49 protein-coding genes, 1 tRNA gene and 1 pseudogene (1 of these 51 running past the window's edge) are annotated in these 56,834 nt (G+C 60.0%); 19 read left to right on the top strand and 32 right to left on the bottom strand.

The features are described from left to right. From AMM41_RS18570 to AMM41_RS18545, 6 genes are all read left to right on the top strand, one after another. A protein-coding gene (locus AMM41_RS18570; protein WP_228769356.1) for a Fic family protein crosses the window boundary here: on the top strand, positions 1 to 914 show its 3' portion. Its footprint begins 100 nt before the window's first position; the window shows 914 of its 1,014 coding nt (coding positions 101–1,014); the start codon falls outside the window, past its left edge; its stop codon occupies positions 912 to 914. Positions 915 to 1,086: 172 nt separating this feature from the next. Next, entirely contained in the window at positions 1,087 to 1,344 is a 258-nt protein-coding gene (locus AMM41_RS18565; protein WP_228769355.1) for a type II toxin-antitoxin system CcdA family antitoxin, read from the top strand. Next, positions 1,344 to 1,670: a CcdB family protein gene (locus tag AMM41_RS18560; protein ID WP_089962894.1), complete on the top strand. Its 327-nt coding sequence runs from the start codon at positions 1,344 to 1,346 to the stop codon at positions 1,668 to 1,670. Before AMM41_RS18565 ends, AMM41_RS18560 begins: the two co-directional genes overlap by 1 nt. 178 nt (positions 1,671 to 1,848) lie before the next feature. Then, complete coding sequence (locus AMM41_RS18555) at positions 1,849 to 2,445, top strand: GbsR/MarR family transcriptional regulator (RefSeq protein ID WP_089962891.1); 597 nt, start codon at positions 1,849 to 1,851, stop codon at positions 2,443 to 2,445. Positions 2,446 to 2,469: 24 nt separating this feature from the next. Continuing rightward, positions 2,470 to 3,828: a cytochrome ubiquinol oxidase subunit I gene (locus AMM41_RS18550; RefSeq protein ID WP_228769358.1), complete on the top strand. Its 1,359-nt coding sequence runs from the start codon at positions 2,470 to 2,472 to the stop codon at positions 3,826 to 3,828. Between the two features lie 45 nt (positions 3,829 to 3,873). Continuing rightward, the gene (locus AMM41_RS18545) at positions 3,874 to 4,872 is read left to right on the top strand and encodes a cytochrome d ubiquinol oxidase subunit II (protein WP_089962887.1); all 999 of its coding nucleotides are present in this window, start codon (positions 3,874 to 3,876) and stop codon (positions 4,870 to 4,872) included. 84 nt (positions 4,873 to 4,956) lie between these two features. Here AMM41_RS18545 and AMM41_RS18540 read toward each other — a convergent pair whose 3' ends face one another. After that, positions 4,957 to 5,607 carry an exopolysaccharide biosynthesis protein gene (locus tag AMM41_RS18540; RefSeq protein ID WP_228769354.1) on the bottom strand — a complete coding sequence of 217 codons (651 nt, stop codon included), beginning with the start codon at positions 5,605 to 5,607 and terminating at the stop codon, positions 4,957 to 4,959. A 113-nt stretch (positions 5,608 to 5,720) separates the two neighbouring features. On the opposite strand from AMM41_RS18540, the gene AMM41_RS18535 reads away from it, so the two are divergent. The 3 genes from AMM41_RS18535 to AMM41_RS18525 are packed head-to-tail and all read left to right on the top strand — an operon-like array spanning position 5,721 to position 7,788. Further along, on the top strand, positions 5,721 to 5,918 hold the full coding sequence (locus AMM41_RS18535) for a hypothetical protein (protein WP_089962884.1): 198 nt from the start codon (positions 5,721 to 5,723) through the stop codon (positions 5,916 to 5,918). After that, positions 5,915 to 6,946, top strand: a complete 1,032-nt coding sequence (locus AMM41_RS18530; protein ID WP_089962882.1) for a diacylglycerol/lipid kinase family protein — start codon at positions 5,915 to 5,917, stop codon at positions 6,944 to 6,946. Before AMM41_RS18535 ends, AMM41_RS18530 begins: the two co-directional genes overlap by 4 nt. Next, positions 6,943 to 7,788 (top strand): metallophosphoesterase family protein, encoded by an 846-nt coding sequence (locus AMM41_RS18525; protein ID WP_089962879.1) that lies wholly within the window; start codon positions 6,943 to 6,945, stop codon positions 7,786 to 7,788. The genes AMM41_RS18530 and AMM41_RS18525 overlap by 4 nt, the downstream gene beginning before the upstream one ends. Here AMM41_RS18525 and AMM41_RS18520 read toward each other — a convergent pair. Together AMM41_RS18520 and AMM41_RS18515 are read right to left on the bottom strand one after the other, a co-directional pair. Then, positions 7,748 to 8,662, bottom strand: a complete 915-nt coding sequence (locus tag AMM41_RS18520; RefSeq protein WP_228769353.1) for a mechanosensitive ion channel family protein — start codon at positions 8,660 to 8,662, stop codon at positions 7,748 to 7,750. The genes AMM41_RS18525 and AMM41_RS18520 overlap by 41 nt on opposite strands. 5 nt (positions 8,663 to 8,667) lie before the next feature. Beyond that, positions 8,668 to 9,150: a DUF456 domain-containing protein gene (locus AMM41_RS18515; RefSeq protein WP_089962937.1), complete on the bottom strand. Its 483-nt coding sequence runs from the start codon at positions 9,148 to 9,150 to the stop codon at positions 8,668 to 8,670. Positions 9,151 to 9,482: 332 nt separating this feature from the next. On the opposite strand from AMM41_RS18515, the gene AMM41_RS18510 reads away from it, so the two are divergent. Continuing rightward, complete coding sequence (locus tag AMM41_RS18510) at positions 9,483 to 10,385, top strand: DMT family transporter (protein WP_089962874.1); 903 nt, start codon at positions 9,483 to 9,485, stop codon at positions 10,383 to 10,385. A 34-nt stretch (positions 10,386 to 10,419) separates the two neighbouring features. Here the strand turns inward: AMM41_RS18510 and AMM41_RS18505 are convergent, their stop codons facing one another. From AMM41_RS18505 to AMM41_RS18440, 14 genes are all read right to left on the bottom strand, one after another. Next, positions 10,420 to 11,202, bottom strand: coding sequence for a class II aldolase/adducin family protein (locus AMM41_RS18505; protein ID WP_089962872.1), 783 nt, complete (start codon positions 11,200 to 11,202; stop codon positions 10,420 to 10,422). Positions 11,203 to 11,642: 440 nt separating this feature from the next. Continuing rightward, a complete protein-coding gene (locus tag AMM41_RS18500; protein WP_089962869.1) occupies positions 11,643 to 12,869 on the bottom strand; it encodes a DUF3322 domain-containing protein in 1,227 nt (408 codons plus the stop codon). Beyond that, a complete protein-coding gene (locus tag AMM41_RS18495; RefSeq protein ID WP_089962866.1) occupies positions 12,866 to 16,303 on the bottom strand; it encodes an ATP-binding protein in 3,438 nt (1,145 codons plus the stop codon). The genes AMM41_RS18500 and AMM41_RS18495 overlap by 4 nt, the downstream gene beginning before the upstream one ends. Continuing rightward, on the bottom strand, positions 16,296 to 16,943 hold the full coding sequence (locus AMM41_RS18490) for a DUF4194 domain-containing protein (protein WP_089962935.1): 648 nt from the start codon (positions 16,941 to 16,943) through the stop codon (positions 16,296 to 16,298). The genes AMM41_RS18495 and AMM41_RS18490 overlap by 8 nt, the downstream gene beginning before the upstream one ends. A 76-nt stretch (positions 16,944 to 17,019) precedes the next feature. Beyond that, complete coding sequence (locus AMM41_RS18485; RefSeq protein ID WP_089962863.1) at positions 17,020 to 18,474, bottom strand: DUF3375 domain-containing protein; 1,455 nt, start codon at positions 18,472 to 18,474, stop codon at positions 17,020 to 17,022. 154 nt (positions 18,475 to 18,628) lie between these two features. After that, on the bottom strand, positions 18,629 to 18,874 hold the full coding sequence (locus AMM41_RS18480; protein ID WP_089962860.1) for a hypothetical protein: 246 nt from the start codon (positions 18,872 to 18,874) through the stop codon (positions 18,629 to 18,631). Further along, positions 18,871 to 19,326: a putative toxin-antitoxin system toxin component, PIN family gene (locus AMM41_RS18475; RefSeq protein ID WP_089962858.1), complete on the bottom strand. Its 456-nt coding sequence runs from the start codon at positions 19,324 to 19,326 to the stop codon at positions 18,871 to 18,873. The genes AMM41_RS18480 and AMM41_RS18475 overlap by 4 nt, the downstream gene beginning before the upstream one ends. A 39-nt stretch (positions 19,327 to 19,365) precedes the next feature. Then, entirely contained in the window at positions 19,366 to 19,539 is a 174-nt protein-coding gene (locus AMM41_RS18470; protein ID WP_194944867.1) for a hypothetical protein, read from the bottom strand. Positions 19,540 to 19,647: 108 nt separating this feature from the next. Further along, positions 19,648 to 20,019: a hypothetical protein gene (locus AMM41_RS18465; RefSeq protein ID WP_089962853.1), complete on the bottom strand. Its 372-nt coding sequence runs from the start codon at positions 20,017 to 20,019 to the stop codon at positions 19,648 to 19,650. A gap of 9 nt (positions 20,020 to 20,028) precedes the next feature. After that, entirely contained in the window at positions 20,029 to 20,466 is a 438-nt protein-coding gene (locus AMM41_RS18460) for a tellurite resistance TerB family protein (protein WP_089962850.1), read from the bottom strand. A 149-nt stretch (positions 20,467 to 20,615) separates the two neighbouring features. Further along, positions 20,616 to 24,134, bottom strand: coding sequence for an AAA family ATPase (locus tag AMM41_RS18455; RefSeq protein ID WP_089962847.1), 3,519 nt, complete (start codon positions 24,132 to 24,134; stop codon positions 20,616 to 20,618). After that, positions 24,131 to 25,360, bottom strand: coding sequence for an exonuclease subunit SbcD (sbcD, locus tag AMM41_RS18450; RefSeq protein WP_089962845.1), 1,230 nt, complete (start codon positions 25,358 to 25,360; stop codon positions 24,131 to 24,133). Before sbcD ends, AMM41_RS18455 begins: the two co-directional genes overlap by 4 nt. 37 nt (positions 25,361 to 25,397) lie before the next feature. After that, positions 25,398 to 25,667 (bottom strand): hypothetical protein, encoded by a 270-nt coding sequence (locus AMM41_RS18445; protein WP_089962843.1) that lies wholly within the window; start codon positions 25,665 to 25,667, stop codon positions 25,398 to 25,400. Positions 25,668 to 25,766: 99 nt separating this feature from the next. Beyond that, a complete protein-coding gene (locus AMM41_RS18440; RefSeq protein WP_089962839.1) occupies positions 25,767 to 26,672 on the bottom strand; it encodes a hypothetical protein in 906 nt (301 codons plus the stop codon). A 240-nt stretch (positions 26,673 to 26,912) separates the two neighbouring features. Here AMM41_RS18440 and AMM41_RS18435 point away from each other — a divergent pair, with 240 nt between their 5' ends. After that, positions 26,913 to 27,617 carry a hypothetical protein gene (locus AMM41_RS18435; RefSeq protein ID WP_228769352.1) on the top strand — a complete coding sequence of 235 codons (705 nt, stop codon included), beginning with the start codon at positions 26,913 to 26,915 and terminating at the stop codon, positions 27,615 to 27,617. Between the two features lie 25 nt (positions 27,618 to 27,642). Here AMM41_RS18435 and AMM41_RS18430 read toward each other — a convergent pair whose 3' ends face one another. The 4 genes from AMM41_RS18430 to AMM41_RS18415 form a co-directional block, all read right to left on the bottom strand. Then, complete coding sequence (locus AMM41_RS18430) at positions 27,643 to 28,902, bottom strand: MgtC/SapB family protein (RefSeq protein ID WP_194944866.1); 1,260 nt, start codon at positions 28,900 to 28,902, stop codon at positions 27,643 to 27,645. 588 nt (positions 28,903 to 29,490) lie between these two features. Continuing rightward, positions 29,491 to 30,408 carry an NAD(P)-dependent oxidoreductase gene (locus AMM41_RS18425; protein ID WP_089962833.1) on the bottom strand — a complete coding sequence of 306 codons (918 nt, stop codon included), beginning with the start codon at positions 30,406 to 30,408 and terminating at the stop codon, positions 29,491 to 29,493. Positions 30,409 to 30,411: 3 nt separating this feature from the next. Beyond that, positions 30,412 to 31,398 carry a Bug family tripartite tricarboxylate transporter substrate binding protein gene (locus AMM41_RS18420; protein ID WP_089962830.1) on the bottom strand — a complete coding sequence of 329 codons (987 nt, stop codon included), beginning with the start codon at positions 31,396 to 31,398 and terminating at the stop codon, positions 30,412 to 30,414. A 26-nt stretch (positions 31,399 to 31,424) separates the two neighbouring features. Further along, positions 31,425 to 32,348: a 3,5-dioxohexanoate:acetyl-CoA acetone transferase gene (locus tag AMM41_RS18415; RefSeq protein WP_089962930.1), complete on the bottom strand. Its 924-nt coding sequence runs from the start codon at positions 32,346 to 32,348 to the stop codon at positions 31,425 to 31,427. Between the two features lie 246 nt (positions 32,349 to 32,594). Between AMM41_RS18415 and AMM41_RS22005 the strand changes: the two genes are divergently transcribed. Both AMM41_RS22005 and AMM41_RS18410 read left to right on the top strand, forming a co-directional pair. Further along, the gene (locus AMM41_RS22005) at positions 32,595 to 33,335 is read left to right on the top strand and encodes a hypothetical protein (protein WP_194944865.1); all 741 of its coding nucleotides are present in this window, start codon (positions 32,595 to 32,597) and stop codon (positions 33,333 to 33,335) included. Beyond that, positions 33,332 to 34,294 (top strand): Bug family tripartite tricarboxylate transporter substrate binding protein, encoded by a 963-nt coding sequence (locus AMM41_RS18410; RefSeq protein ID WP_194944864.1) that lies wholly within the window; start codon positions 33,332 to 33,334, stop codon positions 34,292 to 34,294. The genes AMM41_RS22005 and AMM41_RS18410 overlap by 4 nt, the downstream gene beginning before the upstream one ends. Positions 34,295 to 34,309: 15 nt before the next feature. Here the strand turns inward: AMM41_RS18410 and AMM41_RS18405 are convergent, their stop codons facing one another. Both AMM41_RS18405 and ylqF read right to left on the bottom strand, forming a co-directional pair. Further along, entirely contained in the window at positions 34,310 to 34,903 is a 594-nt protein-coding gene (locus AMM41_RS18405; protein ID WP_089962824.1) for a 3'-5' exonuclease, read from the bottom strand. Positions 34,904 to 34,909: 6 nt separating this feature from the next. Further along, positions 34,910 to 35,836 carry a ribosome biogenesis GTPase YlqF gene (ylqF, locus tag AMM41_RS18400; protein WP_089962821.1) on the bottom strand — a complete coding sequence of 309 codons (927 nt, stop codon included), beginning with the start codon at positions 35,834 to 35,836 and terminating at the stop codon, positions 34,910 to 34,912. An 827-nt stretch (positions 35,837 to 36,663) separates the two neighbouring features. On the opposite strand from ylqF, the gene AMM41_RS18390 reads away from it, so the two are divergent. Continuing rightward, a complete protein-coding gene (locus AMM41_RS18390; RefSeq protein ID WP_089962815.1) occupies positions 36,664 to 38,751 on the top strand; it encodes a RecQ family ATP-dependent DNA helicase in 2,088 nt (695 codons plus the stop codon). Between the two features lie 282 nt (positions 38,752 to 39,033). Here the strand turns inward: AMM41_RS18390 and mfd are convergent, their stop codons facing one another. After that, positions 39,034 to 42,522: a transcription-repair coupling factor gene (gene mfd / locus AMM41_RS18385; protein WP_089962813.1), complete on the bottom strand. Its 3,489-nt coding sequence runs from the start codon at positions 42,520 to 42,522 to the stop codon at positions 39,034 to 39,036. Between the two features lie 595 nt (positions 42,523 to 43,117). Here mfd and ispD point away from each other — a divergent pair. Together ispD and ispF are read left to right on the top strand one after the other, a co-directional pair. Next, complete coding sequence (ispD, locus tag AMM41_RS18380; RefSeq protein ID WP_089962810.1) at positions 43,118 to 43,831, top strand: 2-C-methyl-D-erythritol 4-phosphate cytidylyltransferase; 714 nt, start codon at positions 43,118 to 43,120, stop codon at positions 43,829 to 43,831. Positions 43,832 to 43,839: 8 nt separating this feature from the next. Beyond that, a complete protein-coding gene (ispF, locus tag AMM41_RS18375) occupies positions 43,840 to 44,322 on the top strand; it encodes a 2-C-methyl-D-erythritol 2,4-cyclodiphosphate synthase (protein ID WP_089962928.1) in 483 nt (160 codons plus the stop codon). A 43-nt stretch (positions 44,323 to 44,365) separates the two neighbouring features. Here ispF and AMM41_RS18370 read toward each other — a convergent pair whose 3' ends face one another. The 3 genes from AMM41_RS18370 to AMM41_RS18360 are packed head-to-tail and all read right to left on the bottom strand — an operon-like array spanning position 44,366 to position 47,248. After that, on the bottom strand, positions 44,366 to 45,748 hold the full coding sequence (locus AMM41_RS18370; RefSeq protein ID WP_089962808.1) for an ATP-binding protein: 1,383 nt from the start codon (positions 45,746 to 45,748) through the stop codon (positions 44,366 to 44,368). Beyond that, positions 45,745 to 46,473, bottom strand: a complete 729-nt coding sequence (gene ompR, locus AMM41_RS18365; RefSeq protein WP_089962804.1) for an osmolarity response regulator transcription factor OmpR — start codon at positions 46,471 to 46,473, stop codon at positions 45,745 to 45,747. The genes AMM41_RS18370 and ompR overlap by 4 nt, the downstream gene beginning before the upstream one ends. Positions 46,474 to 46,477: 4 nt before the next feature. Continuing rightward, positions 46,478 to 47,248 (bottom strand): 3-hydroxybutyrate dehydrogenase, encoded by a 771-nt coding sequence (locus AMM41_RS18360; protein WP_089962801.1) that lies wholly within the window; start codon positions 47,246 to 47,248, stop codon positions 46,478 to 46,480. A 110-nt stretch (positions 47,249 to 47,358) separates the two neighbouring features. On the opposite strand from AMM41_RS18360, the gene AMM41_RS18355 reads away from it, so the two are divergent. From AMM41_RS18355 to AMM41_RS18345, 3 genes are all read left to right on the top strand, one after another. After that, positions 47,359 to 48,297: an alpha/beta fold hydrolase gene (locus AMM41_RS18355; RefSeq protein WP_089962799.1), complete on the top strand. Its 939-nt coding sequence runs from the start codon at positions 47,359 to 47,361 to the stop codon at positions 48,295 to 48,297. A 58-nt stretch (positions 48,298 to 48,355) separates the two neighbouring features. After that, positions 48,356 to 50,605, top strand: coding sequence for a RelA/SpoT family protein (locus AMM41_RS18350; protein WP_089962925.1), 2,250 nt, complete (start codon positions 48,356 to 48,358; stop codon positions 50,603 to 50,605). A gap of 76 nt (positions 50,606 to 50,681) precedes the next feature. After that, a tRNA-Val gene (locus tag AMM41_RS18345) sits at positions 50,682 to 50,758 on the top strand. 126 nt (positions 50,759 to 50,884) lie between these two features. Here the strand turns inward: AMM41_RS18345 and AMM41_RS18340 are convergent. From AMM41_RS18340 to AMM41_RS22490, 5 genes and pseudogenes are all read right to left on the bottom strand, one after another. Then, entirely contained in the window at positions 50,885 to 51,583 is a 699-nt protein-coding gene (locus AMM41_RS18340) for a response regulator transcription factor (RefSeq protein WP_158273256.1), read from the bottom strand. A 5-nt stretch (positions 51,584 to 51,588) separates the two neighbouring features. Beyond that, positions 51,589 to 53,544, bottom strand: coding sequence for a sensor histidine kinase (locus tag AMM41_RS18335; protein WP_089962792.1), 1,956 nt, complete (start codon positions 53,542 to 53,544; stop codon positions 51,589 to 51,591). Between the two features lie 231 nt (positions 53,545 to 53,775). Next, the gene (locus AMM41_RS18325) at positions 53,776 to 54,471 is read right to left on the bottom strand and encodes a response regulator transcription factor (protein WP_194944862.1); all 696 of its coding nucleotides are present in this window, start codon (positions 54,469 to 54,471) and stop codon (positions 53,776 to 53,778) included. Continuing rightward, complete coding sequence (locus AMM41_RS22310; protein ID WP_228769351.1) at positions 54,468 to 55,682, bottom strand: sensor histidine kinase; 1,215 nt, start codon at positions 55,680 to 55,682, stop codon at positions 54,468 to 54,470. Before AMM41_RS22310 ends, AMM41_RS18325 begins: the two co-directional genes overlap by 4 nt. A 228-nt stretch (positions 55,683 to 55,910) precedes the next feature. Next, positions 55,911 to 56,375: pseudogene (locus tag AMM41_RS22490) on the bottom strand (7TM-DISM domain-containing protein); the annotation flags it as partial. Between the last annotated feature and the right edge of the window lie 459 nt (positions 56,376 to 56,834).

The following is a 56,834-nucleotide window of genomic DNA, read 5'->3' as shown; positions in this document are numbered from 1 at the left end:
TTGAAGGTTTGGTGCAGGTGATGCAAGACGCCTTGGCCAACCACCGTGCCGCGCTGGATGTGGACAGGCTGTGCCGCTGGCAGTCGGCCTTGTTTCCCGGTGGCACGTCGGGCATTGTCCGTATTGCGGTGGGCCGCTTGCGTGACCATGCCGATGCCATGCAAATTGTCAGCGGGCCTTTGGGACGTGAAGTGGTGCATTACGAGGCACCACCCTCTTCAAGCGTTGGTGCAGAGATGGATCTTTTTTTGGCTTGGTTCGCCAACCCAGCAGTCACGCTGAACGGTATTGCACGCGCAGCCTTGGTGCATTTGTGGTTTGAGTCCATCCACCCTTTTGAAGATGGCAATGGCCGCATAGGGCGTGCTTTGGCAGACATGGCTTTGGCGCAAGACATGTGTGCGCAAGACCCAGAGGCCAATCCCACGCTGGTACGGGTGTTCGGCTTGGCGCATCAAATGCACAAAACGCGTTCGGCTTATTACGATGCGCTCAACCACGCGCAGCGCTTGCGAGGTGTATCGCTGGATGCCCAAGGGATTGATGTCACAGCATGGGTGCAGTGGTTTGTGCAGGCTTTCACCCGTGCCTGTGTGGCCAGTCAGGCTGTGGTGCGCGATGCGACAGATAAAGCGCATTTTCGGTTGCGCGCAGCGCAATGCCACATCAACCCGCGCCAAAGCAAGGTGCTCGAGCGTTTGCTCGACGCCGGGCATGTGGGCTCGGGCGGCGGATTTTTGGGCGGCATGAGCACCGACAAGTACGCCAACATCACTGGCACCTCCAAAGCGACAGCCGCACGCGATTTGGCCGATTTGGCTCAGCACGGCTTGTTGCGCATCGAGGGTTTGGGCAAGGCCACGCGCTATGTCGTGAATGTGCCAGGTTGGGAGCAGCCAGCGATCAGGCCTTAACGGCTTGCTTCAATGCGCACCGAGCTAACACCCCTCAGCCCTATCCCCATCCGCCTCATCACCTTCCTGGCTGCAGAGCGCCTCAATCAAGGCTTGGTCCAGCACTTGGCCGGATAGCAGCTGCTCTGAAATGAATGCGCATAATATGCGCATATTCTCATTGGAGGCCCCTATGCCACGCACCAGCAGCGCCATGCCCTTATCCCGAAAACGCCCAGTCAACCTCACCTTGAGTGAAGGCTTGATCGCCGAGCTCAAAGGCTACACCTCTAATTTGTCTGCCACGGCTGAAGCCTTGCTCACGGCTTATGTGGTGGAGCAAAAGCAGGCACGTTCAAGTCGGCAAAAGCAGGCAGACCAAACCGTGGCGGGTTGGAACGCTTTGCATGCACAAGTCGGCTCATTTGCCGATGAGCACTCCACACTCTGATGGCTCAGTTTGACCTTCATCGAAACAAAGGCCCTTTGAAGGACACCATTCCTTACGTCGTGGTGGTTCAGTCTTCTTTGTTGGATGGCTATCGCCGTCGGGTGGTTGTGCCTTTGGTCAGGCGCATTGCGCTGCCTGCGGGTATTGCTGGCACGCGCATGAACCCGAGCTTCAAAGTGCGTGGTGCGGTGTTGGTGCTGCACCCGTTGGACATGGTTTCAGTGGCGCTCGATCAGCTCGGTGAGTGCGTGGGTTCCCTGGCTGAGCATGGGCAGGAGATTGCGGATGCGTTGGATGAGTTGCTGACGCGTTCTTGGCACGGATAAAAAGTAACTGGCCGCGACGCGACGCTGACAGGCTCTGACCGCTTCTAAGCCCCGGACGGGAAACGGTCCGGGGCTTTTTATCGGGCAGGCAATACTTCACGATTCGGGATAACCCTGTATTCATTCCTGATATTTCAGTCATTACTGAAAATTCAAAAGAGCTGGCTAAAATCGCTCCATGACTATTTCAGACCAAATTCCTGCGCTCAACCGCGAGTTCATCGCCCATTTCGGTGAAATGGGCAGCAAGTGGGGCATCAACCGCACGGTTGGCCAAATTTACGCGCTGCTCTATGTGTCGCCGCAGGCCTTGAACGCCGATGAGATTGCCGAGGCGCTGGCGTTCTCGCGCTCCAACGTGAGCATGGGCCTCAAAGAGTTGCAGGCCTGGCGGCTGGTGCGTTTGCGCCATCAAGCGGGTGACCGGCGCGAGTACTTTGAGGCGCCCGCTGACGTCTGGGAGATCTTTCGGGTGCTGGCCGAGGAGCGCCGCCGCCGTGAAATCGAGCCCACTTTGAGCATGCTGCGAACCGCCTTGTTGGAGACACCCCATACCGACGCAGAGCGCCATGCCCAGCAGCGCATGCGCGAAATGCACGACCTGATCGACCGCCTCATGACTTGGTTTGACGACGTGCAAAAGCTCGCGCCCGAGACCGCCATGCAGCTCATGGGCATGGGTGCCACGGTGACCAAAGTGCTCGAATTCAAAGACCGCCTGACCGGTCGCGGCAACAAAGCACCGGTCATCAGCCAGACACGCGACAGCGCTTGACCCCCTAAGAAAGCCACCATGGACATCGACGCACTCATCCTCTCGCGCATTCAGTTTGCTGCGAACATCAGTTTTCACATCCTGTTCCCCACCATCACCATCACGCTGTGCTGGTTCTTGCTGTTCTTCCGATGGCGTTTCGCCCGCACCCAAGACCAGGCGTGGGAAGAGGCCTACTATTTTTGGACCAAGGTGTTCGCGCTCACCTTTGCGCTGGGGGTGGTCTCGGGCATTGTGATGAGTTTCCAGTTCGGCACCAACTGGCCGGGATTCATGGAGCGCACGGGCAATATTTCAGGGCCGTTGCTGGGCTACGAGGTGCTGACGGCGTTTTTCCTGGAGGCCAGCTTCTTGGGCATCATGCTGTTTGGCCGAGGCCGGGTGAGCGAGCGGGTGCACCTGATCGCCACATTTTTGGTCGCGTTTGGCACCACCATGTCGGCCTTCTGGATCTTGAGCCTGAACTCCTGGATGCACACCCCGGCGGGTTTCGAAATCATCAACGGCCAGTTCATCCCCACCGATTGGCTGGCGGTGGTCTTTAACCCTTCGTTTCCCTACCGCTTCTCGCACAAGTTGCTCGCCTCGGCGCTGACCGCGTCGTTCCTGATCGCTGGGCTGTGCGCTTGGCAGCTGCTCAAAGGCAGCGCCACACGCGGCACCCACAAAGCCATGCGTGCGGCCGTTTTCACCGCCGCTTGCGTGATGCCGCTGCAGTTCCTGGTGGGTGACATGCACGGCCTGAACACCCTGGAGCACCAACCGGCCAAAGTTGCTGCCATGGAGGGCATTTGGGAAACTGAGCGTGGCGCACCGCTGACGCTCTTTGGCATTCCAGACCAAGAAGCACGCACCACCCACTACGCGGTGAAGATCCCCAAAGTGGCCAGTTTGATCCTGACCCACGAGCTGGACGGTGAAGTCAAGGGCATCAACGAATTTGAAGGGGCGCACCCACCCGTGGCACCGGTGTTCTATGCCTTTCGCGTGATGGTGGGTGTGGGCTCGTTGATGTTGCTGGTGGCCAGTTTCACCGCCTGGCGCTTGTGGCGTCAGCGCAGGCAGCCAGAAGTGACACTGCCCAAGCCCCTGCTGTGGGTGCTCTCGGGCATGGCTTTCTCCGGCTGGGTCGCCACGCTGGCGGGCTGGTACGTGACCGAGATCGGTCGCCAACCCTTCCTGGTGCATGGCTTGATGCGCACCAGCGAAGCCGCCACCACCTTGCCGCCGCCCTACATTGCGCTCACCTTGACGGCCTACTTGGTGGTTTATGGCCTGCTGTTGGTGACTTATGTCGGCGTGTTGAAGTACATGGCAGAGAACCCCAAAGAACACAAACAGGAAGCGCCCACGGGTGCCTTGTTGGGCAAAGCGGGGGTGTGATGAACCTCGTCTTTGCATATCTGAACCTGAAACTGAAAGGCGACCATGACTTGGGCTGAATTTCTGCCATTGTTTTTTCTGGCTGTGATGGGGCTGTCCCTGCTGGCTTATGTGGTTTTGGATGGTTACGACCTGGGCGTTGGTTTGTTGCTCTTGCAAGCGAGCGACGCCGAGAAGGACACCATGATCGCCAGCATCGGACCGTTTTGGGACGCCAACGAGACCTGGCTGGTGCTGGGTGTGGGCGTGTTGTTGATCGCTTTTCCGATGGCACATGGTTTGGTGCTGCAGGCCTTGTACCTGCCGGTGGCGATGATGCTGATTGGCTTGATCTTGCGAGGCGTGGCGTTTGACTTCCGAGCGAAAGCACCGCTGAAGTACAAGTCGTTCTGGAACCGCGCGTTTTTTGCTGGCTCGCTCATGGCCAGTGCATCGCAGGGCTGGATGCTGGGCAGCTACATCACCGGTTTTGCCAGCGGCCCCCTGGGCTGGGCATTTAGCCTGGGCATTGCCGTCACCTTGCCCGCCGCTTATGTGCTGCTGGGTTCGGGCTGGTTGATCATGAAAACCGAAGGCGATCTGCAGCAAAAAGCCGTGCGCTGGGCGCGGCTTGTGCTGTGGCCCATGGCGGGCGCCTTGCTGGCCATCTCGGCGGCCACCCCCTTGGTGAAGGCGGGCGTTCTGGAGAAATGGTTCGGTGTACCGCAGGTGTTTGCCTTGCTGCCCGTGCCCCTCATGTGCGCCTTGGCTTTTTTTGCCATGCGTTGGGTGCTCACAAGGCCAAATCTGGTCAATGCGGGCTACGGCTGGTTGGTGTTCGCCAATACCGTGCTGATTTTTGTGCTGGCCTTCTTCGGCTTGGCCTACAGCATCTTCCCCGACATCGTGATCGGCCGCATGACGGTGTGGGAAGCTGCCATCAGCACCGCGTCGCTGAATGTGATTTTTTTCGGTGTGGCGATCACCTTGCCGGTGATCATCGGCTACACGGTGTTCATGTACCGCGTGTTTTGGGGCAAGGCGACTGCACTGAAGTACGGTTGAACCTGCTGTGGTGTGCCCGATTCAACGCAAAAAAATGCTCTCGATGTTGGCCGCTGAGAAGTTCTTGCTGAGGACTTCAAAGACTCAAATCAGCGAGAGCACATGTTGGAACACTTGTGCACCTCCCCACAACAGCAACATCACCGAAGCCACCGCCACAACCGTGGCCAGATAACCCGCCAGCAACATCAGACCATCCCGAAGTCGCAGACCCCACGCGATCAAGACGATGGCCAGTGCGGGCAGAACATTGTCAAAGCTGATCACGGGAACTGGAACCATCATCGACAAGCCTGCAACAAAAAGCATTGACCCGTTGAACAGGCGTGCCGGCTTGTTGCTCAAGGGCAGCAAGCGAGGTCGCCAGACCCGAGCGAGCACATGAATGATGCGGTTGACCGTGGCGACCAGTAACGACTGGATGTGCCCATTCATCTCGCGCTTGGCAAGCCAAGCTGGCAATTGCAGAGATTGACCTTTGCAAAGCCCAATGGCTGTCAGCAGGCAAAAAGCCCCAACGGCCGACCCCATGCCGGGCAACGCGACCGGGAACAAAAGCGGCAAGGCCATGAGCCCCAACCACAGCAGCCGCTGCCGGTTGTTCTCGCCAATGGTGTCTGCCAGCGTGCCGCCCATGCGTGCCAGCTGAGCCGAGACCATCCTTTGGACGGTGCTGCGCCGTTTGCTCAGCGTGTTTTCGGGTGAGTTGGCGGATGGTGGAAGTGAGTGGGACATGGTGAATCAAAACACGGCGGCTGGAACCCAATCTCGTCGAAACAAGGGCATTCGACGGCACACGCATGGGCAAAGTTGATAATCTTCAGACCCATTTATTTGATCACACCCCCATGCCCGACACCCGACACTCCAGCGCCATTGGCCTTGATTTGTCAGCCCATTCACGGTTTCAAACCCATTTATCCAGCGTTGCCTTCAAGGGCGACAGCTTGTGGGCCGCAGGCGGGTGCTCTGTGTCGCGCCGGGGGGCTGACCGCCGCGAGAGCGAACTCATGGTATTTGGTGACTTGGAGCTACGTGGCTCATGACGGCTTGTTGGGTTGAGTCAGGCGTCAATGCCTTATCCCCCAAGGTCACGGGCCCGCGGTTTGACCCGGCCGCAGCCCTGCTGTTTGTCATCAACTCATCCTCCGGTGCCCATGACATCCGAGCCAAATGCGCCGTGATTGAATCTGCCCTGTCAGCCCATGGGCGCCGGGGTGAGCTGAGGGTGTGCAGCCCATCAGAACTGCAGCAAGTCGCCACCGAGGCCGCAGCGGTGGCCGTCTCGCGCGGCTCGGCGGTGGTCGCCGTGGGCGGTGATGGCAGCCTGAGCACCGTGGCCCAAGTCGCTCATGCAGCCGGTTGCCCAATAGGTGTCATTCCCTACGGGACCTTCAACTACTTTTCCCGAACGCACGGCATACCCACCGATCCTCAGGCTGCGGCACAGATGCTGCTGAACGCCCAGCCCATCCCCGTTCAGGTGGCTGCCATCAACCACCGCATGTTTCTCGTCAACGCCAGTTTGGGGCTTTACCCTGAACTGTTGCAAGACCGTGAGGCCTACAAAGCTCGGTTTGGCCGCAGCCGCTGGGTGGCGTTTGTGGCCGCTTTTGTGACGCTGCTGCGCGCCCAGCGACGACTGCGTCTGCACATCGAAATCGGTGGCTCGCAGCGCGATGTCCAAACCTTGACTCTTTTTCTCGGCAACAACCGGCTTCAGCTGGCGCAACTGGGTGCAGAGCCAGCAGACACCTTGGCCGGCACCCCCGGCCACGGCAGCATGGCCGCGCTGATGTTGAGGCCCATCGGCACGCTGGCCATGATAAGGCTGATGCTGCACGGTGCCATGGGGCAGCTGGGCGAAGCCGCCGGCGTGGAAAGTTTCGAGTTCCATCGCATGGTGGTCAAACCCAGACTGTCCAGCCCCCGCAAGGAGGTGGTGGTCGCGCTTGACGGCGAGGTGGCGCGGATGCGCTGGCCCATCGACATTCGTGTCCTCGACAAGCCCCTGTTCTTGCTTCAAGCGCGCGGCGCTGCAAACAGGGACAGCGGGTCAGGGATGGGCGCATGAGCGTCGTGCTGCACCTGTCCGACACGCATTTCGGCACCGAGCAGCCGCTGGTGCTTGAGGCATTGGCAACGTTGGCAGCGCAGCAACAACCCGATGTGGTGGTGCTTTCGGGTGACATCACACAGCGAGCCAGGCCCACCCAGTTCAAGGCGGCCAAAGCCTTCATTGACCGAATGGTTGCGCCGGCAGTGGTCATTCCAGACAACCACGACATTGCGTTGTTCGACCTGTGGACAAGGATGACCCAGCCTTATGGGCGTTTTTCCGCCGCGTTTGGGCCCGATCTGGAGCCCGTTTACCAATCGCCAGACTGTCTGGTGGTGGGCGTCAACACCACTCGCGCAGGGCGACACAAGCACGGCGAGGTCTCGGCATCTCAAATGGCGCGGGTGGTCAGCTTGCTGGCAGCCGCCAAGCCGCAGCAGTTGTGTGTGGTGGTGGTCCACCAACCGGCAGCGGTGCCCGTGGCTGGCGAACGAGCCAACCTGCTGCGTGGCCATGAGGCTGCCACACAGGTTTGGGCAGAGGCCGGCGCAGATCTGGTGCTGGGCGGCCACATTCACCTGCCTTTCACCCTGCGCGTAGACGGACTCGCGCGGCGACTGTGGGTGGTTCAGGCGGGCACGGCTGTCTCAACGCGCACGCGACCAGGCGTGCCCAATTCGGTGAATCTTCTGCGCTGGGGTGATGCTGCCACTGCGCTGGCAACCGCCACACCCGCAGCCCCCGTCACGGGCCCCACCTGCCTGATCGAACGGTGGGACTTTTGCGCACACCAGCAGGCGTTTGCGCTGACAGTGGTCACGGCGGTGCAGCCCGAGCGGGGCAACTCCCCTGACTGAAACAGGTGCACTGGCGGCCGACTAAACGGTTTGCCGACAAAGTGGGTGGCTCAGGTGAAAGCGCACGCCAGGTGTCGCGAAACACCGCTTGTTCCACTTTGGCACGCTGTTCGATCGGGCAGGCCACCCGAATCACCAGCACCAGGTGTTCGGGGTCAGAAAAGTCCCACGACACCTTGGTTTTACCAGAGGGCAGGGCAATGAAATTTTCTTCTGATGCCTTGCGAAAGTGGGTCATGGCCTCTTCTTGCCAAGCCGCTGTGGCGTGATCGGCAGCGGCCAAGGCGGCCGCTTCGATGCCGTCCAGATCATGAGAAAAGCGTTCGGGCATCGGAATCCGGATGGCGTGCAGCGCAAAGGCTCCGTTGGGAGACGCGTTGACCAGCGGGTGGGTCAGCAGCAACCCATTGGGAAACTCGGCCACTTTGCCAGTGCGTTGGCCTGCCTTGTCCAGCTCCACCAGCGTGGTTGCAAACATGTCGATATCCACAACCCGTCCGCGCAGTTGGTTGAATTCGATCACGTCGCCAATCTTGTAAGGCTGCACCAGGGTGGCATAAAAGTAGCCGTGGATGCACATCACAAGCTCCTTGCTGACAATCAGAATGGCCCCCGCCACCGCAGCCAACGACAGCGCAAAGCCTGCAATGGTGGACGCCCAGACCGACACGATGATGAGCATGGCCACAAACCAGATCACGTTGCGCACCCACACCAGCTGCATGCGGCGCTTTTCTGCCGAGATCTCCATGCGAGCGAGGTAGCGTGCCCAAAGGTTCGACACCAAGAAGGCCAGGCCAATCAGCACAGCGGTGATGATGACCTTTTCCCACTGCCCGGGAATCCAGGCGGCCAAGCGTTCAAAAATGGACATGGGCATCAGATCAGTAAAGCGGCGATAAAAATTCCCACCATGATGAAAGAAATCACCACTTTGGCGACCAAACCCACCACGATGCCCACCCAAGTGGCCACGCCGACTTTGGCCGCGCGGCCGTGGTCTTTGCGAGCCAGGTACTCCCCCAGTGCAGCACCCACGAGGGGCATGAACAGAACGCCCACGAAGCCCATGAACAGTCCCAGCACGGTGCCCACCGCTGCGCCAATCAGGGCCTGTTGGCTGGCCCCCGCTCTTTGCGCGCCCATCCATCCCGCTGCGTAATCCAAGGCCCAGGCCAACACCGCCAGCACGGTGATCACCGCCAGTGTGGTCATGCTGATCCGGGCAAAGTCGTCAATCCATGCGCCCAGCACGATTCCAGCCCAAACCAGCAAGGTGCCCGGCAGCACAGGCAGCACCGTGCCGGCCAAGCCCAACACCATCAAAACGACACACAACACCCACAGCAACGTTATTTCCACAGACAACTTTCACGATCATGGTTGACCAGCATCCGCCAACAGATGCCGTGAATTTCAACGGCATCAAAGCCACTATGGCACAGGATGGTCGGATCAAAAGCCTGACCGTGAATGCCCGCTGAACCGTGGGCCATTGCGGCAGATTCGTGGGCTTGTTGTTCGTTGGCCTCTGCGATGTGCCAACCTTTCCCGAAACCTTTACGCTTGTGTGTATCCGGTCTATGCAGGTGACTGCCTGAGCGTAGCGGATGCTGTAAATTGAGCCCAATGCCATGCCCATGTCCATCAAAGGGCGCGGTTTTGCCTACTTTGCCTCCCCAGCCACTTAACCCATGAATCCTCCATCTGCTGCACCGATGCGGGCCGACCACCCGCTCAAAGGCATTGCCTGGATGGTGGCGGGGGTGCTCTTGTTGTCGGTCATGGATGCTTTGTCCAAGCATGCGGTGTCCCAGTTGTCGATTCCTGTGTTGATTGCGGCGCGTTCAGCGATGGTGCTGGTTTTGCTGGTGCCCTGGGTGCTGCGCAGTGGGGGCTGGTCGGCTTTGCGCACCCACCGACCTGGGGCGCAGCTCTTGCGCGGCTTGTTGGCAGTGTGTTCGATGCTGGCTTTTTTTGAGAGCCTGCGTTTGTTGCCGCTGGCCACGGTGATCGCCATCAGTTTTGCCGCACCGCTGTTCATGACCCTGTTGTCAGTGCCTTTGCTCAAAGAGCGTGTAGGCGTGCACCGCTGGGGCGCGTTGTTGGCCGGCTTTGTGGGCGTGGGCCTGATCGTTGGGCCGCAGGCGATGGACGGCGAGCTGGGTTGGGGGGCCGGGCTGGCCTTGGTGGCGGCATTTTTTTATGCCGCTTCGATGACCTGTGTGCGCTGGCTTTCCCCCACCGAAAGCGATTTGTCGATGTTGGTTTGGCAGAACATGACGATGGGTCTGGCCGGTGCGGTGGGCTTGTTCTTTGTGCCCCTCGAGGTCGCGCCGGGCATGTGGCCAATCATGGCTTTGATGGCCGTTTTGGTGTTGCTGGGCCAGCGTTGCACCTTCCGGGCCTTTCGGCTGGCACCGGTCGGTGTGGTCGCGCCTTTCCATTACAGCGAGCTGCTGTGGGCGGCCTTGTTCGGGTGGGTGTTTTGGCAGGAGTGGCCGGGGCCCCATGTCTGGTGGGGCGCGTTGTTTGTGGTCGGCGCGGGTTTGTACACTTTGTGGCGTGAGCGCATGCGCACCTTGACTGGCGGTTGACGGGCTTGTTGGATCTCACAAGCCCCAGCCAGACTCAATCGGCATAACCCGGGTTCACTCGGTCAATCACCCGCATCATGGCTTCAAAAAACAGGCGCTCGCGTTCGCTGCGGGGGTGGCGGTCTTGGGGGCTGGGGTTTTTGATGCGCTGAATGACGGATTCGGTCAGCACATTCAGGGGCTGGCCTGTGCCCATGGCCAGCACTTGGGTGCGGCAGGCTTTTTCGAGTTTGTAGAGCCTGCGGTAAGCTTGTGCCACGGTGTCGCCAATCGTCATCACGCCATGGTTTTTCATGAAGAGCACGGTCTTGCCGCCGCTCATGAGCTGCGACAAGCGTTCGCCCTCAGACAGGTCTGCCGCCAGCCCGGTGTAATGGTCGTCGTAGGCGATGGCACCATCAAAGAAGGCAGCTGTTTGGGTGGCCGGCAACAAGCGGTTGGCTTTGAGCATGTTCAAAGCCGTGGCCCAAGGCTGGTGGGTGTGAAGCACCACATTGGCACCCGTGAGGCGGTGCACTGGTGCGTGGATGGATTGCGCTGACAACTCCACCACGCCCGTGCCTTCAAGCGTTTCACCCGCTTCGTTGAAAACCATCATGGTGCTGGCGCGGGCCTCGGACCAGTGCACGCCAAAGGGCGAAATCAGGTATTGGTCTTCACGCCCCGGCACTGCCACGGTGAAGTGGTTGTCGATGCCCTCGTCAAAGTCGTGCATCACGGCCAAACGCAAGGCGGCGGCCAAGTGCACCTTGGCTTGCCAAATGGGGTCATCTTGGGCGCTGGCAGGGGCTTGTGTGGTGCTTGAGGCGGACGACATGGAGACTCTTTCGATGGTTTGAACTGAGCTGCACTCTATGCATGTGCTGGCTGCACAGCTGTCACTTTCGAGGCAAGTGGGCATTCTTCGGAAATATGAAAAAGATCAAACCCTTGGCGCTGCAAACAAATAAGACGCCGATCCGAAGGGCCTGGGTGCATGTTTTGACGCAAGTTCAGGATGTATTGTGAGTTTGCATGGTCATGATTAATCCGGACCTATGAAGTTTGCATGAACGCTTTGTTGTGGGAGCGGCGCCCTCGCCGCGATAGAGCTACGCAGACCACCACCCATCGCCCCGAGGGCGGGGTTACCACACGGATCGCTGTGCTCAAGAAAAGCCTTTCACATCAAACTTCACAGGGCCGGATCAACAGTAAGGGATCGAAGTGCAAGACTCATCTGTCAAACAAACTGCTTGTCCTCACAGCAGGCCCTCATCACAGAGGGTTTGAGTGGGGTTTGATCATGCCATCCAGGTGCTCAAGCTCCTCCAATCGATGCTTTAACCAGTGGAACCCGATGTGCTCTTGCTCCAAGCGCAGCCCCGCGCGAATGCGGTTGTCGCGCAGGTCGTCGTACAGGGCGCGTTCCTCGGGCGTGAGCCGGTGCAAGTCAACGCACAGGGGCTTGTCCTCACTGCCCCAAAAGACGGCGTGGGCATCGAGCGTGGCCCTGTCCATCAAGAATGAGACGACGTGGTCAAAGTGGCTGCGCAGCTGGTCCAGAATGCCAAAGCCGTGGGTGTCGATGTCGCCCCAGTAGTGGATGGGGCAGTGCATGAGCCAATGGCTGCGCGCCAGTGCATCCCAGCCATAGCCCGCGCCAAAAATCACGAGGGCATGGCGCACTGGCGGAAAGGCCAAAAAGTTGGTTTCGTTTTCGGTGATGAAGATACGCTGCACACCGATCGCCAGGCGGCTGAAGCTGTCGGCATCCAGCGTCACGTCGGGGCATTGCACGCCAGGCACCAGCACCATCGCGGGGTCCAGCACACGCAGGCGTATGCGCGTTGGCTTTTGCAAAAATCCATAACGGGCAGGAAACTGGCTGACGCCGGTTTTGTGGGGATTGACCGCGTCCAGTGGCAGCGCCAGATCGAGCAACTCGGTCAGCACGCCGCGATGGGCTTCGATGAATTTGCTGTGAACGCCGGGCACGTCCATCTGGCGCAGGTAAATGCCCGGGCGTGGATGCGCGACCAGCCAGGCCACAACAGCCAGCAAGCGGGGCCATTCGGCGTGCAGGGCCAGCGCTTGCAGCGGATGCTTTGTAACCCAAGGCAACAAGGCGGGGTGGCTTTGCCGCGTGTCGGCCACTTGCGCTGAAAAGCGCTCGCAGTCTTTGCGTTTGCCCAACCAAACCAAGGCTGCTTCCAGCGTTTGCACCCAGACGCAGATCGGCAAGCTTTGCGCGCCTTGGACGCGGTGGTTGAGCGTTTGCCACTCCACACGCACTGCGCCGGGCGGTGCCCATTCGCCAGACAGTTCGGCCACCCATGTGCGCACGTCGTTGAAGCGGTCTGTGATGTCTGCGGAGCTGGGAGATTTGATGGCCAGGCGCAAAGGAAAGCGCACATGGCCGGTGACCGCGTCACGCAGCAGTTCGCCGCGCTCCCATAGCCGCGCCAATTGCGCTTTTAATTCTTTCGGACCGGTCCAGCTCACTGCGCAGGCTCCTGTGCTTCAGGGGTGGAAGGTGTGGAAGGGACTGGTGTGGCTAAGGGCGCTGTGGGGCTGGGTGCCAAGGCCTTTTGCGCCCGGTATTCTTCGATGGACAAATTGCGCAGCTTCGAGGCCCGCCCACCCTCGTTGTGGACAAAGCCAACGCTGGCGACATAGGGTTCGATGATGTGGATTTTTTGAAGCGGCGTGACGATCAGCAACTGCAGGTTGAGTTGCTTAAACAGCTTGAGGCCGTATTGGGCCGACTCGTCCGAACCGCGCCCGAAGGCCTCATCAATGACCACGAAACGGAAAGAACGCGAGCGCACCGCGCCCCATTCCAGGCCAAATTGGTAGGCCAGACTGGCCGCCAAAATGGTGTAGGCCAGCTTCTCTTTTTGCCCCCCTGACTTGCCACCGGAGTCGGAGTAATGTTCGTGCTCGGTCATGTCCTCGCGCCAGCGTTCGCTGGCGGCAAAAAGGAACCAGTTGCGCACGTCGGTGACTTTGGCCGTCCAGCGGCGATCTTGTTCGGACAGGCCTTCGCGGCCCCTGAAGCGGTCAATGATGGCTTTGACTTGCAAGAACTTGGCCTCGGAATACTGTGCATCTTCCGACCCGGTGACCGCGCCTTCGGTGCAGGCGCGCAGTTCTTGCTGGAAGTCGCGGATCTCGGCGTCGGGGCTGGCCTGCGACTCCAACAGAATGAAGCGCCCGGGGTTGTAGTCGATCTCGCCCAGCGATTGGTTGATGTGGGCAATGCGCTCTTTGATGGTTTCGCGCTCACGGGCCAGTTGGGCGTTGAAGTTGGCGATTTCGTTGATGGTGTTGACGTTGAGCAGCTCTTTGAAGCGCGACACAAAGCGCGGCAGGTCGTCGCGGTTGAGCTGCGTGAGCAGGTTTTCGTATTCAAAGGCCCCTGCCAGGCTGGCGTCCATCTCGGCAGTTTCCAGCTTGAAGGTCTCCTTGAAAGAGGCCATGGCTTTGATGATTTTCTCGGCCAGCCGCCGCAGCTTGCTGTCTTCGGCGTCAATGCGTGCTTGCAGCCAAGCGCGCAAGTCTTGCTCGCGGTTGTCGCAGGACTCCACGCTGAGTAGCTGTTCGCCCAAGGCTTCGGTGCGCATGGTTTCGAGCTTGGCGCTCAAGGCCGCGTCGATGGCCACTTCGTGTAGCAGCGCAGCAGTTTGCTGGTGCAGCGCCTGCGCGTCAGCGCGCCGTTGCTCCACCTTGGCGCGCTTGTCGCGCGTGCCCTGCAGTTCTTCCCCGGTTGTCTTGAGTTGCGCCTGCACGCTGCGCAGCTTGTCGTTGAGTTGTTGGAGCACGTCCGAGGCCGATTCCAGTCGATTGCGTTCGTCCACCAGTTGGGCAATCTCGGTGGCCAGGCTGGCCCAATCGAGCTCGTCGAAGGCGGTGAATTCTTCAAGCCGGGTGAGCGCATCTAGGCGGCTGGTGAGTGCAGCGCGTTCGGTTTGGATGGCCGCAATTTGGCCGCCCACTTCAGCGAGCCGCGTTTCGAGTTGCTGGCGCTTGGCTTCCAAGGCCGCAATTTTGGCGCTGTTGCTCCAACCCAGCACGTAGCGGCTTCGGTCCTCAATGCGGTGACGGTCGTCTTTTTCATGCCGGCCACTGGGGTCTTTGATTTGGCCGGCAGGGGTGACGGCGCGGGTCTCGCGGCGGAACTGCTCATGCGTGGCGCAGCAGGCCACGTCAAAACGGATGCTGAGTTCGCGCTCCAGCCAATCGTAGTGGGGCGAGTCGGGCTTGATGGCGAGTTTGCGAACCAAGGAGTCACGGTGCAGGTCAGGCAGTTCGGTGGTTTTGCGTGTGCGTACATGGAAGTAGACCAAGCGGCCCCGCAGGTGGGCGCTGTCGACCCATTCGGCCACGGCTTTGTAATGCGCATCGGGCACCAAGAGCGCCAGGCCAAAGCCGCGCAGCAAACGTTCGGCGGCACCTTCCCAGTCGCGGGCTTCGTCGCGCACCTGAATCAATTCGCCCGCGAACGGCATGTCGTCCACGTTCAGGCCCAGTGCTGCGCAGATGGCGGCGCGGATTTGGATTTGCTGGTCGTCGATGTTGCTGCGCCTGCGCTTGAGGCTGTCGATTTCCCGGCTTTGCTGCGTGTGTTCTTGCTTGCCTTGGCGCAAGGTCACACTGTGTTCGGTCAGGGTGTTTTGCAGGTCGGCATCGCGCTGGCGTGCGTCTTCGCGCCAGCTTTGGTATTGGCTGCGCTGTGTGGCGAAGGTGGCGTCATCACTGGGCAGGGGCTCGCCCAGCACCGCAGCCAGTTCACCATAGCGGCGGGCCTTGGTTTGGCGGGTGTCGCGCAACTGCTCTTTTTGGCGAATCTCGGCGGCAAGGCGCTCCAACCGGTCGCCGCCGTTGTCGTTGATCGCTTGCTTGAGTTCATCCACTTTCTGGCCTTGTGTCTCGTGCATGGCAGCCAGTTTGTGGACCTGTGCATCCACGCGTTCCCACTCTTGCGCCAGTGAGGTCAATCGCTTGTCGAGCAGTTCCAGCTTGAGGCCCGCAAAGTAGGGGCGCAGACGGTCGCGGCATGCACGCAAGTTGTCAACCTCGGCAGCCAATGCGCTGTGGCGGCTGCAATCGGCGATCAAAGGCGTGAGCAATTCCACTTGGGCTTTGATTTTCAGGATGGCCTGGTGGGCGCGGTTGAGGTCGTCAAAGTGGCCGATCAAGGCCTGCAGGCGCGGGGCCACCTCGAAGGGTTCGAGCATGTGGCTGCGCACGAAGTCCGTCAGATTGCCGACCGATTTCATCGACACGGTCTGGTGGAAAAGCTCCAGTGCCTGGTCGTTTTCGATGCCAAAGCGCCTGCGAAACCAGGCCGCATACGGCGGAAAGCTGTCGTGCAGTTCTGCGCCCAGGCCGCGCAGCCGCTTGCGCAGTTGAGCGATGTCGGAGCCGAAATGGGCGAAGTCCGCCGCAATCGAAAGCGCACGCTCGGCCCCCAAAAAGAAGCGCGCGGGTTGCCCCTGGGCTTCTTTCATCCAGAACACCTGGGCCAGCGTCACCGTCTGGTCGTAGCCTGCGTTGTGGAACACACCCAAGATCACCGAGTAGCTGTTGGGGTCGCGCAGACTCACCGGCTTGGCTGCGCCAGTGACCTCGTTGCGTTCGGATTTGTAATGCCCCAGCACGTAGGAGCGCAGCGTGCGTTCCTTGCTGTCCGCACCTGCGGCCTTGTTGTAGGCGATGCGGTTGGCAGGCACCAGCAAGGTGGTGATGGCATCGACCAAGGTGGACTTGCCCGAGCCAATATCGCCCGTGAGCAGGCCGTTCTTGCCGTCGAGTTGCAGCGTCCACACCCGGCTGTCGAAGGTGCCCCAGTTGAACACCTCCAGCCGGGTCAGCCGAAAGCCTGTCAAGGTGTCATCGGCCAGAAAGTCCAAGCCTACGGATTGCGGCTCAATCATGCTTGAGCCCTTCCTTGTTGTTGCTCACGCCTGCCAGCTCAGACTGGTAGCTGGCCAGGCGCGCATCGAATTCGGCCAGCCATTGGGCGTCCACAAAGGCCTTGAGAATGCGCCGCACCTCGTAACTGGCCTGCCCGGCGGCAGCGCCACCGGCGGGTTTGAGTTTGTGCAAAAAACCCAGTTCGGCCACTTTGTTGATGGTGGTCTCGATCTGGTCGATGAGCTTGGTTTCGTTCGTGCCGTCGGGCAGGAACACGCGCACCAGCTCAACCACATCGTCACGCGATAGCACCAGCCGCCCCGCGTGGGCGTCTTGGCCGCCGCCTGCGTCGAACTCGGCGAGTTTTTTGCGCAGCAAAGCCAGCAACAAACTCACAGCGAAAGACAGCGGTCGGCGTGCCACCAAGCGAGGCAGGCGGGGCGCGGCTTCGTCGTCGGCCGCTTCGGGACGGCTCTTCAAGAAGGCATAGCCCTCGGCTTCGTCCAGCACCAACTCAAGGTTCAGCACCGCCACGTAATCACGCACCCGCGCTTGCAGGTTCAGCAGGCCCGCCCACAGGCGTTCGTCGGCATCGCGGTAGAGCACGCTTTTGAGCAGGTTGATCAGCAACACCGACAAATCAGAAGAGGGCGTCACCATGGGCTGCAACTGCGGATAGGTCGCTGGGGTGTTCAATAATTCATCGTCCATACAGGGCCTTGGTTTTTGTTCTTGTTCAGCGCATGAAAATCACGCGGGGCAGGCGAGCGCTGCGGGTGATGGTTTGGCCATCGGTGGCCAGCGTTTGCCAGTGGATGGGCTCGGGCCTGTCTTCGTCCACCACGGTGCTGAAGCTGGCACTGCCCAGTTGCAGATAGGCCACCAATTCGGCCAAGCCCTGTTGCAGGGGCTGGCTGGCTACCAGCTCGGCCAAGGTGATCTGTGCGCGGTCTTGCAGGGCGTGGCGGATATGGCGGCCAAGCCGCGCCGCGTCAACCACCACTTGGTCAAACAGCTTGGCCGGGTCGATGTCTTCATCGCCCGCCTGCAACACCAAGTCGGCAATCACCGGTTGAGCGCTTGGGGTGAACAGGGGGCGCTCCATGGGCAGTGCAATGTCTGCGCTGGCCTGCGCCATTTCCATCACGTTGCTGGGTGCAGGCGCATCGCGCAGCGCCAGCGCCTTGCTTTCGATGCCATGCAAAATGTCCATGATGCGGCGGTTTTCCAGCCAGGCCTGGTCATCGAGAAAACGGCGCAATTGCTGGGACAAGGCGGCGACGGTGCGCTGGGTATGTTCGCCCGCTTCCATCCAGTCGTAGTGAACGCGGCGGGTGCGGGCGTCAGGGTTCAGGTGGGCCACAGCGGGCAGTGCCAGCACGCGATCAAGCAGCGCGGTCAACTCCTCTTGTCTGCGGCTGGACAGCAAAAAATCCCAGAAGGCGCGAAAGCTCTTGCCCTGGTCGGAATCGGCAATGGCATCGCGCTCACCCATGATGTCTTCGAGCAGCGCGCCCTTGCTCCCCTCCCACAGCGCGATGCGCTCGCGCACACGCCGGTCCAACTGGCGAAAGTTGAACTCCACCTCGCGAAAGTCCGTCAGCAACTCGCGCGCACCTTGTGTGAATTGCTGAAAACGGTCCTTGAGCGCCGTGTCGTCCAGCAGCAGCACATCACCCGACTGCACCCGGGCGATTTCGGCGTCGATTTCATCGCGCTTTTTCTGCAGCTCGGCGATGCGCTTGGCCGGGTCGGCTTCGCTGCCCTCGCTCATTTGTTTGAGCAGGTCAAACAGCGTGAGCAAGCGGGACTCGGTGCCCACGAATTGGCGCTCGCTCAGCTGCGCCAACCAGGCGATGGCCTTTTCGGTGGCGGGCGTCAAATCGAACTGCGCCTCGTCCGTGCCCGAGCGGTAAAACTTGCGCAGCCAGCCCTTGTCGGGCGCAGCCCAATCGTTCAGATACTCCAGCGCCGACTTGGGGAATGCGGTTTCACCCAGGTGCAGGCGCAAGGCATACAAGGCGTCTTCCAGCGCCTCGGCCAAATCTGCCGCCGCCATCACCCGCACATTAGGTACCACGAACACCCGGTGCAAAAAACTGGCCACCAGCGGCGCATGGTCCGAGCGCAACAGCCGCCACGCCGGGTGGTGGGTACGCAAGTTGTCAAGGGTGGTGTAGTCAAGGGACATGGATCAGTTCAGATTCTCAGGCACTTGCCTAGCACGGTATGTTGGACCATAAGAGCAGACCCCTGCATTGGTTGAAGCGATCAGGGCACCTGGGTAGATTCACCGTTGCCAGCGGCTGCGCTCAATCACGACAGGCCGCACTGGTTTTGACGTTTCATCGCTCACGCCATTGATCGTGGGTGATTGCAGCATGTGAGCCCACCTTGTCCCAAGCCGCTTGGGCAGCGCCAGCGTTGCTCGCAGCAGCGCGTTGCTCAAAAAATTTAGCGGTTTCCATTGCACTGATTTTTTCAGCAATGGCCACCACAAAAAATTGGTTCATGGTGGTGTCGTCAGCGGCTGCAATTCGCTTGGCAGCTTGTTTGAGCGATTCGGGAAGACGCAGAGCATAGCTACTCATGGGATAGGTTTCCTTGTGACACTGAGACCAAAATGTTGAAAAGTTTGTTCTGGGTTGAGTACGGGGATGCCAAATAGCTTGGCCGGACCAAAGTCACGCAGGTTGTAAGTGACGATGCCGTGGGCTTGGGCATTGGCTGCAGCTTCCAGCACCATTTCATCGGAAGGGTCACGCAATTGGGGTCGCCATTGGTAATGCGTGCTGACTGGCTCAATGATTCCTGCCAATTCGCTCAAAATTGCGTCGATGTCGCTGGCTGAAAGGCCTGATGCCATCAATTGGTTTTCTCGCTTGAGGACATCCTCATACTCCAAAAACAGTGCAGGGCTGCAACACATCGTGACCAGCCCAAACCGAATGAGTTGTAGGAGAGCGAAAGATGGCCCATTGCGGTTACGTGTTGCCGCCACAAGAATGTTGGTATCGATGACAAGTTTGGAGGAATTTTTCATATCGTCGGTGATGTGATTATTCTCATCGATTGGAACTTGTCAATCAAAAAGCAAATGGAGGGGCCAGGTCATTTCCTCGGCGGCGGCGGGGTGTCCATTCATGCAGGCGACATGCTTGACGTGATCGCGCTGTCTGATATCAAGACTGAGCAGTCCGTCAGAGGAAACACCAAGGCTTTTTGTATTGTCCAGATGCCACAGATCCCAAAGCATGCCTCTCATGCCAATGACCAGCCCAAGCCCATCCAACTGTGGGTGAGGGGCAGGGTTAAGGAGGTGATGTTGTCCTCAGCCCTGTCCATCCCTCATAAAACCCGCGTGTCAGCGGGACATGCGGGCCAAAAACCAGTGCGCCACAAGGGCCGCGACCACCAAGGCCAGGCTGACCACGCCCCACAACACCCACACCAGCGGCACGATCCAGCCCGTCAGACTGCTGGCAGAGGGCATCATGGTGTTCAACCCCTGCACCGCAGCCAACCAAGTGGCCTGCATGTCGGCCACCAGGGCCCGGTCCACCCAAGGGCTGAGCCAGGCGGGGATGGGCCACTGCCCCAGCGCCTGCGCAGCGCTGCTGATTTGCCCCTCAGCCACTGACGACAAGAGCCAAGCGACCAATCCCGCAGACATGGCTGCAAAACCGGTCCACAGGGCCAGCAGCGCTGCCAAAACCACCCACAACACGATTTTCATGGTGCCCTTTCAGTGAACGCCAAGGCTGGCGGGCGCTGTTGTGCGCAAGTCGTTTGTGGCCATCCGTTGGGGCCATGCACCGGCCAATGCATCGAGCATGAGCATTTCGTTGTCGGCCACATGACCGTCTGATTGGATGAGTGCTGCGCACAAATTCAGCACTTGTTGCTGGATTTCAGGGTGGGTGATTTCGTACAAGAGTTCCAGGCGAATGTGTTCGTCCAATTGTGATGAGCCGGTCCAGGGGCCACGGTGTGACACCAGCAGGTCTTGGCAAAAGCCTTCCAGCACATCGGCGAAATGGCTGGTATCCAAGCCGAGACGTCGTGTGACCTTGAGGGTGTCCACGGCGTGCAGTTCGGTCATGGACAGGTGGCCGTCAGCCAGCAAGGCCATGGCCACGACGCGTGCCGCTGCTTGTGGGCTGTTGGGGGTGTAAGAGCGCATGTCATGGACCTTTCAAAGTCGGGCTTGGACCTGTTCACACGGTGTGCACGGGTCAGCCGTGTTCGGACTTTAAACACAACAACACTTCTTAAAAATCAGAGTAAAACTGATTTTTATTCCTTTAATTAAGGAATGGTTGAAGATCGTTTTCAGCTCGGTCTGAAAGTGGTGAGGGTTTGCGACAAACGCGAATGCCCCACACCGCCGCCTTTTTCCACCCTGATCTGGGCTGGAATGCGTTCTTTCAGGGCTTCCACATGGCTGATGATGCCAATCATCTTGCCGCTGGCATTCAGGGTGTCCAAGGCGCTCAGGGCGATTTCCAGGGTGTCGCCATCCAGGGTGCCAAAGCCTTCGTCCAGGAAGAGCGAGTCGATGGAGGTTTTGTGGCTCACCAGGTCGGACAGGGCCAAGGCAAGGGCCAGGCTGACCAGAAAACTCTCACCACCAGAAAGGGTGCGCGTGTCACGAGCCACATCGCCTTGCCACGCATCCACGATGTCCAGCTCCAGTTCGCCCAGTTTTTTGCGGCGCAGCAGGTAGCGCCCGTGCAGGCGAGCGAGGTGTTGGTTGGCCAGTTGCAGCAAGTGGTCCAGGGTCAGGCCTTGGGCAAATTTGCGGAATTTGTCGCCCTTGGCCGAGCCGATCAGCCCGTCCAGGCGTTGCCACAGGTCTGAATCGCTGGTGTGTTGCTGGATTTGCGCCCACAAAGCTTCTTGGCTGCTGCGCAGTTGTTGGTCTTGGGTCAACAGTGCGCGGTGGGCGCCGATCATTTCGTTGTGGCGGCTGCGTTCTGCCTGCAGTGCGCTCAGTTGAGCCTCGACCTCTTGTGCGCTTTGCAAGGTGGGCGTTTGGGCTTGCAGCTCGGCTTGCTTGGCCAAGGCCGCTTGCAACAAAGCATCTGCGCTTTGCCGTGCGTGGCTCAGTTGGTCTTTTTGGGCCAACAGACTTTGCCGCAGGGCGTCGGGCAGCAGGGCGGCCTCGAATGCGGCCTGATCGGAAAAAGGGCTGGCTTGCAAGGCGGTCTGCCAGTTGTGCGCGGCCGCTTCAAGTGCCAGGTTTTGTTGGTGCCTTGTGGCTTGTGTCTGGGCTTGGCGACCTTCTGTTTCGGCCAGGGCTTGAGCAAGCCCTGCAATGGCTTGTGTGCTCGCGGCCAAGGCAGCGGGCAAGGCCTCTTCGGGCAGGGCGGGCAGGGGCGATGCCAAGTCTGCAGTCAGCATGCCCCCCAAACCTGCGGCCTGGCTGTGCAGTGCGTCCCAGCGCTGCGCCCAGGCCAAGGCTTGCTCGTGTGCGATGTCACTTTGGGCTTGTTGCCCGGTGATGCTGGGGCGCAGCCGCTGGATGCGTTGTTGCTTGTCCTGCCAGTGCTGCCATTCGGCACTGCGTTCGCTCAGCCATGGGGCAGGATCTGCGGGCATGGTGTGGCCGGCAGCGCTCAGCTCGGCTTGCAGCTGTGCCCTGGCCCGGTCGATGTCGGCTTGTGTGGTGGCCAGGTCGGCGTGCAGCTGGTTTTGGTGGGTTTGCGCAGTGTCTGCGGCTTGATGGCGCAAGTTGAGTTGGTGCTCGGCCGCCTGCAGGGCTTGAACGTTTTGGGCGTGCAGGGCCATGGCCCGTTGCAGGCCTTCTTCACCCGCTTCAGCGGCTTGCAGGTCCGCACCCGCTTGCGCCAAAAGAGTGGCGGCGGTTTGTTGCCGAGCCACCAGTGTGGTGGGGTCTTGCCAGGCCTTCGGGTCCAGGGGTGGGCTGGCCAGGGGCGCAGCGCGGGTCTGTGCCAGGGCTGCATCCCAAGCTGATTGCCACTGCGCCAGGTGCTTTGCTGTGTCTTGTTGCTGGCGCAGCTGAGTCTGATGAAGGGCTTTGTCGCCCTCCAGCTGGGTCGCCAAGGCTTGGCCCTGGGCCACCAGCTGGTCCAGCGCGGTTTGCTTTTCCAGCAAGGCTGCTTCTGTGGCCGAGATGTCCAAGGCTGTGTAGGCGGCGACAGCCGGGTGCTCCACCGACCCACAAAGCGGGCAGGCGTCACCGGCTTGCAAGGCCTGGCGGTGCTGGTCCAGGCTTCGGATCAGGCGCTCTTGCGTCAGCAAGGTTCGTTTGTCCGCCACTTGTTCTTTCAGGTCGCTGTGACGGTCCAGCAACACGCGGCGCTGGGCTTCTTGCGACAAGATGGCAGCGGCTGTGGTGTGCAGCTGCTGTGCCAGCTCGGTTTGCCGCAGTGTCATCTCGCGGCCTTGTTGCGCCAGCTGCACGATGTGCCGGGCGGCACCCTCTTGGGCATGTGCGCTTTTCCAGTGATCACGCAGCACCGACAGCGTCAAGCCACGCAAACGCTGGTTCTGGGCCGTTTGGGCCTCGTCTTGCGCCTGGGCCGATGCGTCTTGCGCCTGCCTTGCCTGCTGGACCCGGTCGGTTTGCTGTGTGATGTCTTGCCGCAACTTGTCGGCGTCAGCTTGCAGGGCTTTGAGCTTGCTTTGCTGGGCTTGGGCTTGGCTGTGGCGCGAGTGCAGTTGTTCAAACTGCTGACGCCAACTGCCCAGCTGCTCGCCGAGTTGGGCGTGTTGGGGGTGCTGTGCGCAGTTGTCCACCAGGCGCTGGTGCTCGGCTTGCAGGTCCGTCAAGCGCTTTTGCGCCACCGAAGCCAGGGTGGCGGACAAGGTTTTGGCGCGGTCGTGTTGGTGCAGCTGCGCTTTGAAGTCGCTGTCACGTTGCGCTTGCAATTGCACCAGCAGGGTTTGGGTCTGTTCAAGGGCCTTGCGGGCTTGTTCACGCGCGGTGTGAGGCCCTTGGAGCGCTTGGGCCGGTTCGCTTTGGGCCAAGCGCAGCAGGTCGGGCCCCGCGTTTTGCCACGCTGCGTGAGCGCTGCTGTGTGCGGTTTGTGCGGCCTGTACCTCTTGGCTTTTTTGCGCCAGTTCGTGGTGCCATTGGCGCTGGGCTTGGGCCAAGTCCCAGGCCGTTTGCAAGCTGGCCAAAGCCGCGGACCACTGGTCCAAGTCGGCCTGCATGGCCTCACGCGTGTCGGCGGGCAGCAAGGTCACGCCGTCGGCGCGGGCCTGAAGCTGCTCCAGTTGCTGCTTGGCTTGGCGCGCGAGCTCAAACACCCGGCTCGAAATGCGGCCATAAATGTCTGTGCCCGTCAGCTCTTCAAGCAATTCGGCGCGGTCGTTGGCGCTGGCGTTCAAAAAGGCCGCAAAGCCGCCTTGTGCCAAAAGCATGGACCGTGTAAAGCGCCCAAAGTCCAGGCCCGTGATCTCGGCCACGCGCTTGATTTTGTCGTGACTCTGAGCGCTCAAGATGAGGCCTTGGCCCGTCGCCGGGTCCACGCTCGAGAGTTCGACTTTGGGGTTTTGCAACTCGCCGTCTGCTCTGTCGCGTGCACGCCGTTGGCTCCAAAAAGCCCGGTAAACCGAGCCCTTGACTTCAAACTCCACCTCGGCCAAACAGTCGGCCGTGTGTCGCGTCATGATGTCGTTGGCCGACTTGGAGACGCTTTTAAGGCGCGGCGTCTCGTGGTAGAGCGCCAGGCAAATGGCATCGAGCAAGGTGGATTTGCCCGCACCGGTTGGCCCGGTGATGGCAAACAGGCTGTTGTCGGTGAAGGGGGGCAAGGTGAAGTCAATGGCCCATTCGCCCTTGAGCGAGTTCAGGTTTTTCAGGCGCAGCTTGAGGATCTTCATGCCGACACCTCGGTGATGCCGCTGAGCACTTCGCGAAATCGCTGGCCCAAGGCCGTGTTCAGATCGCCGGGTAAGTCTTCGAGCGCCAAGCGCCTGGCAAACACCTCTTCGGGGCTGAGTTCGTCCAGGGTTTCCAGCGCCGCGTTGGGCAGGGCAGCCGGGGTGTTGTTGCGTTGACGGCGCACCCGCAGCACTTCAAGGGGCAGGCCCTGCGTGAGGCTGCCCAGGCGGGCGGGCAGATCGGACAAATAATCGTCCTCGGCCACGGTCACCTCCAGCCATGCGGGTTTTTCGGGGCTGCCTTGGGCCGCGGCCAGGGGCATGGACTCGGCCAGTTGCGCCAAATTGCCTGTCAGGCTGATGAGGGGCTGAAACCTGGGCACCGGCAAGGGGGTGACGGCAAGCAAACCCGTGGCGTCCAGGTCCACCCGCAGCATTTCCTTTTGCTGCAAGGCTTCGTCAAAGCCAAGCGGGATCGGTGAGCCGCAGTAGCGGATGTGTTCCAGGCCCCCCACTTTTTGGGGCTTGTGGATGTGCCCCAAGGCGATGTAGTCGGCGGGTGGAAACGCGGCGGTGGGAAAGGCCTCCAGTGAACCCACATAAATTTCACGCACCGATTCATTGCTGCTGGCACCCACGGTGGTGAGGTGCCCGGTGGCCATGATTGGGATGCGCCACCCCAGTTGTTGCTGCAATTGGTCTTGGCGGACAAGTGCCGCCTCGTACACGCTTTGGTAGAAGGCTTCCATGGCGCTTTGCATGGCCAGTTGCTTGTCTTGCGCACTTTGCCCGGCTTGGCTTTGCACCACATCGCGCGGTCGGATGAAGGGCACGGCGCAAACGATGCAGCCCGCCTCGCCATGGCGTTGGGGCAACACCAGCACATGCTGGGCCGGCTCGCTGACAGCGGCCACAAGGTGGGTGTTCAGCACGCTCAGCAACGATCGGTTTTCCCCCAAAGTGGCCACCGAGTCGTGGTTGCCCCCCAGCAGCAGCAGGGCCACCCCGGCGCGGTGCAATTGGGCCACCATGTCGCAGTACAACTCGCGGGCATAACTGGGCGGGGCGCCGGCATCAAAAATATCGCCTGCGATGAGCACAGCGTCGACCTGGTGTTCTTCGACTTGCACCAGCATCCACCGGATCAAGGCCTGGTGTTCGGCTTGGCGGCTCTTGCCCATGAAGTGCTGGCCCAAATGCCAGTCAGAGGTGTGGAGGATGCGCATGGGGACTTGAATGCAAAGGGCCGGCAATGGGGGCGGTTCAGCTCGCCATCAATAGCACCTGAAGGTGGTGGGTGTAAGGGTTGTCTTGCGTGATTTGGGTCACGGCCAGTGTGACCTGATCGTCTGCAAACAAGGCATGAACGGTCGAATAATCGAGTGAATTGTCGGGGTCGTTGATGTGAATGTGGCGCAATTGGTGCTGGGTCACCCAAGCTTCAATTTCGATGGCCTCCATCACTTCCCAGGCCTCTAAGAACAAAGTGGCCACCCCCATGTGGTGGCCTTGCTTTGCGGAACCGATGTGCATGTGGGTATCGCTTTCGTGTGAGATGAGATGTGCGTTGTGGGGGGGTGTCCATCCCGCCAGAGTGGGCTAAGAAGGACACAACGGCGGTCACAACGGCGGTCAATGGGGGGCGAGGTAGCAAGCCTGGGCAGGCTCGGCGCCTTGGCCTTCTTCGGATTCTTCACTGCACAGCGCCTCAATGAATGCCGGGTCAGGCAACTGGCCGGGCAGCAGCAGTTCTTCGTTCGTCCAGCGTTTGACCAAGTGCCCATTGGCCACGCCGCCAGTGTGAGGTGCTTGGTAGGCGCGGCGGTGTTGCAGGGTCACGCCCTTGTTGGCGTTGGCAATGAAGCGGCTTTCCCCCAAAGCCCAAGGCTCAAAATAAGCGTTGGCCGCCGCATCGACCTCACGAAAGTAGGCGCGAGCGCCTTCGGCGGTGAGCTTTTTGCGCACGGTGCGGGTGATCAGGCCTTGCAAGTGGTCGAGCGCGGCATCGTCCATTTGGCGGATGGCGGCCGGGCTCAGGTCATGGCCAGCCAGTGCGGGGGCCGCGGCCAAATCAGTGGGCAAGACGGCCACCATGGCCTGCACCACATCGCGGTGCGGCGCCACTGCGGTGGCCACGCCGCGTGTTTGTGGCTGAACAGGGCAGCGAATTTCGACAAAGCGCGGCTTGACGGGGCCGGTGCAGCCGTCGTGGTGGTAGTACTCGCCTTGGCTCAGTCGCCCTTTGCTGGAACGCCCGCGCACATCGCGGTAAGTGGGGTGCTTGGTGTCCACATTCAGGCAAACCACCAGCCCGGTGGTGTCGACCAGTTGGTAAAAGGCTTCGCGCCATTCGGGCAGCAGCAGTTTGTCGTGCAGGTAGTCGCTGGGCCCTTCGGTGCAAGGCGTGCCCGCTTCACCCTCGATCACCAAGACAAAGGGTTTGGGTCTGCGCACCCGCCATTGGCTGTTGGCAAATTCCAGCACCGATGCGGGGGCGGGAGTGTGGGGGTCGGCGCTGTGGCCCAGGGGTATGGACATGGTGAAAAATCGGTCAAAGTCGGACTCGCGCAGCGAGCGGGGAGGGCAATTTTTGATTTTAGGGCCTCTTGGTGCCATGGCCAGGTCTTGAGGATCTGAGGACATTCACCAGCAGGCAGGGGCAGCGGATGCCGCCCTCGTTAAGATTTGAGGGTGGGTTCTTGCGCTGGGAATTGGCCAAAAACGACCCTGCAACACAGACAAACCCATCCATTCCAAGTTTTCATCCCAAAAATCACCATGTCCATGCTTTTGAAACGCCCTTTTTTGCTCTCGAGCAGCGCTGTGCTGATGTTGTCGACACCTGCCTTTGCAGAATCGCCCATGCATGTGGACGACGCCGGTACCCTGGAGGCAGGCGGCATGAAGCTGGAGGCCACTTGGCGCAAAGACGCTCAGCAACGGGGCGTTGAAGGGGTTTTCGGCTTCAGTCCCCTGCCCAGTCTTGAAGTGGGTGTTGCGGTGGCCCAAGACCGCGACCATGCCACCCATCCGGCTTCTCGCTTGAGCGCCGTGGGGCTGGGCTTCAAGTGGGTGCCCATTCAAAACAAAACGGGTTGGTCTTTGGGGGCTTCTCTCGATTTTGGACGGACACGTTTGACATTGGGCGACACCCAAGAGCGCTCCACCGAGCGCGAAAGTGCGTTCAACGCGCTGGCCACTTGGCGTGCCCAAGACGGGCATGCCGTGCACCTGAATCTGGGAAGCAGTCGCCTCAAAGCGTCAGGTGTGGGCCAGACGGTGGGCACTTGGGGCATGGGTTACGAGCACCCTTTGGCTTCCAGTTTGACGCTCACCGCAGAGGTCTTTGGCCAAGAACACAGCCGCCCCATGCGGGCCCTGGGTTTGCGCTACGAGCTGGCCCCAGGCCTCAAGCTGTCTGGCGCGGTGGGTCGCGGTGATGGCCATCCCTTGACCCAGTTGGGCATGGCTTGGGAGTTTTGAACCCAAGGTCTGGCGCGGTGGGGCTTCAAACCCACAAAACCCCCACCCAGACAGATCCAACCAAGGCCAGCAAACCGGGCACCACGCGCACCGCAAAAGGCCACCCGCCGCTTTGAAAAGCCACCAAGGCCTTGGTGCCTGTGTTGGCCGAGAGGCTGATCAGCACAGGCCAAACCGCTTGTTCGGCGGTGATTTTTTGGCCTGCTGCCAAAGACAAAGCCGAAAGTGCACCCGCGTGGGCATCGGCCAAACCGGTCAATGCGGCGGTGGGCCACAAGGCCTGGGTGCCCAGCCACTCGTGCAAAGCCGCAGAGACCAACAAAATACCCGTCAACAAGGTGGCAAAGCCCAGCGCTGATTTCAAATCGAAGGCGTGGCCGGGGTCGTTTTGAGGCAGTCCGTCACCGGTGTGGGCCGTGGACAGGCTGTAAAAAATCAGCCCATACCCCACCGTGGCCCCCAGGCCCAGCCCCAAAGGCCAGCCCAAAAAAACCAAAGCCTCGGGGGTCACGAGGCCCACCAACAAAGTCAGTTGGATGACCGTCGACACATTGGACAGTGCGGCCCCGGTGACCGCGGAGTGCATGGACGCTGTGTGCGCACGCGAGCGTGTGCCCATGGCGTGGATGGTGGCGGTGCTGGAGATGAAGCCACCCACAAACCCGGCCAGCGGCAAGCCCCGCGTCGGGCCCAAAGCCCGCAAAGCCACATAACCCAAGCCATGCACGCCCATGATCAAGACCACCAGCAGGGTCAGTGCGTGAGGGTTGAGTGCATCCCAGGGCCCCATGAAGCGGTTGGGTGCCAAGGGCAGGGCGATGAGCGCGACCGAAAAAAACACCAACACGTCGTGCAACTCGTGTTCGCTCATCCAACTGCTCACCCATTGGTGCAGCCGGTCTTTGCTGGCCAGCAGCAAGGCCATGCCAGCGCCAATGCCTGCGGCCAGCGCTGGCTCTTTCATGGCCAAGCCCCCCAAAACACAGCTTAAAACCAGGGCCATTTCGGTGGTCACACCCGGGTCATCGGTGTGGCTTCGATGGTAGGCCAGCAGCATCAGCCCCGCCACAAAAGCCAGGGCCAGCCACAACAAATCGGTGCCGCCCAGCAGCATGGCCAAGGCCCCCAATACACTGCTCACGGTGAAGGTGCGGATGCCCGCCGCACGCCGGTTGGGGCCACTGCCCTTGCGGCGTTCACGCTCTGCCCCAATCAAGAGCCCCACGCCAAAGGCCACACACAAACCGATGAGGGTCGAAGCTGGAATGGGGGGCATTGGGGGCATGGGGTCCATCTTGCACCATGCCGCCTTGCCTTGTCGGTGCGCAAGAAATCGCCCACAGGGACGAGTTGCCACAAAAAATCCGTCCCAAGCCTTTCACCAAGCATCGCCCCGAGGGCGGGGCTCCTACAAACTGCGGGTCATTTCCCTGTGGGAGCGACGCCCCCGTCGCGATAACCCCCGCAAACCACCCAGAATCGCCCCGAGGGCGGGGCTCCTACAAAATGCAGGTCATTCCCCCGTAGGAGCGACGCCCCCGTCGCGAAAACCCCCGCAAACCACAAAGAATCGCCCCGAGGGCGGGGTTCCTACAAACTGCAGGTCATGCCTCTGTAGGAGCGACGCCCCCGTCGCGATAACCCCCGCAAACCACCCAGAATCGCCCCGAGGGCGGGGCTCCTACAAAATGCAGGGCATTCCCCTGTAGGAGCGACGCCCCCGTCGCGAAAACTCCCGCAAACCAAAAAGAATCGCCCCGAGGGCAGGGCTCCTACAAAATGCAGGGCATTCCCCTGTAGGAGCGACGCCCCCGTCGCGATTTGCTCTTTAAATTTCACAGGGCCGGATCAAGAGCCAAGGCGGCTTGGGGTGTTATTTTTTCTTTGGGGTCACAGGCGTCACCTGTGTCCAGCGCTCCAACACATCAAACACCGATGCGGTGTCGTCCAGCGCGTGCCCCATGGCCATGGCCGCGTTGTAAATGGGCAAGGTGGCCGAAAACAGCGGGGCAGGCGTGTCGGTGGCTTGCAAAAGTTCTTGAATCAGCTTCATGTCCTTTTGCCAAATGCCCACTTTCATGGTGGCTTGGTCCCACGACCGGTCCACCATCATGGGGCCGCGCACCTGCAGCATGCGCGAGCCACCTGCGCCATCGGCCACCACTTTGACGATGGTGGCAGGGTCCAGACCCGCACGAGCCCCCATCAAGATCGCCTCGGCCGACGACACGTTGTGAATCGCCACCAACAAGTTGGCCACCAGCTTCATGCGCATGCCGTTGCCAAAATCGCCCACGTCGTAGCGCACGCGAGCAAAGCCCTCGAACACCCCATGCAAGGCGCGAATGGCTTTGGCGTTGCCGCTGGCGTACACCGCCAGGTCGCGGGTCAGGGCCTGTGCGCCCGTGCCCGACAGCGGACAGTCCAGCAAGGTGATGCGTTGTTTGGCCAAGGCGTCCCGGTTGCGCCGCTTGCACACCTCGGGCAAGGTGCTGGTTTCTGCGGCAATCAAACCTTTGAGGCCCGTGGCCAGCAACTCGGCGCACACCTGGTCCAGTGCCGCTTCGCTGGGCAACGACAGCAACAAATGCGGGCTGTGTTGCGCCACTTCGGCCACGCTTTTGCAAGCGTGGCCACCGGCTTTTTTCAGGGCGCGACGTGCGGCGGCGACCGGGTCGTAGCCATAGACCTCGAACCCGGCTTTGACCAGATTGGCCGCCATGGCCGAGCCCATGATGCCCAGGCCAATCAGGCCCACCGTGGGTGGGCTGGGGTGTGCAGTGGTGCGCAAGCCTTACTCCACCTTGATGTCAAAGTCCTTGATCAGCTTGGCCCAGAACACATTGTCTGCGGTGGCCACTGCGGTCATGGCGTCGGCCGAGGTGCCCGTGGGGGTCAGGCCCAAATCGCGCATGCGCGACTGGATTTCGGGCAACTTCACAATTTTCACGATTTCGGTGTTGAGCTTGGCCACGACATCGTCGGGCGTGGCTTTGGGCGCAAAGATGCCATGCCATGAACTGCCGATCTGGCCGTTCACGTCGAGCGTGGACCCGAACTCGGTCATGGTGGGCACATCGGGCAGGTTGGCAATGCGCTCGGCCCCCGAAATGGCCAGGCCCTTGACCTTGCCCCCCTTGATGAGGGGAATGGCGGTGGTGGACGCCTCGATCGACAGGCTGACCACGCCACTCATCACGTCGGGCGAGGGGTTGGTTTTGTAGGGCACATGGTTGAGCTTGATGCCCAGGCGCTGTGCCCATGCTTCCATGGCCACATGCGGCTGCGAGCCCACACCCAGCGAGGCGTAGTTGATCTTGCCGGGGTTGCGCTTGGCAAACTCCACCAGCTCTTTCATGTTGTTGTAGGGCGTGCCGGGCGATGCGGTCAGCACATGGGGCACCAAGAGCAACTGGCTCACGGCACGGAAGTCGCGCACAGGGTTGAACTTGGGGTTTTGGTACACGTTGGGGGCAATCGCGTGCACCGCCTTGACGCTGTAAAACAGGCTGTAGCCATCGGCGGCGCTGTTGGTGCCAGCCTCTGCGCCGATCATGCCGCCAGCGCCAGGGCGGTTTTCCACCACCACGGGCTGACCCAGCGCCTGGCTGAGCTTGTCACCCACCAAACGCGCCACCACATCGGGCGACACGCCCGCTGGAAAGGGCACGATCAGCTTGATCGGGCGGTTGGGATAGCCCGCGCTTTGGGCCCATGACGATGGCGCTGCCAAAACTGCTGCACTGGCTGCGGCGGCCGATAAAAGGTGTCTGCGTTGCATAAGAAGGTCTCCTGGGTTGTTGTTGATCAAATGTGGGTGTTGGCTGCGCCCTTGAGCTGCAGCATGGCGCGGGCTTCATCCGGTGTGGCCACTTCCAGGCCCAGCCCTTCGATGATGGCGCGGGCCTGGCGCACTTGCTGTGCGTTGCTCTCGGCCAGCTTGCCTTTGCCGATCCACAGGCTGTCTTCCAGGCCCACGCGCACATTGCTCCCCAGGCTTGCGCCCATGGCGGCAATGCGCATCTGGTGACGCCCGGCACCCAGCACCGACCATTGGTAGTCCTTGCCAAACAAGCGGTCGGCCGTGCGTTTCATGTGCATCACGTCTTCGGGGTGGGTGCCAATACCGCCCAAAATGCCAAACACCGACTGCACAAAAAACGGCGCTTTGATCAAACCCTTGTCCACAAAGTGGGCCAGGTTGTACAGGTGGCCAATGTCGTAGCACTCAAACTCGAAGCGTGTCTGGTTGGCGTTGCAGGCCTTCAGGGCGAACTCGATGTCCTTGAAGGTGTTGCGAAAAATCAGGTCGCGGCTGTTTTCCAGGTGTTCGCGTTCCCAGTCGTGTTTCAAATCGGTGAAACGCTCCAGCATGGGAAACAGGGCAAAGTTGAACGAGCCCATGTTGAGCGACGCCACTTCGGGCGAAAACCGCATCGAGGGCTGAATGCGCTCGTCGATCTTCATGAAGGGCGAGCCCCCGCTGGTGAGGTTGATCACCGCGTTGGTGCCGGCCTTGATTTGCGGCAAAAATTTGGCAAAGGCCTCGGGGCTTTGGTCGGGCTTGCCAGTGATGGGGTCGCGTGCGTGCAGGTGGATGATGGCTGCCCCCGCTTCGGCGGCCCCGATCGATGCCTCAATGATTTCTTCGGGCGTGACTGGCAGGTGGGGGGACATGGAGGGCGTGTGAATGGCCCCGGTGACGGCACAGGTGATGATGACTTTGGACATGGCAGCGCTTTCTTTCGGCTTGCAAGGTGGTGCAGGCCACAACAACTGGCATGCTACAAATTCGCTGTCTGCACCACACGCGCGTAAACCCTCGGGCCAGGGTTCTCAAGGCCCCAAACTGTCGCCTCAGCAACAGTGGCCCTGTGCATCCCCAACCCGGTTTGAAAGTCGCCCACAAGACATTTTTGGCTTGCCCCTTGGGGTCGCATTGGCCAAACTGAGGCATTCAAAGTCCTGGAGTTTTCGATGATTGCCATAGGAACCCGAGCGCATGGCCAGACCCGGCGCAGACAACTGCCCAGCATGGTCGAGCACTTTTACAAGTCCGAGTGGCTGGAGTCTGGCGAGGACCCCAGCTTGTCACCCACGGCCTCCTTGATCGAGCAACCCCCTCATTGCACGTTGGAGTCGCACTTCCACCGTCAAAACCAGTTTCAGGTGTTTGTGGACGGCGACGGCACCATTGGCGCCCATGCCCTGCAAACGGTGACGGTGCACTACGCGGGTGCCTACACCGGGTACGGGCCCTTGATTTCGGGGGCACAGGGCATCAAGTACTTCACCATTCGCCCGGTGTGCGAGTCTGGCTTCATTCCCACCACAGAGGCCCGCGAAAAAATGGTGCGTGGCCCCAAACGGCATTTGACCGTGGGACCTTTGGATCTGGCCAAGCCCCCGGACGGTGCGCAGCCCGGGCAGGCCGTGGCCTTGCATCCTTTTGACGACGATGGTTTGGGAGTGGGCTACCTGCCCTTGGCCCCCCATGCAGAGCTACAGCTGAGCCGACATGCCGCCAGTCAAGGGGTGTTTGTGTTCGTCTTGCAAGGGCAGCTGGTGCTGGGCGCCCAAACATTGCAGCCATGGGAACTTTTTTTTGTGTCCCGAGACGAGCCCATGCCTGCCTGCCAGGCCGGAGCACAAGGGGCCTTGGTGCTGAGCCTGCATTGCCCACCCAGAGAAACGGTTTACCAGGAGAGCCTCGCATGAAACGTCTTTTCAAGTCATGGCCCATCGTGTTGGGTTTGTTCAGCTCATTGGCTTGGGCTCAGGCCGATTTTCCGAACAAGCCCCTGCGCATGATCGTGCCATTCCCCCCTGGTGGGGTCACCGACATTGTGGCTCGTACTGTTTCGGTCAAACTCGGCGTTGAGCTGGGACAGACCATTGTGGTGGAAAACCGGGCCGGAGCCAGTGGGGCCATAGGTGCCGAGCTGGGTGCCCGTGCCCCCGCCGACGGCTACACCCTGATCATGGGCAACATCAGCACTTTGGCCATCAATTCGGCCACTTTTGCCAAGCTCGGCTATGACCCCGTCACCAGCTTTGACCCCGTGAGCATGGTGGCCGTGCAACCCTTGCTCATCACGGTGCATCCAGGGGTTGCAGCCAAAACCTTGGGTGAGCTGGTGCAGCTGGCCAAAAATCAGCCTGGCCAGCTCAATTACGGCACGGCGGGCAGCTCCATCCATCTGGCAGTAGAGCAGTTCAACAGCCTGGCGGGCATCCGCATGAACCACATTGCCTACAAGGGCAGTGCACCGGCCATCACCGATTTGGTGGGTGGGCAAATTCAGGTGCTGTTTGATCCCTTTTCCAGCATCTACCCGCAGGTGGCTGCGGGCAAGGCCCGAGCATTGGCGGTCACCACCGACAAACGGGCCAGCGCCGCCCCCCAATTGCCAACCGTGGCAGAGCAGGGCTATGCCGGTTTTGATGTGAGTTCTTGGCAGGGCATTGTGGTGCCAGCGGGCACGCCCAAATCGGTCGTGCAGCGCCTGCACCGCGGGCTGGCCAACGTCATGGCCTCGGCCGAGGTCAAAGACAAATTTGCGCAATACAGCGCCATGGCCGTGGCCACCTCGCCAGAAGAGTTTTCCGCCTACATCAAGCAGGAATTGGTCCGCTGGAAAAAAGTGGCCCAGCAAGCAGGGGTCAAGCCCGAGTGAAGGCCGCCCCGGCCTTCAAACCCCCAAGGCCTGCCAAACCCTGATGGCCGCATAAGCGTCGTTGGCGGCGTACACCAACTGCGCCTCGCTCAAGCGGGCGTTGGCCCAGTTGCTGGTGGCCGCTTTTTTGGATTTGATGAAGCGTTGCCCAAACAGCACCGCCACTGCGCCTTTGACGCCCATGTCTTTGCGGTAACCGCGTTCCCTAAAAATCGTGTTGAGCTCCAAAATGCCTTGTGGCTCGATGCCCAGCTTGTGCACGATGCGCTTGCGGTCATCGCCCAAACCAAACCCGGCTTTGACAATGCCGCCTTGCGCCAGCAAATCGGCAGCAATCGCCCGGCACTCGGGCTCGTGCAGCTGAAACACCCAGGCCCGCTCGGCGGTGGACAGTTGCAAAACGTGCGGACCGTCTGACTGCTCACCCACCTTGAAGGTGGGCTTGGACTCGGTGTCAAAGCCCCACGCTTTGGCCGCTAAAAGTTGCTCACGCGCTGCCATGGCTTGTTCGCCGGTGCTCACCAAGCTGATGCGGTCAAGCCCCAAACGCTCAAATTCGGGCAGCAGGGCGATCGCCTCTTTGTCGGGGGTCGGGTGGTGGGGGTGCATGGGGGCTCAGTCTTTCATGGCTTTTTTCGCCTTTTTGGTGCCTTCTTTACGCACGGCACGCTCGGCGTCGGCTTTTTTGCCCTCGGCCAGCCAAGCGGCAAACTCTGCGGGGGTTTCCAGCGTCAAACGGCCCAATGCGGCAGCCCGAAAGTCGTGGATCACGATTTCGGCGGCCTTGGTGGTGTTGACCCGGCCGCCACTTTGAATCGCGCCACGGTGTCGGGCAATGGCTTCCAACAAAGATTCGTCGGTGTGGCTGGCCACGTCTTTCACCTTGTAGCGCTCGGTGATGGCCAGCGGGTAATGCGGGATCAGGTAGTTGAGCAGTTCGAGCGCCACCACCTCTTCGTCAAAAGCGTTCACGCCAATGGCGCCGCTGGCCGCCAGGTTGTAGCCACTTTGCTCAACGATGATGCGCGGCCACAGCACACCGGGCGTGTCGTACAAATAAAAGTCATCGGCCAAGGTGATGCGTTGCTCCAGCTTGGTCACACCAGCCTCGTCACCGGTTTTGGCAGCGCGTTTGCCCTTGAGGGTGTTGATCAGCGTCGATTTGCCCACGTTGGGAATACCGCAAATCAGCACCCGCATGGGTTTGACCATGCCGCCCCGGTTGGGCGCGAGCTGGCGGCAGGCGTCAATCAAGGCCTTGGCAGGCTGGGTCATGCTGGTGTCCAGGCCCAAGGCGCTCACACCGGGCAGGGCGTTGTAGTGGGCCAGCCAAGCGGCGGTTTGCACCGGGTCGGCCAAATCTTGTTTGCTCAAGATTTTGAGGGCCGGTTTGCCCTCGATCAGATCGGCCAGCATCGGGTTGGCACTCGAGCCCGGCAGGCGGGCGTCCAGCATCTCAATGACCACATCGATGTCTTTGATGCGCTCCCCAATCGCCTTGCGCGTCAGGTGCATGTGTCCGGGAAACCATTGAATCGCCATAAAAAGTCGCTGCTGACCAAAAGGATAAAAGAGCTGATTGTCGGGCAGTTTCGCGACGGGGGCGTCGTTGCGACGGGAGGCTGCCTGCATTTTGTGGGAGCCCCGCCGCCTAGGCGATGCGTGGTGGTCTGCGAGGCTTATCGCGACGGGGGCGTCGCTCCTACGAGGGGTCAGCCTGCAATTGCAGGGGGCAACCCTGCATTTTGTGGGAGCCCCGCCGACTGGGCGATGCATGGTGGTCTGCGAGGCTTGATCGCGACGGGGGCGTCGCTCCTACGAGGGGTGAGCCTGCAATTGCAGGGGGCATCCCTGCATTTTGTGGGAGCCCCGCCGCCTGGGCGATTCTTGGTGGTCTGCGAGGCTTGATCGCGACGGGGGCGTCGCTCCTACGAGGGGTCTACCTGCAATTGCAGGGGGCATCCCTGCATTTTGTGGGAGCCCCACCGACTGGGCGATGCATGGTGGTCTGCGAGGCTTGATCGCGACGAGGGCTTCGCTCCTACGAGGGGTGAGCCTGCAATTGCAGGGGGCAACCCTGCATTTTGTGGGAGCCCCGCCGCCTGGGCGATGCGTGGTGGTCTGCGAGGCTTGATCGCGACGGGGGCGTCGCTCCTACGAGGGGTCAACCTGCAATTGCAGGGGGCATCCCTGCTTTTTGTGGGAGCCCCGCCCTCGGGGCGATTCTTTCGGGTCTGCGCGGCTTATCGCGACGGGGGCGTCGCTCCTACAAAAAACCTTCTTGTAAAGATCATCGGTCGGTCTCAACAGGTCTGACATTGCACAATCACTCTTGAACAATAATGCCAGTCTAGGCGACAGGGGAGCCCATGAACACATCCAGCACTTTGCCGGACCCAGACAACACATCCCGCGCATTCGCGGAACAGCACATGCACACCATCCTGGCCCGTCTGGCCGGGCCGGGCGCGGTGCCCCGCACGGATCAGGTGGACGCGGTGCATGCGGTGGTGCCAGCCGCGTCCCGCGTGCTGGTGGTGCAGGCCACGGGCTGGGGCAAGTCGGCGGTGTACTGGGCGGCCACGCACGCGATCCGCAGCACAGGCGCTGGCCCCACGTTGGTGGTGTCGCCGCTTTTGGCCCTGATGCGCGACCAGGTGAGCGCGGCCGAGCGGGCGGGCCTGAAGGCAGCCACGGTCAATTCCACGAATATTGACGATTGGGACGAGGTGTTCCTGCGGCTGGACGAGGATGCCATCGACGTGCTGCTGGTCTCGCCCGAGCGGCTGGGCAACCCGCGCTTTGCGGCCCGGTTGGGCGCTTTGCTGGCCCGGGTGGGCCTGATCGTGATCGACGAGGCGCATTGCATCAGCGACTGGGGTTTTGACTTTCGGCCCGATTACCAGCGGCTGGCGCGGGCGCTCTTGTCCACACCCACGGCCAGTGTGCTCGCCACCACGGCCACGGCCAATGAGCGGGTGACGCTGGATATTGGCAAGCAGTTGGGTGCAAGCACAGTGACCTTTCGCGGCACGCTGGCCCGCACCTCGCTCACGCTGTCTGTGGTACCGGGTTTGTCGCCTTTGCAGCGTTATGCCTGGATGGCCGACGCCCTGGATCAGCTGCCGGGCTCGGGCATTGTGTATGTGCTGACGGTGGCCGAGGCCGAGCGGCTGACGGCTTTTTTGCGCAGCTGCGGCCATGCGGTCGATGCCTACACCGGGCAGATCGACGCTGACACCCGCCTGAAAGTGGAAGACCGTTTGCGCCACAACCAGGTCAAGGCGGTGGTGGCGACCTCGGCGCTGGGCATGGGCTACGACAAGCCGGATTTGGGCTTTTGTGTGCATGTGGGCTCGCCCTCCACCCCGGTGGCTTATTACCAGCAGGTGGGTCGGGCAGGGCGGGCGGTGGCGCACGCAGAAGGGGTGTTGCTGCCGTCAGATGCTGACGAACGCATTTGGGATTACTTCGCCACCGCTTCGATACCGGACCCGTTGACGGCAGCCAAGGTGTTGCAAAGCCTGGGCGGTGACGAACGCAGCCTGATCGAGATCGAGGCCGACACGGGCGTGCGCCGGGGACGACTGGAGGCCTTGCTCAAAATTCTGGCCGTCGAAGGTGTGGTTGAGAAGGCGGGCACAGCCTGGCGAGCCACCGGAATGCCCTATGTGCATGACAGTGCCAAATGGACGTCGTTGGCGCAGGTTCGCCAGCAAGAGGCGGGCATCATGCGCCAGTACGCGCATGGTCAGGGCTGCCTGATGGCGTATTTGCAGACCGCGCTGGACGACCCGTCGCCCGCGCCTTGTGGGCGCTGCTCGGTGTGCACGGGCCGTGTGCCTTTTCCAGGGCTCTTGCCCTCTGAAGACAAGTTGCTCGCTGCACGCCACTTTTTGCGTGGTGTGGACGTGGACATCGAGCCGCGCAAGCGCTGGCCTGCTGGAGTGCGTCGCAAGGGTTCGATTCGCGGCTTTGATGCAGGCCGGGCCGTGGCGTTTGCGGACGATCCGGGTTGGGTGGCCGAGCTGCAGGTTTTGCGCACTGCCGCCGATGGTGATGTGCCTGCCGATTTGTTGGCTGGTGCGGTGGCCACGCTGGGCCGTTGGGCCAAGACCTGGCCCGCCCGCCCAGTGTGTGTGGTGCCCTTGCCTGCGCCGGACATGGCGTCGAACCAGCGCTTGGCTGCCCACATTGCGCAAAAAGGCCGTTTGCCACTGCACGATGTGTTTTGCTGGCGGGGTGGGCCTGCGCCCGACGATGCGGCTTCAACCCCAGTGGTCGCTCACCTGGAGTCGGTCATTGATTTGCAAACCGAGGTCGCGCTGCCGCCGGGGCCGGTGTTGTTGGTGGCCACTCAAGTGCGCACACGATGGGCTGCGACCGTTGCAGCGGCGCTTTTGCGTGAACAAGGGGCATCGCAGGTGCTCTTGCTGGTCTTGCATCTTCAAGCTTGAACAGCAAAGCCATTTTGGGGACCGAATCGGTCCGCACACGGTCATCGAGGTGGCGTTTTATGGGGTCTTTGGTGACCTAACTATAGATCCGGCCCTGTGAAGTTTGAAGTGCAAGGCTTGCCTTGGGGAAAGTGATCAGCGATGGTGGCATTGTGGGAGTACCGCCCTCGGGGCGATGGTGGGTGGTCTGCGAGGCTTGATCGCGACGAGGGCGTCGCTCCCACAAAAAAATGCGTTCATGCAAACTTCATCGGGCTGTCTCCATAACCAGTCATGACGCCATCAATGAGTCACGGTTTTGGGCTGGCCCAATGAGCGCAACACATCCCGCACCATCTGCGCCCGCGCTTTCGGGTCGGGCAGTTCGCGTTCGATGCGGATTTTGTCGTTGCCCGCCAGCTTGATGTGTTTGTTTTTCTGGATCAAACCAATGATGGCCATGGGGTCCACGGGCGGGTTGGGTTTGAAGGTGATCTGGATCACGCCCGGTGCGGCGTCGACCTTGATCACGCCATAGGGCTGGGTCAGCACACGCAGGCGGTGCACATCGACCAGCGTTTGCGCTTGCGGCGGCAGTTTGCCAAAGCGGTCCACCAGCTCTTCGAGCAAGGCGTCGATTTGGTCGCTGGTTTTGGCGGTGGCCAGCTTTTTGTAAAAGCTCAGGCGCAGGTGCACGTCGCCACAGTAGTCGTTGGGCAGCAGGGCGGGGGCGTGCAGGTTGATGTCGGTGGTGGCGGTGAGCGGGTTGAGCAAGTCCGGCTCTTTGCCTGCTTTGAGGCTGCGCACCGCTTCGGACAGCATCTCGTTGTAGAGCTGAAAGCCCACTTCGAGCATGTTGCCGCTCTGGTTTTCGCCCAGCACCTCGCCCGCGCCGCGGATTTCCAGGTCGTGCATGGCCAGATAGAAGCCGCTGCCCAGTTCTTCCATTTGCTGGATCGCGTCCAGCCGCTGGGCGGCCTGTTTGGTCAGGCCTTCAATCTCAGGCACCATCAAATAGGCATAGGCTTGGTGGTGCGAGCGGCCCACGCGCCCGCGCAGCTGGTGCAGCTGGGCCAGGCCGAATTTATCGGCGCGAGAGATCACGATGGTGTTGGCCGTGGGCACGTCGATGCCTGTTTCGATGATGGTCGAGCACAGCAAGATGTTGTAGCGCTGGGCCACAAAGTCGCGCATCACCCGTTCCAGCTCGCGCTCGGGCATCTGGCCGTGGGCCACGGCGATGCGGGCTTCGGGCAGGATTTCTTCGAGCTTTTGCTTGCGGTTCTCGATGGTCTCGACCTCGTTGTGCAAGAAGTAACACTGGCCGCCGCGCTTGAGTTCGCGCAGCACCGCCTCGCGGATCACACCCGTGCCTTCGTTGCGCACAAAGGTCTTGATGGCCAAGCGGCGCTGTGGCGCGGTGGCAATCACGCTCAGATCGCGCAGGCCCTCCAAGGCCATGCCCATGGTGCGGGGGATGGGCGTGGCCGTGAGCGTGAGGACATCGACCTCGGCCCGCAGGCCTTTCATGGCCTCTTTGTGGCGCACGCCAAAGCGGTGTTCCTCGTCGATGATGAGCAGGCCCAGGTCGTGGAACTTGGTGGACTCGCTCAGCAGCTTGTGTGTGCCCACCACGATGTCCACCGTGCCGTCGGCAATGCCCTTGAGGGCGGCGGTGACTTCTTTGCCTGAGCGAAAGCGCGAGACTTCGGCCACCTTGACGGGCCATTTGGCAAAACGGTCTTTGAGCGTCTGATAGTGCTGCTCGGCCAGCAGCGTGGTGGGGGCCAGCAGGGCGACTTGTTTGCCGCCGGTCACGGCCACAAAGGCGGCACGCAGGGCCACCTCGGTCTTGCCAAAGCCCACATCGCCGCAGACCAGGCGGTCCATGGGGCGGGGGCTGATCATGTCTTGAATGACGCAGTGGATGGCCGCCTTTTGGTCGGCGGTTTCCTCAAACCCGAAGTCGTTGGCAAAGGTCTCGTAGTCTTGCGGGCTGTAGCGGAAAGGGTGGCCCTCGCGGGCGGCGCGGCGGGCGTAGATGTTGAGCAACTCGGCGGCGGCGTCGCGCACCTGCTCGGCGGCGCGGCGTTTGGCCTTTTCCCATTGGCCACTGCCCAGCTTGTGCAGCGGCGCTTCGTCGGCGCTCACACCCGTGTAGCGTCCAATCAGCTGCAACTGGCTCACGGGGACATACAGCGTGGCCTTGTCTGCGTATTCCAGGTGCAAAAACTCTTGCAGGGCGGGCGTGCCATCGGGGTTTTTTTGGCCCATGTCCATGTTGACCAGACCCCGGTAGCGGCCAATGCCGTGGGCACTGTGCACCACCGGGTCGCCCACATTCAGCTCGCTCAGGTCTTTGATCAGCGCTTCAACGTCGCTGACTTGTTCCTGCTTTTTGCGGCGGCGCGTGGTGGGGCCTGCGGCAAAGAGTTCGGTTTCGGTGACCAGGTCGATGTTGTGCTCGAACCAATGGAAACCGCTGACCAAGGCGGCGGTGGCCATGCCGACTTTTTCGTCGCTGGTCAAAAAGTCTTCGAGGCTGTCAAAGACGGGTGGCGTGAGGCCGCTGGAGCGCACGAAGTCGAGCAGGCTCTCGCGGCGGCCATCGCTTTCGGCCAGGATCAGCACGCGGGTCTTGCCGCTGTGGATGTGGGCTTGCAAGCGTGACAAAGGGTCTTCGGCACCGCGCACCACCGTCAGCTCGGGCAGCGGCTGGGCCAAGGCGTTGTCGGCCACATCGCTGGTGCCGGGGCGCAAAGCCAGTTGCGCATGGCCATTGGTCAGCGTGTAGAACTGCTCTGCATTCAAAAACAGCGCATCCGGCGGCAGCACCGGCCGCTCGGGGTCGCCTTGCACCAGGCGGTAGCGGTCGCGGGTGTCTTGCCAAAAGCGCTGGAAGGCGGGCTCCAGATCGCCGTGCAGTACCACGGTGGCCGCATCGGCCTGGCCAGCGCCCAGGTAATCGAACACCGTGGCGGTTTCTTCAAAAAACAGCGGCAGGTAGTACTCGATGCCCGCCGTGGCCACGCCATTGCCCATGTCTTTGTAAATGCGGCTCTTGGTCGGATCGCCTTCGAGCAGTTCGCGCCAGCGGCTTCGGAATCGCGCACGAGCCGCCTCGTCCATCGGGAACTCGCGTCCGGGCAGCAGGCGCACTTCGGGCACGGGGTAGAGGCTGCGCTGGCTGTCGGGGTCGAAGGTTCGGATGCTGTCGATTTCGTCGTCAAACAGGTCCACCCGGTAAGGCACCAAAGAGCCCATGGGGAACAAATCGATCAAGCCGCCGCGCACCGCGTATTCGCCGGGGCTGACCACCTGGCTGACGTGCGAGTAACCCGCCAGCGTGAGCTGGGCCTTGAGCTGGGCTTCGTCCAGCTTTTGCTTGACCTTGAACTCGAAGGTGTAGCCCGCTAAGAAGGAGGGCGGCGCCAGCCGGTACAGCGCGGTGGTGGCGGGCACCAGCACCACGTCTGCGCTCTCGGCGTGGTTGCGCTGCTTGATGCGCCACAGCGTGGCCAAGCGCTCAGAAATCAGGTCTTGGTGCGGCGAAAACGTGTCGTAGGGCAGGGTTTCCCAGTCGGGGAAGATCACGCAGCGCAGATCGGGTGCAAAAAACACCAGCTCGTCCATCAGGCGTTGGGCGTCTGAGGCATCGGCGGTCACGATGGCGGTGAGCTTGCCAGCCTTTTTTTCGCGCTGCGCCAGCTGGGCCAGCAGCACGGCATCGGCCGATCCCACGGGGCGGGGCAGGGTGAAACGTTTGCCGGTGATGAGGCTGGGCAGTTGCATGGCGTGGGCGATGGATAAAGCAAAACACCCCCCGCCGGGATGGAGGGGGGTGTGGAAATGGAAGCAGGAGGTGATTTTAGAGTCTTTGTGACCTTGGGCAGGTCGATGGTAGTCGTTGAGCACAGTCGTCGGTGGGTCGGCTTGGGTCTCGTCACCGGGCCTGTGGCGCACCGGGCCATGTCGGAGCTGAAGCTGCCGACCTACGGGTAGCCACGGTATTGGCAGGTCGGTGGCTTCAGCCCCGACATTCGGCCTGTGGCGCAGTGGGCCATGTCGGAGCTGAAGCTGCCGACCTACGGGGAGCCTCGGTATTTGTAGGTCGGTGGCTTCAGCCCCGACATGCGGCCTGTGGCGCAGTGGGCCCTGTCGGAGCTGAAGCTGCCGACCTACGGCGAGCCACGGTATTGGTAGGTCGGTGGCTTCAGCCCTGACATTCGGCCTGTGGCGCAGTGGGCCATGTCGGAGCTGAAGCTGCCGACCTACGGGGAGCCTCGGTATTTGTAGGTCGGTGGCTTCAGCCCCGACATTCGGCCTGTGGCGCAGTGGGCAATGCCGAGGCCGAAGCCCCAGACCTGCAAAACTACAATCTCAGCCTATGAGCAACCACAGCACCTCGACGCGTTTTCACGCCCTCATCCCCTGTGCGGGCACGGGCAGCCGTGCGGGCACGGTGCAACCCAAGCAATACCAACAGGTGGCCGGACAGACCATGGTCATGCACACGCTGCAGGCTTTGGCGCAGGTGCCGCAACTGGCCAGTGGTTGGGTGATTTTGTCGCCCGGCGATGACCATGTCTGGGCCGAGCAAGGCTGGCCCCAGCGTTTCAAGCGTCTGGCTTGCGGCGGTGCCAGCCGTGCCGAGAGCGTGTTCAACGGCCTGCAAGCCATGTTGGCCGCAGGCCTTGACCCGCAAGATTGGGTGCTGGTGCATGACGCGGCGCGTTGTTTGGTGTCCCCCGAGTCGGTGAGCCGCTTGATCGAGACTTGCCGTGATGACGAGGTCGGTGGCCTGCTGGCCCTGCCTTTGCCCGACACGCTCAAAACCGAAGAGGGCGGGCGCGTGGCGGCCACGGTGCCGCGAGAGCACAAATGGCTCGCGCAAACCCCGCAGATGTTTCGTTTGCAAGTGCTGCACGATGCGCTGGCCGATGTGGCGGGCAGTGGTTTTGCAGGCATCACCGACGAGGCCAGTGCCATCGAACGGCTGGGTTTGAAGCCGCGCTTGGTGGAAGGTTCGGCACAGAATTTCAAAGTCACTTACCCGGCCGATTTCGCGCTGGCCGAGGCCATCATCAGGAGCAGAACATGAGCGCTGGCATGAATTTCAGAATCGGTGAAGGCTGGGACGTCCATGCCCTGGTGCCCGGGCGCAAGCTCATTTTGGGCGGCATCGAGATTCCCCACACCTCGGGCCTGCTGGGCCATTCAGACGCCGATGTGCTGCTGCACGCCATCACCGATGCGGTGCTGGGCGCGGCGGGTTTGGGCGACATCGGACGGCATTTTCCGGACACCGATGCGCAGTTCAAGGGGGCTGATTCGTCGGTGTTGCTGACCGAGGCCATGCGCCGGGTGCGTGAGCGTGGTTGGGAATTGGTGAATGTGGACAGCACCATCGTGGCCCAGGCTCCCAAGCTGGCGCCGCACATGGCGGCGATCAACGCTTCGGTGGCCCAAGCCCTGGGCGTTGCCACCGATCAAGTCAACGTGAAAGCCAAGACCGCCGAAAAGCTCGGCCCCGTGGGCATGGGCCAAAGCATGGAGGCGAGGGCCGTGGCGTTGTTGCACAAGGCCTGCTGAGCCCGCCCGCGCCGTTTGTCCACCGCATTGGGGGCGCAGCCCATCACTCCGCCGCAGCTTGTCTGAATTTCATCAGCGCCATCAGGCCGCCTGCGCTGTTGTTGAACACCGAAAACGTACCGCCCATGCGCTGCACCGAGCGCTCGACAATGGCCAGGCCCAAGCCCGAACCGGTGGCCGAGGTGCGGGCGGTGTCGCCCCGGTAAAAGGGTTGGGTGAGGTTTTTGAGGGTGTCTTCGGACACGCCCGGGCCTTGGTCGCGCACGCGCAGCAGCACCCAGCCGTCATGGACCCGGGCCACGATTTCGACACGGGTGATGCCGTCGCTCGGGCTTTGGCCGTAGCGGCGGGCGTTTTCCAGCAAATTGGACATCACACGGCCCAATTCGACCGCTTCGGCTTGCACATGCAGGTCTTCGCTCACATCGACCGCGATTTCAAAGCGTTGGTTGTGCCGCCAAGGTGCAATGCAACGGCTGATCACACCCGAGAGCAAAACAGGCCCCAAATCCGTGGCATCGGGGCGAGCGTAGTCAAGGAACTTGTCGATGATTTCGTCCAACTGCTCGATGTCAGCGGCCATGAGTTCGCGGGCTTGTGGGTCTGCCACGCTCAATTCGGTTTCGAGCCGCAGTCGAGCCAAGGGGGTGCGCAGGTCGTGTGAGATGCCTGCCAGCATCAAGGCCCGCTCGGCTTCGATTTTGGCCAAGCGCTCGGCCATGCGGTTAAAGCCGATGTTGACCTCCCGAATCTCGCTGGTGGCCGCACTTTCATCCAGCGTGGAGGTGTTGAAATGGCCTTCACGCACCTGACTGGCGGCATATGACAAACGCTTGAGCGGGCGGTTGATCAGTCCGGCCATCACAGCCGCACCCAACAAGGACAAGATGGAGGTCACACTCAACCAGATGAGCCATGCACTGCCGCCCAGCGGTTTGAGCCGGGCTGCGTCCATTTGCAGCCAGTAACTGTCTCGCTCAATGTCAAACCCGATCCACAAGCCCTCTTCGTCGTTGACACGGGATGCAATGGTGGTGCCTGGCCCCAGACGCTTGATCATTTCTTGGACCAATTGCCCTTCCATGCCGGAGTTGGCAAATGAATCCACAGCGTCTTGGGGTTCGCGGATCTGAATGCGCACGTCCTCTTCGTCGGCCAGTGTTTTGAGCAAGGACACCCGGGCAATGGCGTCCGTGTGAATGAGCGCCGTTTTGGTCAAATTGACCACGGTGGCAATCTGTTGGGCGTTGCGCAAAATGCGGGGCTCGTATTCTTGGGTCTTGAACATTTGCAGCCAAGCCAAGCTGCTGAACAAGATGAGCAAAGCCAAAAAAATGAAGGTGCGCCAAAACAGGCTCAGCTTGAGCCTGGGTGGGGGCTTCAGGGAGTCGGGCAACTCACCTGAAATGGGGCTCGCATCGATCACGATTGACCATCGGGGACAAACACATAGCCCACGCCCCAGACGGTCTGGATGATTTTGGGAGAGCCGGGGTCCAGCTCGATCATTTTGCGCAGTCGGGAAATCTGCACATCGAGGCTGCGGTCAAAGGGCTCAAACTCACGCCCTCGCGCCAGCTGGGCCAATTTGTCTCGGGTGAGAGATTGGCGGGGGTGACGTGCCAGGGCCTTGAGCATGGCAAATTCCCCGGTGGTCAAGGGCATGTCGACGCCATCTTTGCTCAGTGAGCGTGCGCCCAGATCGAGCTTGAAGCTGCTGAAGGTGATGACCTCGTCTTCGGTGGACGGTGAGCCGGGCAGCTCAGTGACGGGGCGGCGTCGCAGCACCGCATGAATGCGGGCCAGCAACTCCCGGGGGTTGAAGGGTTTGCCCAGGTAGTCATCCGCGCCAATTTCCAGGCCGCTGATGCGGTCTTCGTCTTCACCCTTGGCGGTCAACATGATCACCGGTGTTTTGGTGCCGGTTTTGCGCAGTCGCTTGCAAATGCTCAGGCCATCTTCGCCGGGCAGCATCAGGTCCAAAACGATCAGGTCGATGGTTTCTCGCTGAAGAATGCGGTCCAGGGCGCGGCCGTCTTCGGCCTGCAAGACGTCAAAGCCTTCTTGCGACAAAAATCGGCGCAACAAATCACGAATGCGGGTGTCATCGTCCACGATGACAATTTTGTCCAGACGTGCAGAAGTGCTCATGCTCTTACTGGGCTGCCCAGCCGCCGTCCATGTTCCAGGCTACGCCGCGCACGTTGTTGCCGGTGGGTGAACAGAAAAACACCGCCAAATCACCCAACTCTTCGGGTGTGGTGAACTGCATCGAGGGCTCTTTTTCTTGCAGCAAGACTTTTTTGGCCTCTTCGTTGGACAAACCCATGGCCGCCGCTTTGGCGTCGACCTGTTTTTGTACCAGCGGGGTCAGCACCCAGCCGGGGCAAATGGCGTTGCAGGTCACGCCGGTGGTCGCGTTTTCGAGGGCGGTGACCTTGGTCAAACCCACCACACCGTGTTTGGCGGCCACATAAGCCGATTTTTCTGCGGAACCCACCAGACCATGAACCGAAGCCACGTTGATGATTCGGCCCCAGTTGGCCGCTTTCATGGCGGGCAGTGCCAAGCGGGTGGCGTGGAAGGCGCTGGTCAGGTTGATGGCGATGATGGCGTCCCATCGCTCCACCGGAAAGTCTTCGATTTTGGCCACATGCTGAATGCCGGCGTTGTTGACCAAAATGTCCACCCGACCAAAGGTGTCGGCGGCGAACTTCATCATGGCTTCGATTTCAGAGGCTTGGCTCATGTCCGCACCGTGGTAGGCCACTTGGACGCCCAAGGCGGCAATTTCAGCTTGAGGGCCCTGTGAATCGCCAAAGCCGTTGAGCACAATGTTGGCGCCTTGTTTTGCCAAAGCCTTGGCAATGCCCAAACCGATGCCGCTGGTGGAACCGGTGACCAACGCTGTTTTACCTTGCAACATGATGTCTACTCCGAAAGATGAGAAAGATGAATTAGGATGTTCAAAAGTCCATTATGGCGCTGCCAAAGCCCAGTTTGAATTGCAACGCTCCCAGATTGTTTCCGATTGTCATGACCGCTACACACCTTTCTCTTAATGATCAGCCTCAGCTTGAATTCGTCGATTGCCCGCACCCCGAAGGCCATCACCGCATGGCCTATTGGCGCTGGGGCAACGCGCAAGCGCAACGGGTCTTGGTGTGTGCCCATGGCCTGACACGTCAGGGGCGCGATTTCGACCGCTTGGCGCAAGCCTTGGTGGCCCAAAGCACCGAAGCCCTGCAAGTCATTTGCCCCGATGTGGCCGGGCGCGGCCAAAGCGAGTGGTTGAACAACCCTGCGCTTTACCAAATCCCCCAATATGCGGCCGACATGCTGGCCATGCTGGGCCAGGTGCAGGCGCAACTCGGGGCCTTGCCCATGCAAAGCCTGGACTGGGTGGGCACCAGCATGGGGGGGCTGATCGGCCTGGTGTTGTGTGGCCAGCCCGGTTTGCCTTTGCCAGCCCCCATTCGCCGATTGGTGTTGAACGATGTGGGGCCGGCCATCACCTGGTCCTCGGTGCAGCGCATGCAAAGCTATGTGGGCCAATATGGCCAATACCGCGATCTGGATGAAGCCGCTGCGCAGTTGTGGACGTTGTCGCAAGGCTTTGGCCCAGTCTTGCCCGAGGTCTGGCGAGAAATGTCGTCGCACATGACCCGACCAGGCACCCAAGGGGGGTTGACCTTGCATTACGACCCGGCCATTGGCGTGCCCTTGCGGGCCATGACGCCCGACATGGCCGCTGCGGGTGAGGCCACTTTGTGGGCTTTGTACGACCAAGTTCAAGCGCAAACCTTGCTCATCCGTGGTCAAGACTCCGATTTGTTGACCCCCGAGACGGCCCTCGAGATGACCCAACGCGGCCCACACGCTCGCTTGGAGACATGGGCCGGTTTTGGCCATGCCCTCACTTTGACCGGCGAAGACCAAATTCGGGCATTGGCCTCTTTCTTGTTGAGCGATTGAGTCCATGGTCAGTCCCACCATCAGCCACTCGGCCAGCCCCATGTCCTCACCCGGGCGCATGCATGCCCCGGCCACGTCTGTTGTCGCGCCATCACTTCCATGGGTCCAAGCTGCCGAGTTGCCCCCCGTCATGTTGGCCACCGCTGAGGCCGAACAAGGCGAAACCCTGGCCAAAGCCCGTGCTTTTGCCGAGCCCTTGATCTCGGGTGGATGGCTCGACACCGGGGAAAACATCCTCGCCCATGCCGATGCCATGGCCGCCATCTTGTCGGACATCGGCGGCTCGGTGGCCATGCAAGCGGCTGCCTATTTGGTTTACACCTGCCCCCACCTGAACAAACCCGAAGAGGTGATTGCCAAAGCGTTTGGGCCGCATTTGGCGCAATTGGCCATACAGACCAATCACCTGGTGCATGTGCAGCGCCTGTCGCGTGCCGCTGAATCTCATCTTCATGGGGCCGACAACACGCCCTTGAGCCCGCAGGTGCAGACCGAAAACGTGCGCAAAATGCTGCTGGCCTTCAGCCGCGACTTGCGGGTCGTCATGCTGCGTCTGGCCTCGCGTTTGCAGACCTTGCGCCATTACGCGGCCACCAAACTGCCCGTGCCACCCACCTTGGCCAGCGAGTCCTTGCAGGTGTTTGCCCCATTGGCCAACCGCTTGGGCATTTGGCAGATCAAGTGGGAGATGGAAGACCTGTCTTTCCGGTTTTTAGAGCCGGTCACATACAAAGACATTGCCCGCCTGCTTGATGAAAAACGCACCGAACGCGAGCGTTACATGCAGGCCCTGCGCGAACGCCTGCAGCAAGCTTTGGCCGGGCAGGGCATCACCGCCCAAGTCGATGGACGGCCCAAACACATCTACAGCATCGTGCGCAAAATGCGTGGCAAATCGCTGGCCTTTGACCGGGTGTTTGACATTCGGGCCTTGCGCGTGGTGGTGCCCCAAGTGGCCGATTGCTACCAAGTGCTCAGCTGGGTCCACGAGCACTTTGCCCCCATCCCGGAGGAGTTTGACGACTACATTGCCAAGCCCAAGGCCAACGGCTACCAGTCTTTGCACACCGTTGTGCGCGACACAGACGGCGGCCCGATTGAGGTGCAAATTCGCACCCAAGCCATGCACGAGCACGCCGAGCATGGTGTGGCCGCCCACTGGGCTTACAAAGAAGCCGGAGCCAAAGGCTATGCCGGGGTGTCGGCCAACAGCGCTTACGACACCAAAATCGCCGTGCTGCGCCAGTTGCTGGCTTGGGAGCGCGATTTGTCGGGTGCGGCGCAAGAAAAAGCATCCGGCAGCGCTTTGTTTGAAGACCGTATCTATGTGCTGACGCCCGACGCTGCCGTGGTCGAGTTGCCGCAAGGCGCCACCGCCATCGACTTTGCCTACACAGTTCACACCCATTTGGGGCACCGTTGTCGGGGCGCCAAAGTCGACGGGGTCATGGTGCCGCTGTCGACCCCTTTGGCCAATGGTCAAACGGTGGACATCATCGCCATCAAAGAAGGCGGCCCCTCGCGTGACTGGCTCAACCCTGAGCTGGGCTTTTTGGCCAGTCCGAGGGCGCGGGCCAAGGTGCGAGCCTGGTTCAATGCCCAGGTGAGCCAGGAAACCATCGCCCGTGGCCGCGAATCAGTCGAAAAAGCCTTGCAACGCTTGGGGCGCACGGCCATTCGCTTGGATGATTTGGCCAGCCAGCTGGGTTTCAAAACAGCCGATCACCTGTTTGAGGTGGTGGGCAAAGACGAATACTCGCTGCGCAACATCGAGGTCTTGCTCAATCCCCCAGAACCTGCGCTCGAACCTGACGAGTACTTGCAAAAGAAATTCAAAGGTGCCGTGGCCCGCAAATCGCCCTCGGGTGTGCTGGTGGTGGGCGTGGATTCTTTGCTCACCCAATTGTCGCGCTGCTGTAAACCCGCACCCCCTGATGTCATTGGCGGCTTTGTGACCCGGGGCAAAGGCGTGAGCATTCACCGCCTGGACTGCAGCAACTTTCGCGAATTGGCGTCACGCAACGGCGAGCGCGTGATCGACGTACGTTGGGGTGAGCGCAAAGGCGCAGACGGCCCCGTCTACCCGGTGGATGTCGCCGTAGAGGCCTTTGATCGGCAGGGATTGCTGCGCGACATCTCGGAAGTTTTTGCCAAAGAAAAGATGAACGTGATTGGTGTGCAAACCCAGTCCGTCAAGGGCACAGCGTGGATGACGTTCACCGTCGAAATTGGTGATGCGGTCAGCTTGAGCAAAGTTTTGGTCAGTGTGCGTGCCGTCAAAGGGGTCAGAGCCGCCAAAAGACGATGAAGTGACACTTTTCAGTGCATTCTTTGCATGGTGTCTCAAAAAGCGGTTTTTTGGCGCTATAATTTGAGGCTTCAACAGGCGCGTAGCTCAGTTGGTTAGAGCACCACCTTGACATGGTGGGGGTCGCTAGTTCGAATCTAGTCGCGCCTACCAAATTTGGTAGGATTAAAAAACCCGGTCAATCATCGATTGACCGGGTTTTTTTATTTCATGGATGGTCCATGAACTACTTTCCTGTGACTCGCCCAATCGTCATCCATTTGGGGTGATTGATTCGAATCATCCAACTCGGCCCACTCTGATGTCTGCGGTGAATGAATACCCCATTCGATGCGCAGTCTCTAGGGGCAAGGTCACACCCAAAGTCTCGCGCACTTTGTTGCGCAAACGGCGAATGATGACCTCCAGGCGGCGGTAGTCGTAAATTTCTGGCACATGCCCCAAACCGGTGGCCAAAGTCTCTTTGGTCACCACACGCCCGCTGGCTTTGGCCAGAGTCTGAACCAAGGCATGCTCTGAGTGGGTTAATTTGAGTTTTTTCCCATCCGGGGCCTGCAGTTGCCAACTCTTGGTGTCCAGCACCCAAGCTTGTGACTTTTGAACACGCAAGCGCTTCATCAAATTGTGAATCAAGGAAGCAATTTCTTCGGGCAAGACCGGTTTGACCAAATACATATCGGCCCCGGCCCTGATGCCACTGACGCGGCTCAGCGCATCGCTGCGAGCACTGGTGATGATCACCCCTTTGTCGCTCAAATCGGTTCTATGGCTTAACCAAGTCAAGCCATTGCCATCGGGCAGGCCCAAGTCCAGCAGCAGCACATCCAACTCTTGACCCCGAATCGCATGGTCAGCGGCCTCCAGACTGTCCACCCCTTGGGCTTGCATGCCTTCGAGCATTAAAAAACTGACCAATGGCTCCCTCAAAGCCGGGTCATCCTCAATGATCAACACACGAACTGGGGTGTCATTCAACATGGAATTCATTCTTGTCCTGAAACTGTCAAGCTTTGCAGCCAAATACAAAACGTGGCACCTTGGCCCGGCTTGCTGTCCAAAGTGACGTGTCCGCCATGCGCCAGCATGATGCGCTGCACCATCGCCAATCCCAAGCCCACGCCCGGGATCTGCTCAACCAGCGGCAACCTCGAAAACTCAGCAAACACCGTGGCGTGAGCGTCCTCTGGAATGCCTCGCCCCTCGTCTTTGACGGAGATGCCGACAAAATCCGGTTTGTGCACCACTTCAAGGGTCACACGGGTTCCAGCTGGTGAATACTTGCATGCGTTGTCCATCAAATTGCTCAAGACCAGGCCCAAATGGTCGTCATCGACCATGGCATTGGCCTTGGAGCCGTTCAGACGCACGTCCAGGCGGTGGTTCACGGTCAAGTGCCGCAGTTGGGGCAGTTGCGCTTGCAACCATGTCTCCAACATCTGCGGTTTTTTTGACAAAGTGAACGACGCATTGATCATGGCAGAGTTGTCCAGCCACCGGTTAAACATCACCGACAAACGCTCTGTGGCACTTTGGATGGCCTGCATGCGTTGAGCCATCTGATCGATGCCACGCTCAAGTTCCTTGCGCATCACACTCATTTGAGTCTGAATGATGCCCAGGGGCGTGCGAAACTCATGGGCCACCATGGCCCCAAAGCGCACATATTGTTCACGCAACAGCGTTTCCGTGGCCAAAGACGCCTCCAGTTCTTGCGTGCGATTTGCCACGGCTTGTTTGAGCCTGGCCTCGGAATCCAGCGTCATCTCCAGCACCTGTTGCTTGGTCGCCAAGACCTCTTGCTGCGCCTCTCGTCGGGCCAAAACATCCAGGCGCAGCTGATCGGCCAAGGCCATGGCCAAAAGCACCGTCTCAAATGTGGTGGCAATTTGAACAGAGTACATGGTGAGCACATTGCTGGGCAAAACTCCGAATACACGCAAAGCCGCAATCATCACGCCAAACCACAAAATCGCCCAACTCCAGAAAAAGAACCGAATCCCCGGCTGTTGGCGGCGATAGGCTCTCAAGCTGGCCCAGCTGACCAGGCAGGCCATGACAAAAGAGTTGATGAACAGCAACTGGTTGACGTTGGGTAAGCCATGCTGCATGACGAACTGGAGCACGATCAAAACAAAGATGATTCCAAACAGCCATTCACACCCACGGATAAACGTCAAGATCCACGGAGTCATGCCGGGCACGGCCAAGAACTTTCGGGCGAACTTGGTTGAAAAAATAGCGGCCAAACATAAAAAAGCACTTTGAGAAACATCGTCAAAGGCAGGCGACGAGGGCCAGAGCACCAAACGACCGAACCCGTTGCCGGCAAAAATCCCGAGCCCAAGGACCAAGGTGTAGAGCCCAAAAAACAAAAACCGTGAGTCGCGCAAGGCAATGAACAGAATCGAGCCATACAAAGTCAAAATGGCCAGCCCCCCGAAATACATGAACTGCGAAAGCTCGGTCAAGAGTTCATCACGTTTGAAAGCATCGGGTGCCCAAACCGTCAAGGGCACCGTGAGCGCATAACGCGAAGTCACCCGTAAATAAACCTGCGTCGGCTCTTCGCCCACCTGAAGAGGGAACACAAAAAAACGGCTAAACACAGGTCGTGTTGCCAAATCACGGCCGGCACCGGTCAAGACCGCTTGGCCATTCGAGGGATAAAAATCTAACTGGTCAAGTTTGGCATAAGGGATTTCCAAGAGCCAATGGGCGGGAGCATCTGGCTCACGTTGCAGGGTGAACCTGAGCCAATAGGCCGATGGGGTGAAACCAAAACTGGGGGCGGATGTTGCATCGACCGATGTCCAAGTTTGGAACCGATCGCTCATGGCCTGCACATCTTGCAGATTCAGCGTCAAGCTAGGGTCTTCTAAAAACTCGACCTTGGCCGACTGATCAAGCTGTTGAGTCTGTGCAGTCAGAGGTTTGGCCATTGCCCCGAAGGTGAGGCAACACAAACATAAAACAATAAATGATTTGATATTTTTCAACACTTTTGTTTATATATTGATTGCCTTAAATTATGTGTTGATTTTAATGTCCAAAAATATCAAAGTGATTTGTAAGAATTTTAATTACAATTTTATATTTATAAAAAAATTTGTATTTTAATTAACTCATTAATCTCCAAGTGATCAAGTAAAGCGGTTAACGGTTGCCCCGTTTCAGTTCTCCAGCAAGATAGTCTGGCACAAAACATAACCCGTTTTGTGAATCGACTGTATGGAAGGTGCATCGGCACCAACTTGGTCCAGTTTTTTCCTCAGGCGTGCAATCCGCATTTCCAGTGACGCGGGTGTTGCCACAGCACCACCCGCGCCGATCAACTCCATCAATTGCCACCGTTCCATCTTCAAGCCAGGCGCACGCGCCAAGGCCGCCAAAACCACTGCCTCTCCTGTTGTCAGTTCAACCTTTCCGTTCGATCCTGTCAAAACGCGCCGAGAAACTTTCAAGCTCAATTGTTCGTGTATGGGGTGGGCTTTGCTCATTCTTTTGCCCAAAGACTCAATGCCAGCCATCAGTTCTTTGGGGTGGACAGGTTTTGTCAAGTAGATGTCTGCGCCACTGTCATAGCCCAAGACCTTGTCGCCAATTTGTGACCTGGCTGACGTGATCACGATGCCCACACTGGGTTGAAAGTCTCGTATTCGCCGCGTCAAACTCAAACCATCCTCATCGGGCAGGTTCACGTCTATCACGTACACATCCGGTAAGAAATCATGGCAAGCATCGTTGATCTCCTCTGCCATGATGACCCCACGGGCCGTGTGTCCCTGTTGCTGAAAAAAAACCAAAGTGGCTTGCAACAAGTCTTCGTTGTCTTCGACCACCAAAATTTTCAATGGACACGACTTCATGGGCTGATCCTCGGCCATGGCGCTTGTGAAGGAAGCCAAATCTCAAAGGTCACGCGCTCATCTTTCAGCTCACAAGTGATGGTGCCTTGCATCAAATCCACCAAACCCTTGACCAGGAACAAGCCCAAGCCCGATCCAGATTGACGACGCGCCTGCGGGCTGCGGTAGTATTTTTCAAACAAACGATTCGCCTCGGGAGCGTCACCCGGGCTGATCGAGTTGCTGATGCGCCAGCGCCAACCTGGGCGCTCATTGAGCAGCCAAGGCGTTAGTTCAAGTGAAATCCGTTCCGTTGACTGGCCATACTTGCACGCGTTGTCCAGCAAGTTACTCAGCACGATCTGCAACATGTGGGCGTCTCCTGTCAGGTAGGCCGGGCCCTCTGGGCAGACCCCATCCACAAGATCAGGTGTTCTGCACCACTGAACACAGGCCTGGGTGATCGCCTTGGCATCCAGATGCTCCGTGGCGGGTTGCAAAGATTGGTCGGCCAGTTGCCCTGATTGCACGCTTCTCTCAAGGATGAGATTCATGTCCGATATCGACCTGGAAATCTTGCTTGGGCTCAGGGTGCCTGTTTCCATCCACATGCTGAGCGTGGCCAGAGGTGTTTTTATTTCATGTGCCAGCATCGAAAAAAGCTTGCTTTGATCCTCGCGCAAGCGTTGTTCTGCCTGAATGCGTTGCGTGCTGCTCACCAGCTTCAGACTCAATTCATGTTGTGCACGCTGCAAAGCCCTGGCTCGGATTTGCAACAGGGCAAACATGATCGTGCTGTCCAAGATCACATGGAGCAAAGAGCTCTTCAAGATGTTAGGTAGTTCTTGTAGGAGCCCTAAATTTGTCATCGGAGCCAGTGCGGTCAAAAAACCATAAACCAGCATATAAAGCACCAAATATTCAATCTTGATGGGATTGTTGACCTTTGAAGGCACTGCGCTCAGTGCTTTGATCAGCAATACCAACAAAGCTACAGGGGCCAAGGTATTGGACAACTTCAGTGACTCTCGTGTCAGCCCAAAAAGTTGTGCCAAGGGCATCAAGGCAAACAGCACTGCCAACGCATAAGAAAGGTATAACCAAAATTTGGCAGGTTTGTAAGTCTGAATCAAGACGCTGAGGAATATCAACATACTGGCCATGAGACAAGGAACTAAAGCCGCTGCTATCGCCGTCAGCACGTCAGGTTCCAGCCAAGGCCCCAGAAACAAGCGTCCATACCCCGAAAAGAAAAACAACCAAACTGTGGTGACCGATTGTTTGATGGCGTAAACGCCGATGACTTTTTCTCGTGTGTGCCACCACTGCAAAACACCCCAAAGTGCCAAGACTGTGGATACAACCAACAGCACAGCCCAAAGCGAATCATTCATTTTCAAGGCGATCATGGCGGCGTGAAAGGGCTGAACATCGACAAATACAGGCCTTGTGCTCAAGCTTTCAACGCGCACAAAAAGGTCGCGTTCCTGCGCCAGTGCTGGAATTTGGAAACTGAAATTCAGAGACTGCAAATCCTCCTTGGTCGGCGCTATGGCGTCTCCCCCCCTCAACACCAGTTGCGCTGCCGGGTCAAAAATCGTCAAGTGATCCAAAAACACGGGACCAGCGCTCACAACCCAGGGCGCAGGTGAAGCTTCTTGCGCCGCCTTCAACTTGACACGCAGCCAAATCGCCTCGCTGCCAAAGCCAAAGCTTTTCCAGTTTTTGAATTCTTGCCAATCGGTCACCGCCATGACCTCATGCAATTGCGCCTGGCCGCCTTTGTCCACCCACCATGATTTGGACTCAATCAATTCAATTTTGTCGCCCGAGCGATCAGCGACACCGCTGCAGGCTTGCAAAAGCAGCAAAACCCAGAGCAGGACTGTTCTGAAAAAAAATGTCCGGTCAATCTTGATGGGCATAAGATGGCGACCTCGTTCCAAGGTCAGCACAACGCTGAACTGATATCAATGTAACAACAGACTTGTTGGTTTTTGTTGGATTTGATAAATTCAATTCATTTGATTTTTATTTCATTCAATTCATTGAATTCGTAATAGCGGATTTTTTGTAGGAGTGGCGCCTCCGCCGCGAAAAGCCTCGCAGACCACGACCCATCGCCCCGAGGGCGGGGCTCCTAGTGCGCCCGTGAAGGCGCGTACACAGCATGGTGAGAGTCCATGTCGGGGTAAGCCAAGGCCCCGTAGTCGAAGGTAACTGCGTCGCTGCGAAGCGGGGTGGAGAGCAACCGGAGGCGAACTGGCGGTGCGCAGTAAAGCGAACTCGATTCGGCAGGGAGTGGCGGCGAGCTGGCTGGGAGAAGGCGAAGCCTGAAACACATCGCATGCGTTGTTTTGGTGGATAAAACGACATGCGGGCCA

The sequence above is a fragment of the Limnohabitans sp. 2KL-3 genome, assembly GCF_001269405.1.
Lineage (GTDB): Bacteria > Pseudomonadota > Gammaproteobacteria > Burkholderiales > Burkholderiaceae_C > Limnohabitans_A.
This window is presented reverse-complemented; position numbering and strand designations above follow the sequence as displayed.

Coding starts and splice junctions, on each gene's coding strand:
- AMM41_RS18525 (WP_089962879.1), top strand. CDS start 6,943: ATGAGCGTCGTGCTGCACCTGTCCGACACGCATTTCGGCACCGAGCAG.
- AMM41_RS18480 (WP_089962860.1), bottom strand. CDS start 18,874: ATGAGTAGCTATGCTCTGCGTCTTCCCGAATCGCTCAAACAAGCTGCC.
- AMM41_RS18355 (WP_089962799.1), top strand. CDS start 47,359: ATGACCGCTACACACCTTTCTCTTAATGATCAGCCTCAGCTTGAATTC.
- AMM41_RS18430 (WP_194944866.1), bottom strand. CDS start 28,902: ATGCCCCCAATGCCCCCCATTCCAGCTTCGACCCTCATCGGTTTGTGT.
- AMM41_RS18360 (WP_089962801.1), bottom strand. CDS start 47,248: ATGTTGCAAGGTAAAACAGCGTTGGTCACCGGTTCCACCAGCGGCATC.
- AMM41_RS18530 (WP_089962882.1), top strand. CDS start 5,915: ATGACGGCTTGTTGGGTTGAGTCAGGCGTCAATGCCTTATCCCCCAAG.
- sbcD (WP_089962845.1), bottom strand. CDS start 25,360: ATGCGCATCCTCCACACCTCTGACTGGCATTTGGGCCAGCACTTCATG.
- AMM41_RS18420 (WP_089962830.1), bottom strand. CDS start 31,398: ATGCAACGCAGACACCTTTTATCGGCCGCCGCAGCCAGTGCAGCAGTT.
- ispF (WP_089962928.1), top strand. CDS start 43,840: ATGAATTTCAGAATCGGTGAAGGCTGGGACGTCCATGCCCTGGTGCCC.
- AMM41_RS18325 (WP_194944862.1), bottom strand. CDS start 54,471: ATGAAGTCGTGTCCATTGAAAATTTTGGTGGTCGAAGACAACGAAGAC.
- AMM41_RS18440 (WP_089962839.1), bottom strand. CDS start 26,672: ATGTCCATACCCCTGGGCCACAGCGCCGACCCCCACACTCCCGCCCCC.
- AMM41_RS18555 (WP_089962891.1), top strand. CDS start 1,849: ATGACTATTTCAGACCAAATTCCTGCGCTCAACCGCGAGTTCATCGCC.
- AMM41_RS18485 (WP_089962863.1), bottom strand. CDS start 18,474: ATGTCCCTTGACTACACCACCCTTGACAACTTGCGTACCCACCACCCG.
- AMM41_RS18520 (WP_228769353.1), bottom strand. CDS start 8,662: ATGTCCATTTTTGAACGCTTGGCCGCCTGGATTCCCGGGCAGTGGGAA.
- AMM41_RS18405 (WP_089962824.1), bottom strand. CDS start 34,903: ATGCACCCCCACCACCCGACCCCCGACAAAGAGGCGATCGCCCTGCTG.
- AMM41_RS22005 (WP_194944865.1), top strand. CDS start 32,595: ATGATTGCCATAGGAACCCGAGCGCATGGCCAGACCCGGCGCAGACAA.
- AMM41_RS18545 (WP_089962887.1), top strand. CDS start 3,874: ATGACTTGGGCTGAATTTCTGCCATTGTTTTTTCTGGCTGTGATGGGG.
- AMM41_RS18560 (WP_089962894.1), top strand. CDS start 1,344: ATGGCTCAGTTTGACCTTCATCGAAACAAAGGCCCTTTGAAGGACACC.
- AMM41_RS18540 (WP_228769354.1), bottom strand. CDS start 5,607: ATGTCCCACTCACTTCCACCATCCGCCAACTCACCCGAAAACACGCTG.
- ompR (WP_089962804.1), bottom strand. CDS start 46,473: ATGAGCACTTCTGCACGTCTGGACAAAATTGTCATCGTGGACGATGAC.
- AMM41_RS18465 (WP_089962853.1), bottom strand. CDS start 20,019: ATGAAAATCGTGTTGTGGGTGGTTTTGGCAGCGCTGCTGGCCCTGTGG.
- AMM41_RS18510 (WP_089962874.1), top strand. CDS start 9,483: ATGAATCCTCCATCTGCTGCACCGATGCGGGCCGACCACCCGCTCAAA.
- AMM41_RS18470 (WP_194944867.1), bottom strand. CDS start 19,539: ATGCTTTGGGATCTGTGGCATCTGGACAATACAAAAAGCCTTGGTGTT.
- AMM41_RS18415 (WP_089962930.1), bottom strand. CDS start 32,348: ATGTCCAAAGTCATCATCACCTGTGCCGTCACCGGGGCCATTCACACG.
- AMM41_RS18505 (WP_089962872.1), bottom strand. CDS start 11,202: ATGTCGTCCGCCTCAAGCACCACACAAGCCCCTGCCAGCGCCCAAGAT.
- AMM41_RS18455 (WP_089962847.1), bottom strand. CDS start 24,134: ATGAAGATCCTCAAGCTGCGCCTGAAAAACCTGAACTCGCTCAAGGGC.
- AMM41_RS18435 (WP_228769352.1), top strand. CDS start 26,913: ATGTCCATGCTTTTGAAACGCCCTTTTTTGCTCTCGAGCAGCGCTGTG.
- ylqF (WP_089962821.1), bottom strand. CDS start 35,836: ATGGCGATTCAATGGTTTCCCGGACACATGCACCTGACGCGCAAGGCG.
- AMM41_RS18410 (WP_194944864.1), top strand. CDS start 33,332: ATGAAACGTCTTTTCAAGTCATGGCCCATCGTGTTGGGTTTGTTCAGC.
- ispD (WP_089962810.1), top strand. CDS start 43,118: ATGAGCAACCACAGCACCTCGACGCGTTTTCACGCCCTCATCCCCTGT.
- AMM41_RS18535 (WP_089962884.1), top strand. CDS start 5,721: ATGCCCGACACCCGACACTCCAGCGCCATTGGCCTTGATTTGTCAGCC.
- AMM41_RS18445 (WP_089962843.1), bottom strand. CDS start 25,667: ATGCACATCGGTTCCGCAAAGCAAGGCCACCACATGGGGGTGGCCACT.
- AMM41_RS18350 (WP_089962925.1), top strand. CDS start 48,356: ATGCATGCCCCGGCCACGTCTGTTGTCGCGCCATCACTTCCATGGGTC.
- AMM41_RS18460 (WP_089962850.1), bottom strand. CDS start 20,466: ATGCGCTCTTACACCCCCAACAGCCCACAAGCAGCGGCACGCGTCGTG.
- AMM41_RS18475 (WP_089962858.1), bottom strand. CDS start 19,326: ATGAAAAATTCCTCCAAACTTGTCATCGATACCAACATTCTTGTGGCG.
- AMM41_RS18495 (WP_089962866.1), bottom strand. CDS start 16,303: ATGATTGAGCCGCAATCCGTAGGCTTGGACTTTCTGGCCGATGACACC.
- AMM41_RS18335 (WP_089962792.1), bottom strand. CDS start 53,544: ATGGCCAAACCTCTGACTGCACAGACTCAACAGCTTGATCAGTCGGCC.
- AMM41_RS18565 (WP_228769355.1), top strand. CDS start 1,087: ATGCCACGCACCAGCAGCGCCATGCCCTTATCCCGAAAACGCCCAGTC.
- AMM41_RS18390 (WP_089962815.1), top strand. CDS start 36,664: ATGAACACATCCAGCACTTTGCCGGACCCAGACAACACATCCCGCGCA.
- AMM41_RS18490 (WP_089962935.1), bottom strand. CDS start 16,943: ATGGTGACGCCCTCTTCTGATTTGTCGGTGTTGCTGATCAACCTGCTC.
- mfd (WP_089962813.1), bottom strand. CDS start 42,522: ATGCAACTGCCCAGCCTCATCACCGGCAAACGTTTCACCCTGCCCCGC.
- AMM41_RS18340 (WP_158273256.1), bottom strand. CDS start 51,583: ATGTTGAATGACACCCCAGTTCGTGTGTTGATCATTGAGGATGACCCG.